Here is a 45,427-nt window from a genome sequence, read left to right on the forward strand (position 1 = left end):
GCCCGTTGCGGTCTAGGCGAGTTCGGCCTAAGCTTTGGCCATGCGGGGGGTCGCGTAGCGCAAAGGGGATGGCAGCAACGCGATGGATTCGGTGAAAGATTCAGGCCTTGCGCCGGATAACCGGCCCAGCGTTTTCCTGAGCTATGCCCGGGCCGACCAGAAGCGCGCGCTCAGTGTGATCGCCGCACTGGAACAATCCGGACTGCGGGTCTGGTGGGATGGCTTGCTGGAAGGCGGCGATACCTTTCTCCCGACCACCGAGGCCGCGCTGGAATCCGCCGATGCCGTGATGGTGCTTTGGTCCAAGACTTCGGTCGATTCGCATTGGGTGCGGGACGAAGCGACCCGCGGGCGAGAGCGCGGCTGCCTGGTGCCAATTTCGCTTGATGGCACGCACGCCCCGCTGGGATTCCGGCAATTCCAGCTAATTGATCTGACCAAGTGGCGCGGCAAGGCCGACGCGGCCGAATTTCAGGCGGCAGTTCGTGCGGTTCATGGTTTTGCCGGCCAGCCGCACAGGGCGCCCTCGAAGCCTGCCGGCAAAGCGCCCACCCGGCGCAGTGTCTTGATTGGTGCGGGATCGGCGGCAGTCGCATTGGGCGGAGGCTATGCGCTTTGGCGAGCCTTGATGCCAGGCGCAGCCAAGGCGAGCGAGAACACGATCGCGGTGATCCCGTTCAGCAATCTGGGCGATGAGAGCCAGGCCTATTTTTCGGCGGGATTGTCAGAAGAATTGCGCGCAACCCTCTCGCGCAACCAGATGCTGCGGATCGCCGCGCCAACCTCTTCGGCCGAGTTTCGCGGTAACGATCAGGATGTCCTGACCATCGCCAAGCGGTTGGGTGTCGCACATGTCCTGCGCGGTAGCGTGCGGTCGGGCAGTGAACTGATCAGGGTTTCGGTCGAACTGCTGAACGGCCGCGACGCCAGGGTGGACTGGAGCGAGACGATCGATCGCAAGCCCAGCGACGTGCTGGCGATGCAGACTGAGATCGCGGCGATCGTCAGCCGTGCGCTGGCCAATGAAATCAATGCGCAGGCAGTAGCCGAAGGACGCTCTGGCGATTTGGCGCAAATTGGCGGAACCAAGAACGCGGGAGCATTCGATGCTTATCTGCGCGGCAAGGCCTTGGCCGAATCCAGTGCGAGCGAAGAGACCGACCGGGCTGCCCTGGCGCAGTTCGATGCCGCAATAAAGCTTGATGGAAACTATGCCTCGGCTCTTGCGGCGCGCTCCAAGGTGCTGGCGGTGATTGCCAACGAAACCAGCCGGATCGATGAAGCGCGGCTTTTCTACGATCGTGCCATTGCTTCGGCGGAAGCTGCGGTGAACGCTGCGCCCAAGCTGGCGGAAGCCTATTCTGCGCTGGGCTATGCGATCTACAACGGGCGACTTGACCCCAAGGCCGCGCGCCAATCTTATGAGCGTTCCCGCGAACTGGGTGAGGGCGATGCCGATGTTCTGCGCACCTTCGCGCTCTATTGCGCCTATACCGAACGGGCGCTTGATGCGGATGCGGCGATTGCCAGTTCGATCGCGCTCGATCCGCTTAACCCTGGCGCGTTCCGGGCGGCGGGACATATTGCATTTGCGCGGCGAGACTATGATTTGACCGAAGCGAGAATGCGTCAGGCGCTGGAGCTGAACCCAAAGCTCAGCGCAGCCAATGCCACGCTCGGTTCTGCCATGTTCTTGACGGGCAGGAACCAGGAAGCGCTGAAAGCCTATGCGGCCGAACCAACCGCGTTCATTCGCTTGTCTGGAGAGGCGATTGTCCAGGCCCGGCTGGGCAACAAACCCGCAGCCGAAGCAGCCTTCAACGAATTGCTGTCGGACTATGGCGCAGCTTCGAAATACCAACAGGCACAAGTGCTGGCGCAATGGGGGCAAGGGCCACAAGCTCTCGAACGGCTGCGCGAGGCAGCAGCAGTCCGGGATTCGGGCTTGCTTTTGGCGCGGGCCGATCCCCTGCTCGATCCGATCCGGACCCTGCCTGAATTTAGCCAATTGCTTTCAAAGATGGGCCTGTCATAGTCCCGGATCTCTACGCAACAGGAGGACATTCATGCGCAAACTAACCACCGGACTGCTGGTCGCCGCGTCGGCCCTTGCCCTTGCCGGGTGCGGAAAGACGGAGGAAGCCCCCGCAGCCTCCACCGAAGCCACTGCCGAAGCCACCGAAGCGGCCAGCGCAGCTGCGAGCGAAGGGGCCGATGCCGAAGCCGCTTCGACTGAAGCCGGCGACCCCAACAACAACCCGATCAGACCGTAAGTCTTTGCCGGCCCGGGCTGCGCTGCGGTTCGGGCCGGATTGCCCGAAATTCCGGAACAGCGGCTCCTAGGGAAGCGGGCCGACGACGCGTTCTATCCAGGCGATAAAAGCAGCCGCGCGGGTGAATACTCCGGCGCTACGCTGGGTCCCGCAGGTGGCTTTTCCGACATTGTGGCTGACCACGCCGATCAGCAGGGGAGGCGTTTCTTTCCGAAACCAGACCAGCGGCCCTCCGCTATCGCCATGGCATTGGGTCGATTGACGACCGGGAATTCCGATCTTAGCGATTTGCAGGCCGCACAGGGCGATACTCGGCCATTTGCACGCGGTGTCGGGTGCGATCACCGCTTTGCCGAATAGCAGCGGGCCGGAAACAGCGTTCCGCTCGGTATTGCCCCAGCCATAGAAGTGCACGATATCGTTGCCAAAAGTCCGCCTGCCGGCAGGCTCGCGGTCCACCGCGATGGCGCGGGCCTTTACGCCGCGTTGCAAATCGGTTTCGGGATCGACCGCAAAGTGAACCAGCGCAATGTCGCTTGAAAAGCTTGCGGCGCTGTATTCGGTCGGACGGTGAATTCCGACGATCCGGTAACTGGTACCGCTGCGCTCTTTGCCGATGTCGTGCACCCCCAGCCAGACGCGGTAATTCAGCTTGCGAATGTCGGCGGTGTTTCCGCGGAGGTCGAGCTTGTCTTCCAGACAATGCGCTGCGGTCATCACCCAGCCTGCCTTGATTATCGCGCCGCTGCATTGGTGTCGCTCGGCCCAGCCAAGACGGCGCTGGGTCAGCCGGGTGAGCTTCTCGGGCCGGCGGATCTGTGCCATCCACGGTGCGGTGTTGTCCGGCACAATAAAACCACCGCCGATGACATATTCCTGGCCGCTCCCGCTACCGGGTGGGGGCAGGACGACCGGCTTGGGCACATAGTCGTCCGGTGAAGGTACCCTGCTGGCGAGCGGGATCGGCGCACTGTCCAAGGTGGCAGGATCGGCGCAGGGGGAGAACCGGTTGCAGCCGGGCAGCAATGATGTGTCGTCCTGCGCGCCGACGGAGCCCGCGGCAAACAGCGCCAGCAGTGCCGCGCCAAGGACCCGCCGGGTCATGGGCGGCTGGCCGTGCGGCGCAGCGGCCCGGTGTACTGCTCGATCCAGGCGCGGAAACTGGCGACGCGGGTGTAGACACCGGGCCTTTGCTGGGTGCCGCATGCCACCTTTTCAATATTGTGGCTGACTACCCCGACCAGCATCGGCGTGCGCTGGTCATACCAGATCAGGGGTCCACCGCTGTCGCCTTTACACTGGGTCGATCCCTGCCTGCCAAGCCCCCTGGCACAAAGTGCGATGCTGCTGCGGGGGCAATTGGCATCGGGTTCGATCTGGACCTTGCCGAACAGCAAGGGAGCAGACGGCACGTTGAGCTCGGTCCGGCCCCAGCCATAGAAGTAGGCCATGGATCCGGTGCGCGGGGCCAATGGCCCGGGATCGACCATCACCGGCTGGATCCAGGTCTTGCGGGTGCGGTCGGTCTGGGCGTCGGCAGCAAATCGGATCAGGGCGATATCGTTGGAGTAACGGACCGGATCGTACTGCGGGTGCGGGATGGTTTCGACAATCCGGTAGGTGATGCCGGCGTCAATCTGGCTGATGTCGAAGACCCCCAGGCGAATCCTGTGTCCGCTGGTACGAATCTCGCGCCCCTGATCGAAAAGGCAATGTGCGGCGGTCAGGATCCAGCCTGGCGCGATCAAGGCCCCGCCGCACTGCTGGCGATCCTGCCAATCGAGCCCACGCTGCGTGACCCAGGCCATCTTCTCCGGACGCTGGATCTGGGCCATCCATGGCGCGCTGCCCGGTTTGGCGCGAAAACCGAATCCGGCCCGGGTGGTAACCGCACGCACGCGTCCATCCGCCCGGGATTCTCCGGGTAGCGGGGCGGCGGCGGTTTGGACAACCGGTGGATCGTCCTCCGGCGGTGCCAGATTGTCAGCCAGTTCCATCGGTTTGGTATCGATCTCATCCGGTTCAGGGCAGCGCCCGGTTTCCGTGCACACCCGGGGCAGAATGCGGATTAGCCGCTCGCCGGGCGGCAGATCAAAGACCGGGTCATTGTCAGGAGCGACCGGTGCCCACGGAACCTGTTCGATCCGTTGCTCGGCAGCTTGTTGCGAAGCCTGGCGCTCGGCTTCGTCCTGTTCATCCGCAGTCCCGCCTGACGACAAGGCGTCAGCGGTTTGGCCGCTTGCTGGCTGGGCCGAACCGGCAGCGCTGCACAACGCAAGGATCATCGCGATTGAAACTGACCTCGCCGTGAGCATTGTTCCTCCCATCACCCCCTAGTTCGCGCGCTGCGCCGACGGCCACCGCAGCGGGCCGGTGTAGCTTTGAATCCAGTCGCGATAGGCACCGATCCGAGTGAATACGCCTTCGCGGTCATTGGCGCCGCATTTCTGGAACCCGCGGTTATGACTGACCACGCCGACCAGCACGTCCAGGCCGTTCTCTTTCACAACAAGGGGTCCGCCGCTGTCCCCGTGGCACTGGGTCGACCCGCTTCGGCCTTCCCCGCGGCCGCAGAGCGCGATCTTGTTGTTCGGACACAAGCTGTCTGGCGTCAGCCGGACACTGCCGTACTGCAGATGCGGCGATGGCTGCTGCTTTTCGGTGGTTCCCCAGCCAAAGAACAAGGCTTGCTTGCCAGCCATCGGGCGGGCACCGGGCGGGTCGCGGTCAAGCGCGATCACGCGCACCGGCCCACGCGAACCCCGCGCGGTTTCCGCATCGGGTGCGAACTGGATCAGCGCGATATCGTTATAGTAGCGTTCGGGCCTGCCATAGTTGGGATGCGGGATGATCCGTACGATGGCATAACTTGCCCCATACAGGGTTGGCTTGGTCGAGGGCGTAACGATGCTGGTGATGCCCAGGCGGACCCTGTATCCGGCGGACTTGATATCCTTCCCGTAGTCTTTGAGACAATGCGCGGCTGTCACGATCCACCCCGGCGCAATATAAGCGCCGCCGCAAAATTGCCGATCCCGCCAATTCAATTGACGGCTAGTTGCGGCGCGCACGAATTCCGGGCGCTGGATCTGCGCCATCCATGGTGCAACGCCGGTCGGGACAAGGATCATCCGCGCGCCGCGCATCTTGGCGGGGTGGCGGACTTTTTTGATCTGGATAAGCTTGCCGCCTTGAAACAGTACAAGGGTCCTGGTTGTCCTGGCCCTCAGCGGGTCTTTGCCGGGCTTGTAGCTGATCCGGGGCGGCTCGGGTTCGACAACTCCCTCAGCAAATGGCGGGTACTCCGAATCGAGCTTCATCGGGTCGGGGCAGAAGGTCATATTGTCGCAAGGGCTGAATGGCCGTTCCTGTTCGGCTGCATCGGTCGCTGGCGGATCCACCGCAGTCACTTTCCCGGACAGCGCGCCGCCGGTCAGGAGCAATGGCAATGCAAGCAAAGAGGTCCTGAATGTCATCATGACATTTCTCCTGCGCAGACCCAGCCAGAACGGTGTCAGGCTTTTGCGGTTCTGGCAACGGAGTTAAGGGTTTGCCCGGAGCTGGTGCGGTCTGCCAGAAAGAGTTGCAGCCATCCGGAATGCGCCGCAATGTAGGTCGAGCCAGTTGGTTGACGATGAAACCAGTTTGAAATAATATGTCGCGAACCTAAAATTTGCTTCCAATGGTCCGGATGCGGGCGGGAAGCGGGAGAGCGCTTGATGGCAAAGGGGCTGAGCACATCGGGAACCGCGGGCGGCAACCTGTCGCCGCTTTCGCTGCACGTGCCTGAACCGCCGTTCCGCCCCGGCGATCCGGTCGACTATTCGTTCCTCGATATTCCCGCCGCCGGCGCCTTTCCGCGCCCCGACGAGGCTTGTCCAACCGAAGAGACCCACACGCTCTGCCACGGCCTGATCCGGGTGCTGGACGAGGATCACCGCGCGGTCGGGGCCTGGGACCCCAAGCTTGATCCCGAAACGCTGCGGCGGATGCTGCGCGTGATGGCACTGACCCGCGCCTTTGATGACCGGATGTATCGCGGTCAGCGCCAGGGCAAGACCAGCTTCTACATGAAATGCACCGGGGAAGAGGCGACCAGCGTCGCTTCGGCCTTTGCTCTGTCGGACGATGACATGGTGTTCCCCAGCTACCGCCAGCAGGGGATCCTGGTCGCGCGCGGATATCCGATCGTCGAGATGGTCAACCAGATCTATTCGAACCGGGCCGACAAGCTGAAGGGTCGCCAGCTGCCGATCATGTATTCGAGCAGGGAGCACAACTTCTTCACGATCAGCGGCAACCTGGCGACGCAGATGCCGCAGGCGGCCGGCTGGGCGATGGCCAGCGCGATAAAGGGCGATACCCGGATCGCCAGCACCTGGATCGGTGAGGGATCAAGCGCCGAGGGCGATGCCCACGCCGCCTTCATCTTCGCCACCGTGTTCAACGCCCCGGTGGTGTTCAACGTGGTCAACAACCAGTGGGCGATCTCCAGCTTCTCAGGGTTCGCTGGGGGCGAGCGTGCGACCTTTGCGGCGCGGGCGATCGGTTATGGCATTGCCGGCCTCAGGGTGGACGGTAACGATGCCCTGGCGGTTTACGCCGCCGCGCGCTGGGCCGCCAACCGCGCGCGGGCAGGGCAGGGGCCGACCCTGATCGAACACTTCACCTACCGCGCCGAAGGGCATTCGACCTCTGACGATCCGGGCGCTTACCGCTCTGCGCACGAGCGCGGAGAGTGGCCGCTGGGCGATCCGATCATGCGGCTCAAGCGTCACCTGATCGCGCTGGGCGAATGGTCGGTCGAACAGCACGAGGCGATGGATCTGGACCTGGCCGAGCAGGTCAAGGCGGCGACCAAGGAAGCCGAAAAGAACGGCGTGCTTGGCCACGGGCTGCACCATCCGTTCCACACCATGTTTGAAGACGTGTTCGAGGAATTGCCCTGGCATCTGGAAGAACAGGCCGAACAGGCAATCCGCGAGCGCCGGATCAAGTGGCCGGAATGGAAAGAGACATGAGCGAGCTTGAGGAAGCCCCCGTGACCCTGCACGACGCCCCCAGCCGCCAGCTCAACATGATCGAGGCGATCAACGATGCGCTGAACGTCATGATGGAACGCGATCCCAACGTGGTGATCTTCGGTGAGGACGTCGGCTATTTCGGCGGGGTGTTCCGCGCCACCGCGGGCCTGCAGAAGAAGTTCGGCAAGAACCGCGTGTTCGATACCCCGATCAATGAATGCGGGATCATCGGCGCGGCGGTGGGGATGGGCGCCTATGGCCTGCGTCCGGTGCCGGAAATCCAGTTTGCCGACTATATCTATCCGGGGCTCGACCAGCTGGTCAGCGAAGCGGCGCGGCTGCGCTATCGCTCTGCCGGGGAATTCATCGCGCCGATCACCGTACGTTCGCCGTTCGGCGGGGGGATCTTCGGCGGGCAGACTCACAGTCAGAGCCCCGAGGCGCTGTTCACTCATGTCGCCGGGCTCAAGACTGTGATTCCCTGCACCCCGCACGATGCCAAGGGCCTGCTGATCGCGGCGATCGAGGACAACGATCCGGTGATCTTCTTCGAGCCCAAGCGGATCTACAACGGTCCGTTCAGCGGCTACTACGACAAGCCGGTTGAGCCCTGGGCCCGCCACCCCGATTCCGAGGTTCCCGAAGGCTATTACCGGATCCCGCTGGGCAAGGCGCGCGTCGTGCGCGAGGGCGAGGCGATGACCGTGCTGGCCTATGGCACGATGATCCACGTGACCGAAGCGGTGCTGGCCGAAAAGGGCATCGACGCCGAAATCATCGACCTGCGCACGCTGGTCCCGCTCGATATCGAGACTGTGGAAAAGTCTGTGCAGAAAACCGGCAAATGCCTGATCGTTCACGAGGCGACCCGGACCGGCGGGTTCGGCGCGGAACTCAGCGCGCTGGTGCAGGAACGCTGCTTCTATCACCTTGAAGCCCCGATCGAGCGCGTGACCGGTTTCGATACCCCCTATCCGCACAGCCTGGAATGGGCTTATTTCCCGGGTCCCGTCCGCATCGGCGAGGCGGTGGACCGGCTCTTGAAAGCGTAAGACGATGGGCAAGTTCACGTTCAAGCTCCCCGATATCGGCGAAGGCATCGCCGAGGCCGAGATTGTCGCCTGGCACGTCAAGGTCGGTGACCGGATCGAGGAAGACGGCAAGATCGCCGACGTCATGACCGACAAGGCGACGGTCGAAATGGAAAGCCCGGTTTCGGGCACGATCCTTTCGGTCGCCGGCGAAGAGGGCGACATGATCGCGATCGGTTCGCCGCTGGTGGTGATCGAGGTTGAGGGGGAGGAACCCGGTGAGGCCAGTGACGCGCCAGGGGCTTCGACAGGCTCAGCCCAAGCGGAGGTGGTGGAAGAGGCCCGAATTACGGAGCTTGAAACTGCTCCTCCTCCTGCCCCTGCGACTCCACCCCAAACGCTAACACCCGCTCAGGCTGAGCTTGTCGAAGCCGCCCCGCAACTCGCACCCCACTCTAAAGTCCTAGCCAGTCCCGCCGTGCGCGCTCGTGCGTCCGATCTCGGCATCGATCTTGCCCAGGTGAAGCCGGCCGAAGATGGCCGCATTCGCCATGCCGATCTCGACGCCTTCCTGGCCTACAACGCTGCCGGAGGCTTCCGCGCCGCCGGGGCCAAGGGTGTGGATCAGACCGTCAAGGTGATGGGTCTGCGCCGCCGGATCGCCGAGAACATGGCCGCGTCCAAGCGCAGCATCCCGCATTTCTCCTATGTCGAGGAATGCGATGTGACCGCGCTGGAGGAAATGCGCGCGCAGCTCAATTCGGCGCCCCTTCGACAGGCTCAGGGTGAGCGGATTCGGTTGACCATGCTGCCGCTGCTGATCAGCGCTATTTGCCGCACGCTCCCCGATTTCCCGATGCTCAACGCGCGTTATGACGATGAGGCCGGCGTGGTGCAGCGGTTCGGTGCGGTCCACCTCGGCATGGCGACCCAGACCGACGGGGGGCTGATGGTGCCGGTGATCCGCGATGCGCAGGACCGCAACCTGTGGCAGCTCGCCAGCGAAATCGTCCGCCTGGCGGAAGCCGCGCGCAAGGGTACCGCAACCAGCGCCGAACTTTCCGGCTCCACCCTGACGATCACTTCGCTCGGGCCGCTGGGCGGGGTGGCGACGACGCCGGTGATCAACCGTCCCGAAGTGGCGATCATCGGTCCGAACCGAATTGTCGAACGGCCTATGTTCGTGCCCGATGGCATGGGCGGCGAGCGGATCGAGAAACGCAAGCTGATGAACATTTCGATCAGCTGCGACCACCGCGTGGTTGACGGTTGGGACGCGGCCAGCTTTGTTCAGGCGCTCAAGCGGTTGATTGAAACGCCGGTGCTTTTGCTGGCGGATTAGCAGAGGGCTGGCTCATGGCGATGGACCCCAGGATCGATGCCTATATCGCCAAGTCCGCACCCTTTGCCCAGCCGATCCTGCGGCACATCCGCGCGCTGGTCCACGGCGCGATTCCGGGGCTCGACGAGGATCTGAAGTGGGGAATGCCGCACTTCCTCTACAAGGGTAAGAATCTGGCCGGGATGGCCGCGTTCAAGGCGCATTGCACGATGATGATCCATGGCGATGGCCGGCAGGGCGACGCGATGGGCCAGTTCGGCAAGATCGCCACGCTGTCAGACTTGCCGATCGAAGCGGACCTTGCGGGCAAGCTGCGCGCGGCGGCGGAGCGGATCGATTCCGCCGGTACCGCGCTCAAGCCCAAGGTTGCGGCAAAGGCACCAAAGGCCGAGATTGCGATGCCCGATGACTTCGCGGCCGAGCTGGCCCGGCTGCAGGGCATGCGCGAGCGGTTCGATGCCATGGCGCCCTCGCATAGGCGCGAATATCTGGAATGGATCGTCGAGGCGAAGCGGCCAGAGACCCGCGCAAAGCGCATTGCCCAGGCCGGCGAATGGATCGCCGAGGGCAAGAAACGCAACTGGAAGTATGAAGGCTGTTAGCGGACGATCGCCGAATAAGTGATCTGGCCCGATCCGCGTGCGGCTTCCGTCGCAGGGACTCGCCAGCGGACATGGGTGATGTCCTCTGGCGTCGCCAGGCGGGTACCTACGCGCAGGGCATCAAGCTTGCCCCAACTGCGCCCGCCGTCAATCGAGACTTCCTCACGGCCATCGGCGCTGCCCTGGAAATAGACCTTGCGCGGCAGCGGGTTGGTAACGGTAAAGCCGCCCTGGCCGCCCATCCGGTACCAGCTGACCACATAGACCAAGCGATCCCCCGGCTTCAGCACGCTGGCCGGCTGGAGCAAGCGGCCCTTGTTGGGTACCAGCCGTTCGACGAAGACTGCGCTATCGAGCGCGACCAGCGGATTGGCGGCGGCAATCAGCGGAACGGCAAGCGCAAGGGTGCAGGCCAGCTTGGCAAGGCTGCGGCGGATAGTCACGATGGTAAGCCCCCGAATTGTCAGCTTCGCGGTGAAGCGGGGCAGTGATCGCAAATCCGGGCAAAGGAATGGTTAACAGCCGATTCAGCCCCTGTTTCGGTGAGGCGGCGAGGGGCGAAAAAATGCGCCGCCTACCCTGTTGACAGCCCCGGCGTGCTGGCCTAGTGGCGCGGCTCCCAAGTGGCTGCGCGGGTGTAGCTCAGTTGGTTAGAGTGTCGGCCTGTCACGCCGAAGGTCGCGGGTTCGAGCCCCGTCACTCGCGCCACTTGGGAATTTTCCTAAAACGCTGAAGTAAACTCCACCGCCTTGCTACCGCTTGGCAGGTGCACCAACATGCCGTCGTTGGCCAGCCGGACAGAGGGGAAAATCTTGGGTGCACCGCCCAGGAACAGCGGTTCGATCAGCTTGGCCGGCGGGGCCGGGACCAGGTGATAGAGCACAAGTTCCCTGACCCCGGCTTCCTTGGCCGACCGCGCGGCATCTTCCGGGCTGGCATGATAGTTCTGGATGTCACTCATGATCTGCGCGTTGTTAGCCTGGCCGCGCTCGCCCAGCTTCTTGCCCAGCGCCGCGATCATTTCCTTGTTGAGCGCTTCATGCAACATCAGGTCCGCGCCTTTCGAGGCAATGACAAAGCTGGGCGAATAGACCGTATCGCCCGACAGCGCGATCGAGCGGCCCTTGTAGTCGATCCGGTAGCCAAAGGCCGGGGCGATCGGGGCGTGATTGACCCGGATAACGGTGATCTTCACCCCGTCGGCATCGTAGACCACCTGGCTGTCGGTCCCGTCAGGCAGAGCGATGATCTGCGCGGCACCACCAAAGCCTGATGGCTGGACGACCTTGGGTCCGTGATGCGCCACGCGGTAGCCCTCGTCGATTTCATAAGCGGTGCGGAAACCGGCGATGACCTGGTCGGTGCCGGCCGGGCCATAAACCGGCAGCGGTGCAGAGCGGCCACCTGCCACCCAGGCCTGCAGCAGCAGTTCGCCCAGCCCGTCGATATGGTCGGAATGGAGGTGTGTGAGAAAGACCGCGCGAAGCTTGGGCATAGGAAAGCCCATGCGCTGCAACTTACGGATCGAGCCCGAACCCGAATCGAATACGAAGGCCTGGTTGCCCGCCAGCACCGCCAGGCACGGCCCGGCGCGGTTGGCATCGGGCATCGGCGATCCCGAACCGCAGACGTAGAGGTGCAGGCCATCGGCATAGGCTGCAGTCTGATCGACCCCCACAGTGGTATCCAGTGCCCGCTGAAACGCCCGCTCGGCCAGCATGCCGCGCCCCAGGAACAGCGCCAGGCCGATGGTCAGCGCGAGCAGTCCGGCGATGATGGCGATCTTGCGTTTCATGGAACTGGTCCTCCCCTTTGCAGAGAGGTTGCCCAAGGCTTGATGCTTCGGCAAGCAGCAACTGTGATAACCCGCCACGATCTTGAAACGACCCTTGCCGCACTACTGCCCAGGCTAAGCGTGACCTGTCACCCCTGGTGGATCCTTGGCAGCGCTGCGGTCGTGCTGCACGGCGGCGATCCGGACGAGGTCTTGGACGTCGATGTGCTGCTGGATCGGCGCGATGTTCCGGCGGTCTTTGCCGCGCTGGGGCTGACACCCAGGTCGGGAGTGCCTGACGGAAAGTTCCGCTCGGAGGTGTTCCATCGCTGGAACCTTGCTGCGCTGCCGGTGGAGCTGTTCGCCGGGTTCTGCCTGTTCGAACAGGGCGGCTGGCACGAACTGGTGCCGCAGACGCGCGTGGCGATCGCGGTTGGGGAAGGGATGGCCTACGTGCCGGACCAGGACGAACTGACAGCGATCCTGCGCCGGTTCGGCAGGCCCAAGGATCAGCGGCGGATCGCGGCGCTCAGCCGAATTTCCCCGTCTCCATCCAGATCAGAAAGCGCCTGAGCGGCAGCAGCCAGACCACGCCGAGCACGACATAGACCGGGGTCTGCGCCAGCGCGTGCCAATCCTGGATCAGCGGCGCGATATAGCGTGCCACCAGCCCGCCATAGACCATCAGGGCGACGAACAGTCCCAGCACGCCGAAGGGAATTCGCAAGGTCGGTTCAGTGCGCATCAGAAGGGTCCGTACAGGCGGGTGGGGGTGATCACGGCATGAAGCGGCACGTCGTGGGGTTCGATCGGCAGATCTTCCTCCAGCTGGCAGTCCCAGGCAAGCCCGATCGCGAGGTGCGGCGGATTCTCCGCCAGCCAGCGGTCGTAATAGCCGGCACCATAGCCAATTCTGCCGCCCGAGCTGGTAAAGCCGAGCAGCGGACAGAACATCACCTCGGGCACCAGCAGCTCGGCATTCGGGGAGGGCTGCATCGCGCCGTAGGGATCGGGGACCAGCAGATCGTCGAGGAAGGGATTGGTCCATTCGCGGAACCGCATCGGCGCGCCGCGCGACTCCAGCCAGGGCAGGGCAATGCGATGCCCGCGCTCATAAAACCAGCGGCCATAGTTGGATGCGGGAACCTCGCCGGTCATCTCGTGAAAGACCGAGATCACCGCGCCTTCGGGGACCATCGCCATGACCGGCTCGGGCGGGCGGCGGAACAGCAGGGCGCGCTGGAATTCGGGAATCGCCGCAACATGCTCGGCGCGGCGCCGCTTCAGTTCGGCGCGCAATTGTTTCTTCTCGATCACGCGCAGCTCCGGCGGGAAAGGTGGGTGACGGGACCACCATGGGCCGTTGCCGGGAAATCCTCTGACGCGTTCACGTCAGGTGGGAACCATATGTGCCAGACCAGGGTCCGACCAGGGACAGCCCCCATTGGATTTGCTTATAGCCTCAGGGATTTTCGAAGGCTCGCACCGGGCAGTACCCGTCGCTGACCTAAATAGGCTTCTCCAGCCCCTTCCGCAACCACTTCCCGGATCGTTACGCCTCAAACGCGGCGGCGCATCGTTCAAGCCGATCGGCCAGGGCTTCCAGCGCGGCGGAATGGTCCGGAGCAGTGCCCGCGGCAGGGGCGGCATGCTTGCGCGCCTCGTGCAAGTCGTCGGCCAGGATCAGCGCGGCGAACAGCAGTTGGCGGATTTCATTGTGCCCGGTGCCGATCGCCTGGACTTTTTCGTCGATCATCCGGCCAAGGCCCTGAACGTGTTCCTCTTCGCCGACAGCACAGGCCACGGTGTAGGAGCGTCCGCCGATCGCCAGGTTGACGTTGCTCATCCCTGAGTCCCTTCGATCAGCTGGTCGAGCTGTTCCAGCGAGCCCTGCACGGCAAGCTTGAGGCGCTCGTGCCGGGCCTTCAGCGCAGTCAGTTCTCCGTCCGGCGCAGCGGCCCGCGGCGCGCGCGCAGCGGCCTCGATCCGGGCCAGGGCTTGTTCTATCCGCGCGAGCGCGCGGCTGCTGCGGTCTTCGTCCATTCCGTCACGCTAACGCAATGTCATGGTCCGGCAAAGTGTTGCAGGGCGGATTTCCCCCGGTTTGAGAAGGGCAGGGCGCGGGCCCGCCTTGACGGGGGGCCATGCCTTCGCAAAGGAGGCGACGCGCCGAATCGCCGCCGCATTCCTGCCCTTTCAGGAGCCTTTGCCGATGAGCCTCGATCCCTCCCGCCTCGCGCCCATGGCCAACGCCATCCGCGCGCTTTCGATGGACGCGATCCAGGCGGCCAATTCGGGCCATCCCGGCATGCCGATGGGCATGGCCGATGTGGCGACCGTGCTGTTCAGCCAGTTCCTGAAGTTCGATCCCAAGGCGCCGAAGTGGCCGGACCGGGACCGGTTCGTGCTCTCTGCCGGGCACGGCTCGATGCTGATCTACTCGCTGCTTTATCTGACCGGCTATGAAGCGCCGACGATCGACGACATTCGCAATTTCCGCCAGCTCCACAGCCCCTGCGCCGGGCATCCGGAGAATTTCGAGCTGGCGGGCGTCGAATGCACCACCGGCCCGCTGGGGCAGGGGCTGGCGATGGCCGTCGGCATGGCGATGGCCGAACGCCACCTCAACGCGGTGTTCGGGGACGATCTGGTCGATCACAAGACCTGGGTGGTGGCTGGTGACGGCTGCCTGATGGAAGGGATCAACCACGAGGCGATTGGCCTCGCCAGCGTGCTGCGGCTGGGCCGGCTCAACGTGCTGTGGGACGATAACCACATCACCATTGATGGCGACACCGACCTTTCGACCAGCGAGGATATCCTGGGCCGCTATCAGGCGGCGGGCTGGCACACGGTGACCTGCGACGGCCACCACTATGGCGAGATTTCGCGCGCGCTGGCCGAAGCCGCCGCCGATCCGCGCCCGTCGCTGGTGGCCTGCCGCACGATTATCGGCAAGGGCGCGCCCAACAAGCAAGGCGGCCATTCGGTCCACGGCAGCCCGCTGGGCGCCGACGAAGTGGCCGCCACGCGCGAGTTCCTGAGTTGGACTGCGGCGCCGTTTGAAATGCCGGCGGAGATCCGGAACGATTGGCGTGCGCTGGGCGGAAAGGGCGCTGCTGCGCTGGCGACATGGGAAGCTCGCCTTGCAAGTCACCCGCAGGCGGGCGAATTCTCACGCCGGTTGGCTGGCGAGCTGCCGGCCGACAAGGGCGCGGCGCGCGACTATCTCGCCTCGCTGGTCGCCAATCCGCCCAAGGTGGCGACCCGCAAGGCCAGCGAAATGGCGCTGGAAGCCTTGACCGTGGCGATCCCCGAACTGCTGGGCGGCAGTGCCGACCTTACGGGCTCGAACCTGACCAAGACCAAGGCCACCCCTTCGTTCACCGCCACTGACTATGCCGGACGGCACGTTCACTATGGCATCCGCGAGTTCGGAATGGCGGCAGCGATGAACGGCATGGCGCTGCATGGCGGGGTCATCCCCTATGGCGGGACTTTCCTGGTCTTCGCTGACTATTGCCGCAACGCGATCCGGATGTCGGCGATCCAGCATGCCCGCGTTGTCTATGTGCTGACCCATGATTCGATCGGACTGGGCGAAGACGGCCCGACCCACCAGCCGATCGAGCACGTGATGAGCCTGCGGGCGATTCCGAACCTGCTGGTTTTCCGCCCGGCCGATGCGATCGAAACCGCCGAAAGCTGGGCGCTTGCGCTCAAGCAGGCAGACCGCCCCTCGGTTCTGGCGCTTTCGCGCCAGAACCTGCCGCCGGTGCGCTTCGAGGCCGAGATGAAAACCGCCAAGGGTGCCTACCGCCTCAAGGCTGCCGAGGCCGCGCGCCAGGTGGTGTTGGTGGCCAGCGGCTCGGAAGTCGAGATTGCGCTGGCCAGCGCCGCCGCGCTCGAAGCGAAAGGGATCGGCGCTGATGTCGTCTCGATGCCGTGCTGGGAACTGTTCGACGAACAGGACGCCGCCTACCGCGCCGACCTGTTGCCGGCGGGCGTGCTCAAGGTCTCGATCGAGGCCGGGGTGACGCTCGGTTGGCAGAAGTACCTCGGCGACGGACTGGCGATCGGCATTGACCGGTTTGGTGCCTCGGCTCCGGCCGACCAGCTCTATGATTATTTCGGCCTTACTGCCGACAAGATTGTTCCCCAGATCACGGCCCGCTTGGGCCAATAACGCAGGAGTTTTCAGCATGGCAATCAAGGTTGCGATCAACGGTTTCGGGCGCATCGGGCGCAATGTTGCGCGGGCGATCCTGGAGCGGACTGACCACGATCTCGAACTGGTCTCGATCAACGATCTGGCTTCGGCCAAGGCCAACGCCATGCTGTTCCAGCGCGACAGTGTTCACGGTGCCTTCGACGGCACTGTCGAAGTCGATGGCAACGATCTGATCATCAACGGCAAGCGCATCCACGTTTCGGCCGAGCGCGATCCCGCCAACCTGCCGCATGCCGCCAACGGCGTCGATATCGCGCTGGAATGCACCGGCTTCTTCACCGACCGCGCCAGCTGCGAAAAGCACATCGCCGCCGGTGCCAAGAAGGTGCTGATCTCGGCCCCGGGCAAGAATGTCGACCTGACCGTCGTGTTCGGCGTCAATCATGACAAGCTGGAAGCCGGCCACACCATCGTCTCCAACGCTTCGTGCACCACCAACTGCCTGGCACCCTTCGCCAAGGTGCTCAACGATGCGATCGGGATCGAGCGCGGGTTGATGACCACGGTTCACGCCTATACCAACGATCAGAAGATCCTCGACCAGATCCACGAAGACCCCCGCCGCGCCCGCGCCGCCGGGATGAGCATGATCCCGACCACCACCGGCGCTGCCCGCGCAGTGGGTGAAGTGCTGCCCGAATTGAAGGGCAAGCTCGATGGCTCGGCGATCCGCGTGCCGACCCCGAACGTCTCGGTGGTCGACCTGACCTTCCAGCCGAAGCGCGACACCACCAAGGACGAAGTCAACGCGCTGCTCAAGGCTGCGGCCGAAGGCGCGCTCAAGGGTGTGCTGGGCTTTTCGGACGAACCGCTGGTCTCAATCGATTACAACGGCTGCGCCAACAGCTCGACCATCGATAGCCTCGAAACCGCGGTGATCGACGGCAAGCTGGTTCGCGTGCTCAGCTGGTACGATAACGAATGGGGCTTCTCCAACCGGATGGTCGACACCGCCGGGGCGATGGGGAAGCTGCTCTGACCTGATCGCCAACCCAACAAAGTTCGTCATGCTGAACTTGTTTCAGCATCCATCCTGCCTCATGATCGAAGCGCTGAATGCCAGTCTTCGGCGCGGCCTAGCTGCCCAACAGCGCTTAGGTCTTCGGCGAGAGATGGACCCTGAAACGAGTTCAGGGTGACGAGTTTTGGTTGGCAGTGATAGCGCGGCCCCGCACTAGGGAATTCGACCATGACCAAGTTCAAGACCCTCGACGATCTCGGAGACCTTACCGGCAAGGTGGCGCTGGTTCGCGTCGACCTCAACCTGCCGATGCAGGACGCGCATGTTACCGACGATACCCGCGTGCGGGCCGCGGCACCGACGATCCTCGAGCTGTCGGCCAAGGGCGCCAAGGTGCTGTTGCTGGCGCATTTCGGTCGGCCCAAGGGTGAGAAAATCTCGACCATGTCGGTCAGCATGACGATCGATGCGGTTCAGGCGGTGCTGGGCAAGGAAGTGATGTTCGTGCCCGAGATCGCCGGGCCGGTGGTCGCGCAGTCGATCGGCATTCTCCAGCCGGGCGATATCGCGCTGCTGGAAAACACCCGGTTCTGGAAGGGCGAGGAAAAGAACGATCCCGACCTTGCCAAGGCAATCGCCGCCAATGCCGACCTCTATGTCAACGATGCCTTCTCCGCCGCGCACCGCGCCCATGCCAGTACCGAAGGCCTCGCGCATCTGCTCCCGGCCTATGCCGGCCGCTCGATGGAAGCGGAACTGAAGGCACTCGAAGCCGCGCTTGGCAATCCGGTGCGTCCGGTCGCTGCCGTGGTGGGCGGAGCCAAGGTCTCCTCCAAGCTCGACGTGCTGACGCATCTGGTCACCCAGGTCGATCACCTGATCATCGGCGGGGGCATGGCCAATACCTTCCTCGCCGCGCGCGGGGTCGCGGTCGGCAAGAGCCTGTGCGAGCATGAACTGGCCGCGACCTGCGAGCAGATACTCGAAGCTGCCGACAAGTCCGGCTGCACCGTCCATCTGCCTTATGATGTTGTCGTGGCGAAGGAATTCGCCGCCAACCCGGCCAGCCTGCGGACCTGCAATGTCCACGAAGTCGCCGCTGACGAGATGATCCTCGACATTGGCCCGCAGGCCACCGAGGCGCTGGCCGATGTGCTCAAGACCTGCCGCACGCTGGTCTGGAACGGTCCGCTCGGCGCATTTGAGACCCAGCCGTTCGACACCGCCACCGTCGCCCTGGCCCGCAGTGCCGCTGCGCTGACCAAGGAAGGCGTGCTGACTTCGGTGGCTGGCGGGGGCGATACTGTCGCCGCGCTCAACCATGCCGGGGTGGCGGGCGATTTCAGCTATATTTCAACCGCCGGCGGGGCCTTCCTGGAATGGATGGAAGGCAAGGAACTGCCCGGCGTGGTGGCGCTGCAGACAGCCTAAGGAAAAGCTGGTTAGCGTGGTTGCGGCGAGGCAGCGAGGTCGCTATGGGCGCCGCATCACATACGTATGCGCAAACAGGGATCCGCTTCGATGAACACTGCCGACATGACCGCCAAGATGGCCGCCGGAAACGGTTTTATTGCCGCTCTCGATCAGTCGGGTGGTTCCACGCCCAAGGCGCTGGCGGGTTATGGCGTCAGCGAGGGTGCCTGGTCAAACGAAGCGGAAATGTTCGGCCTGATCCACCAGATGCGCGAACGCATCATTACCTCACCGGCCTTTACCGGGAACAAGGTGATCGGCGCGATCCTGTTTGAGCGGACCATGGACGGCACCGCGGGGGGCAAGCCGGTTCCGGCCGCGCTGATCGACAAGGGCATTGTCCCCTTCATCAAGATCGACAAGGGCCTGGAAGACGAACAGAACGGCGTTCAGCTGATGAAGCCGATGCCCGAACTGGACGCCTTGCTCAGCCGATCCAAGGCGCTCGGCGTCTATGGCACCAAGGAGCGTTCGGTGATCAATTCAGCCAACGCCGCCGGTATCGCTGCTGCGGTCGCTCAACAGTTCGAAGTCGGCCGTCAGGTCCTGTCGCACGGCATGATGCCGATCCTTGAGCCCGAAGTGAACATCAAGAGCGAAACCCGCGCCGATTGCGATGCGATCCTGCTCGATGAAATGCTCAAGAACCTTGAAGCCATGGACCAGCAGGTCATGCTCAAGCTGTCGCTGCCGGTGCAGCCGGGCAAGTTCGACGCGCTGGTCGATCATCCCAAGGTGCTGCGGGTTGTCGCGCTGTCGGGCGGCTACAAGCGCCCCGAGGCCTGTATCGAACTCGCCAAGAACCGCGGGATCATTGCCAGCTTCAGTCGCGCCTTGCTCGAAGATCTGCGTCACCAGATGAGCGACAGCGAATTCGATGCCGCGCTGGGCGAGGCGATCGACGCGATTTTCAGCGGATCGACCGTCAAAGCCGCCTAAAGCCCGCCGCTAAAGCGAAATCCAAAGCTGTAATCGGTCTTGCGGATCGGTTCGCTGGCGGACACGCGAGCAGGCATCACTTCGACCAGCTCGAGCGTTCCGTCGGCAACGGAGATCGGCTTGTTGCTGATGATTTCGCGCGTGACATAGCCCGCGCCGGTGTCGATCCGCACGGTCAGGCGGACCTGGCCGGCCCAGACGCAGCGCACATCTGCCGGGCAGCGGCTGTCTTCCAGGACCATCAGCGGAGTCACCTTGGGGCCGCCGACATAGGCGGTCTCGCCAATCCGGGCGCGGGCGACTCCGTCGGCGTCGGGCTGGACCGTGGCGCAGCCGGTAAGGCTGAGGGCGGCGGCGGCAAGCGGCAAGGCGATGGTTCTGATCATGAAGCAATAATGCCCGGGCGCGATGAATGGTTCCGAAATGGCCGCGAAGTCGCTAAGGGCGCGAAATGACCCAGTGCCAGCTTTACCTGATCTCTCCGCTCGAAGTCGGCGGCGCCTTTCCAGAGCGGCTTGCCCGCGCGCTTGATGCCGCGCCGGTCGCTGCCTTCCAGTTCCGGGTCAAAGGCATCGACGAACATGAGGCGGCGCGGCTGGCCGAACCGCTGCAGGCGATCTGCGCAGAGCGCGAGGTTGCGTTCATCGTCAACGATTCGATCAGTCTGGCCAAACGGATCAAGGCCGATGGCGTCCACCTGGGCCAGGAAGATGGCACGGTCGAAGAAGCGCGCCAGCGGCTCGGCCGCGAAGCGCAGATCGGCGTTACCTGCCACAACAGCCGCCACCTGGCGCTGGAAGCGGGCGACGCAGGGGCGGATTACGTCGCCTTCGGGGCGTTCTTCCCGACCACTACCAAACAGACCGACTATATCGCCACGCCCGATCTCCTCGAATGGTGGCAGGGATTGATGGAAATTCCCTGCGTCGCGATCGGCGGGATCACCCCGCAAAACTGCGGCCCGCTGGTCAAGGCCGGGGCCGATTTCCTGGCCGTATCGGGCGCGGTCTGGAGCGGCGACGAGGCCGCGGCCGTGCGCGCCTTCGCAGCGGCACTCGGCAGTAACTGAGCCATTCTGGCGGTCTGCTGACTGGGGATAGGCGGTTGCGACCGTTTCCTACTGCACCGAACTGTGCCAACAGTCCTACAGTGAGGTAAAGCCGCAAATATTTGCGGCCGGTACCCTGTGAAACATGTCAACTTCCGGAGCGACCGCCATGCGTGAACTGACCATTCGGGGCATCATCCTTGGTGCGGTGCTGACGGTGCTGTTCACGGCGGCAAACGTCTATCTCGGCCTCAAGATCGGTTTGACCTTTGCCACCTCGATCCCGGCGGCGGTCATCTCGATGGCGTTGCTCAAGGCCTTCGCCGACAGTACGATTCAGGAAAACAATATCGTCCAGACCATCGCCTCGGCGGCGGGGACGCTTTCGGCGATCATTTTTGTTTTGCCCGGTTTGATCATGATCGGCTGGTGGACCGGCTTCCCCTATTGGCAATCGGTTGCGGTAATCGCGGTCGGCGGGATCCTGGGGGTGATGTATTCGGTGCCGCTGCGCCGCGCTTTGGTGACCGGTTCGGACCTGCCCTATCCCGAAGGGGTTGCGGCGGCCGAAGTGCTCAAGGTTGGCGCTGGGGTCGGCGGCGCGGAAGAGAACCGCAAGGGGCTTGCGGCAATCGTGCTCGGCTCATTGCTTTCCGCCGGTTACGCGGTCCTCGCGAAGATGAAGCTGGTCGCCGAAGAGGCGGGGACGGTGGTTAAACTGGGTTCGGGCGCGACGGCTTTTTCGACCAGTTTTTCGCTGGCCCTGATCGGGGTCGGCCATCTGGTCGGCCTTGCGGTTGGTATCGCCATGCTGGTCGGGCTGGTGATCGGCTGGATCATCCTGTTGCCGCAGTTCACCGCCGGCGGCGCGCCGAGCGGCACCGAACTGGCCGATTTCGTTTCGACAACCTTCCGTCAAAAGGTTCGCTTCGTCGGTGCCGGCACCATCGGGGTTGCGGCGATCTGGACCCTGCTCAAGATGCTTGGGCCGATTGCACGCGGTATTTCGGGGGCACTGGCCGCGGCGCGCCAATGCAAGGCCGGGCAGGGAGAACAGCTCGACATTACCGAGCGGGACCTGCCGATTGGCGTGGTTGGCGGAACGATCCTGATTGCCATGCTGCCGATCGGTGTGCTGCTGGCCGGTTTTGCCGCCGGCGGACCAATTGCCGCGGCGATGGGCAGCACGATAGCGCTTTCGATTGTCTATGTGCTTTTGGCCGGGGTCGTGATCGCTTCGGTTTGCGGCTATATGGCGGGGCTGATCGGGGCGTCGAACAGCCCGATTTCGGGCGTGGGCATCCTTTCAAGCCTGGGCATCTCGCTTTTGCTCGTGGCCATATTCGGGCAGGGCGGGGATGAGGCGAGCACCAAGGCGCTGGTTGCCTTTGCGCTGTTCGTCACCGCGATCGTCTTTGGCATCGCCACGATTTCCAACGACAACCTGCAAGATCTGAAGACCGGACAGTTGGTCGGGGCAACGCCATGGCGTCAACAAATTGCCCTGGTGCTGGGCGTGATCTTCGGTGCGCTGGTGATCCCGCCGATCCTCGATCTGTTGAACACCACATTCGGCTTCCAGGGTGCGCCCGGTGCTGGCGAAGATGCGCTGGCAGCCCCGCAGGCTGCGTTGATCACCGCGATCGCCCAAGGCGTGCTGGGCGGCAATCTCGATTGGAGCCTGATCGGCACCGGCGCCGCGATTGGCGCGGGGGTTATCGCGGTCGACGAACTGCTGCGCAAGTCAGGCAAAGGCAGTCTGCCGCCGCTTGCGGTGGGCATGGGAATCTACCTGCCGATGGGGCTGACCCTGTTGATCCCGGTCGGGGCGATCCTGGGCCACCTCTATAACCGCTGGGCCGAACGGCAGGCCGATCCCGGCTTTGCAGAGCGGATGGGCGTGCTGGCCGCAACCGGGCTGATCGTTGGGGAAAGCCTGTTCGGAGTGGCCTTTGCCGGAATTGCGGCGGCAACCGGCAGTCCGGATGCCCTGGCCGTCATGGCCGAGAATCCCAGGGCAGAGCTGGCCGGGATTGTGATCTTTGCCGCAGCCGTGGCCTGGCTTTACAGCGCGACCCGCAAGGCCGTTTCGGGCCGCTAGGGCCGGTTGCCGGCGCCTGCGGCGCAAGCCGCAGACTTGCCGGTTCCAGCTCGGTCGCAGCCCGGGCCAACGCTGTTGTTGAGCACCTTGCGCACACAACGCAATTGGGTAGCCTTGCCATCCGGACCCAGCTTGCGGAGGAAATTGTCGGTGATGCGGCGATACTTGTCACCCCGCTTGGGGCCGCTGGTCAGAACCAGATCGTCTCCGGTCAGCAGATAGATGCCACGCCCGGCCGGAGTGTAATAGCTGTTGGAATTGGCGATGACGAAGTTTTCGTCATCCACCCGGTAACCGGCGGCGTTGGTTGCATCGCCGGGCAATTCGCAGGCGAAGGCCCCCGGCAGCAGGCTGTCGATCGGCCCGCCGGGCACGGCAAAGGCAGCGGCAGAGGCGGCGAGCAGGGCGGCGGAGAGGGCGTAACGTAGCATCGCCCAGGCTTCTAGCACCGCTTGGCCGCACGCGCCACCTTGCCCCGCGCGCCCGCCCGCGCTAAGGGCGCCAGCTTCCGGCAGCGGTGCCGGGTTCTTTCTCATCCTTGAAGGCAGGCATCATGGCCAAGATCAGCGGCGTGGACATTCGTCCCGGCAACATCATCGAATACGATAAGGGCATCTGGAAGGTTGCCAAGATCCAGCATACCCAGCCCGGCAAGGGCGGCGCGTTCATGCAGGTCGAGATGAAGAACCTGATGGATGGCCGCAAGACCAACGTCCGCTTCCGCAGCGCCGACACGGTCGAAAAGGTCCGGCTCGACACCAAGGACTTCCAGTACCTCTACGCCGAGGGCGACGATCTGGTGTTCATGGACAAGGACAATTTCGAACAGATCACCCTGCCGCGCGACCTGCTGGGCGATGCCGCCGACTTCCTCCAGGACGGGATGGATGTGGTGCTCGAGCTGTGGGAAGAACGCCCGGTCAGCGTCGAACTGCCGCAGCACATCGAAGCGATGATTGTCGAAGCCGATGCCGTGGTGAAGGGCCAGACCGCCTCGTCCAGCTACAAGCCGGCGATCCTGGATAACGGCGTGCGCGTGATGGTGCCGCCGCACATCGCCAGCGGCACCCGGATCGTGGTCGACGTCTACGAACGTAGCTACGTCGGCAAGGCGGACTAACTTGTCAGCACCATCCCTCGATGGCCTCTATCTTGAGGACTCTTGGCTGATGGGGCTGACATTCGCAGGCGGCGATCTCAAACTTCGGGCTGTCCTCCATCTCACCAAGGATCATCCCGGCTACAGCGATCCTCGTAAGAGTGAGTGGGCTTGTTATCGTGACGGTTGGCTTACTTTTGCGAAGTGTCGGGATTTGATCTGGAATCAGAAATCCGACTCACTTCCGCAGGACGTCGATGGTTACGACATGGGTACGATCAATACCCTGACAGTTGTCGATAACCGCTACGTAGTTGAAACAGATGTTTTGAAACTGCGCTTTCAGGCAGATGGCCTGACAGTGACTTTTGATCAGGAACAGGAATAGAGATGGCCGTCATTTCCGGCTTGATGCGCGTGATGGAAAAGGCCGCCCGCAAGGCCGGTGGCCGCTTGCGCCGCGATTTCGGGGAAGTTGAGCACCTCCAGGTCAGCCGTAAAGGGCCGGCCGACTTCGTGTCCAAGGCCGACCAGCGCGCCGAGCGGACCTTGTGGGACGAACTGCGCGCGGCGCGGCCTGACTGGGGTTTCGTGATGGAAGAGGGCGGGGTGATCGAAGGCGATCCCGGCAAGCCGCGCTTCATCATCGATCCGCTCGACGGGACCAGTAACTTCCTGCACGGCATTCCGCACTTCGCGATTTCGATCGCGGTGCAGGAACCCAAGCTGGACGGCTCGGGCTGGGGCGATGTGACCGCGGCGCTGGTCTATCAGCCGATTACCGACGAGAGCTATTGGGCTGAAAAAGCTCGCGGGGCCTGGCTGCAGGATGCCCGTCTGCGCGTTTCGGGCCGTCGCCACCTCGACGAGAGCCTGATCGCCACCGGCATTCCCTTTGCCGGGGCCGGCGATCCGGCGGAATGGATGAAGATCTATACCGCGCTGGCGCCGCAGGTGGCAGGAATCCGCCGGTTCGGCGCGGCCTCTCTCGATCTCGCCTGGGTGGCTGCCGGTCGCTACGAAGGGTTCTGGGAAAGCAACCTCAAGCCGTGGGATACGGCGGCCGGGTGCCTGCTGGTGCGCGAAGCGGGCGGTTTCGTGTCCGACTGGCGCGGGATCAGTCAGCCGGTCTGCGACAAGCAGGTTCTGGCCGGAAACGACGCGCTGCATTCACGCCTGCACAAGGTCATCGTCGGCGCGCTCAAGGCCTGACCCGATTTTTTCATCGCTAACACCGGGGACAGCCCCGGTGTTAGCCGGTTCTTAAGCATGTTTGGCAATATGTCGTACGTCCGGCTGCAATGCTGCGGAGATGCGTCCATGCCGATTTCGATTCTTGAACACGGACTTGGCCCGATCCTGCTGGTTATTGGGGCCCCGCAGCCCGTGGCGGAGCAGGAATTGATGATCGTCCTGCCACAGGGCCGATTCGATCTGCCCCGCGCCTTGCGTGGGCCGGGGGCAGGGCTGGAGCTGGCGCCGCACTTGCGCCGGGTTGGGCGATATCCAAGCGATCTTCCAGGCATTCGGGTTGACGATGGCCTGATCCCGCCCGCGATCGTCTGGACTCCCACGTCGTCCTCGATGCTGCGGATCGATCCGGCCAAGGTCCACTACCGGTTGCTTTTCTGATCCGGTGATCGGGTTCGTTCGATCGTCCCTTGCCGCACCGGCAAAGCCCGGCTAAGCGCTCACCCGCACGCGCAGGGCCCCTGTGGCGGAATGGTAGACGCGAACGACTCAAAATCGTTTGTAGCAATACGTGCCCGTTCGAGTCGGGCCAGGGGCACCACCGCATTTCAGACGCGGGCATGATCAAACGGAATTGCGAATTATTCGCAACTATTTGATCGCTTTTCCCGATTTCCACTCGCGGAAATTCCGCATGGCCTTCGCCCGGGTGACGGCGCATCTACGCTGGGACATTTCCACCCATTCATGGAGAGAGAACATGGGACTCAAGGGCTCACAGACCGAAGAAAACCTCAAGGCCGCGTTCGCCGGTGAAAGCCAGGCTAACCGCCGTTACCTCTATTTCGCCCAGAAGGCCGACATTGAAGGCCATAACGACGTCGCCGCGGTGTTCCGCTCAACTGCCGAAGGCGAAACGGGCCACGCGCACGGCCACCTCGAATACCTTGAAGAATGCGGCGATCCCGCCACGGGAGAGCCGATCGGCGATACCGTTGCCAACCTGAAGGCCTCGATCGCCGGCGAAACCCACGAGTACACCGACATGTACCCGGGCATGGCCAAGACCGCGCGCGACGAAGGCTTCGACGAAATCGCCGACTGGTTCGAAACCCTGGCCAAGGCTGAAAAGAGCCATGCCGGCAAGTTCCAGAAGACGCTCGACACCCTGCTGGCTGACGCCTGACGAGCCCCCCCGCCCCCTCGCCTGCCCGGCGAGGGGACACCCGCGAAGCAATCCAGCGCCGTTGCAACAGGCCTGGGTTGCTTCGTCATCCCATTATTACTGCAAGACTTAGGGGGCAGGCATGGAAGGCAGCCTCGACGCGCCGACGCGCCACGCGATTCCGTGGCAGGATGAAGCCTGGTACGATGAAGCCGCGCTCGATGCCGAGCTGCGCCGCGTCTATGACATTTGCCACGGCTGCCGCCGCTGCTTCAACCTGTGCGACAGTTTCCCGATCCTGTTCGACGCGATCGACGAGGCGCCGAACGAGGAAGTTGATGATCTGACCCCGGTCCAGCTGGCCAAGGTCGTCGATGCCTGCACGCTGTGCGACATGTGCTTCATGACGAAGTGCCCCTATGTCCCGCCGCACAGCTTCGATCTCGATTTCCCGCACCTGATGCTGCGCGCTCGCGCTGTGAAGAACCGCAAGGGTGAGACTCTGCTGATGGACAAGCAGCTGGCGGAGATGGATCGCAACGGGCGGCTCGGCTCCATGGCTGCGGGGCTGGCCAACTGGGCGACCAAGCAGGACAACGGTCTGACCCGCCCGGCGATCGAGGCGGTGACCGGGATTGACCGACGCGCACACCTGCCGCCCTTCATGGAAATCTCGCTGACCCGCCAGGCCCCTGGGATTATCCCGGCGCCCAATCCCGACGGCCCCGCCTTCGGCAAGAAGGTTGCGATCTATGCCGGGTGCCACGATGAATTCAATGACGGCGGCCCCGGTGTGGCGCTGGTGAAGGTGCTGGCGCACAACGGCGTCCAGGTGCGGATCGAGCATCCCGACTGCTGCGGCATGCCCAAGTTCGAGAATGGCGACCTGCCTGCCGTCGCCAGCGCCGCCAACCGCATTTCGGCACACTTCGCGCCGCTGATCGAAGCAGGCTGGGATATCGTTCCGCTGACCACCTCCTGCGCGCTGATGCTCAAGTTCGAATGGCCGCTGATCGAGCCGGAGAACGAGACGGTCAAGCTGCTCAGCAAGCACACCTTCGATGTCGCCGAATATGTCGTCGCGCTGTCGAAGGATGGCGGGCTGGCGCCGATCGCGCCGATGGACAAGCGGATAGCAGTCCACTTTGCCTGCCACGCCCGCGCCCAGAACATGGGGCCCAAGGCGATGGAGATGCTGCGCCTGATCCCCGATGCCAAGCCGGCCCTGACCGAGCGCTGCTCGGGCCATGGCGGCAAGTGGGGGATCTTCAAGGAAAACTTCGACCGCGCGGTAAAGGTAGGCAAGCCCGCCGCGCGCAACCTGGTCAAGGACCAGCCGGATCTGATCGTTTCGGAATGCCCACTGGCCGGCCCGCACCTCAAGCAGGTGATTGCCGCCAACGGAGCCGAACCGCCGGCCCGCATCGGCCACCCGATCGAGGTTCTGGCCCAAGCTTATGGATTGTAAACAAATGCCCCGCGATACCCGGACCATTACCCCCGCCGACATCCTGCCGGTCGATCAGTACGAACTGATCCGCGCCGACAAGAAGCAAGAAGCCCTGGCACGCAAGCAGCTGACCCGGATCTCGGTTGGTCCGCATGCAACCGTCTTGTTCGAAAACTGGGATTCGATGTGGTTGCAGATCCACGAAATGCTGCGGATCGAGAAGGGCGGGGACGAGCAGCTGGCCGATGAACTGGCGGCCTATGACCCGATGGTGCCCAAGGGCGCCGAGCTGACCTGCACCCTGCTGTTCGAGATCGGCGATGCGGTGCGCCGTGATGCATTTCTGCGCACGATCGGCGGGGTGGAAAACCACATCGCGATCCAGCTCGGCGGATTTACGATCCGCGCCCGCCCCGAAGGCGATACCGAGCGGACCCGGGCCAGCGATAACAAGGCCAGTGCCGTTCACTTCCTGCACTTCGATTTCCCGCCAGCGGCGATTGCCGTCTGGAAAAGCGGGGAAGGGAGCGCAATGTTGCTGATCGACCACCCGAACTATGGCCATGCCGCGCTGATCGGGGCGGACAGCCGCGCCTTCCTGGCCAGGGAGTGCTTCTAGTCACCATTGGCGCCGGCGCTGCCTGAGCGCTGGCGTGCAGCTTCGATCGCGCTGCTGAGCTGACTGGTATCCGGTCGACCCGCATTGGCGGGATCGCCGCCGGCGGTAGAAGCCAATTCCGAATCGGCATTTTGTCGGCCCTTCGGTTTGGCCATACTGCGGCGCGTGATTTTGCCGCCGGGCTGCGATGACAAGTCGGTCGGCGGAAGGAAGGCAGGACCCTGGGGGCTAGACTTCGGCAAACTCCTGCGCGCTGACGAAGCTCCGCCGCCGCCGTCGCCCATTCCAAAGCCGCCGCCCGAATCCTCACCAAATCCGCCGCCGCCGGTCTTGACCTTCATGTGCGTGGCGAGCTGCTTGGTGCCTAGTTTCTTCTGTTCGGCGGCAATCAGGTCGTTCTTGGCCTGGGTGGCGTCGATTTGCGCTGCCACGCCGATATCATCTCCGCCGGCAAACAGCGCGAGGAGCGTTGTGATCGCGACTGTTGCCGCAGCGAAATGCTTCAGCTGCTTTGATGAAATCGGCAGGGTGGGGGCAGGGCGGCGCATGGCTGCGTTTCTAGCCCGCGAAGGTTAACCGCCCGGTTCCGGCTTATGGTTACGAAAAGTTTGACGGCCGCCGGGGCGAAAGGGGCGCCCCGACGACCGTCGTTTCTCCTCCCCAGGAGGTCTTTGGCAGCCGTCAGGCCGCGAACTGGTTCATCGTATTGTGTTCGCCGCCGGCCTTGAGCGCGGCTTCACCGGCGAAGTATTCCTTGTGATCGTCACCGATGTCGCTGCCCGACATGTTCTGGTGCTTGACGCAGGCGATGCCCTGGCGGATTTCCTCGCGCTGGACGTTCTTGACGTAGCCCAGCATGCCGGCGTCGCCGAAGTATTCCTTGGCCAGGTTATCGGTGCTCAGCGCCGCGGTATGATAGGTCGGCAGCGTGATCAGGTGGTGGAAGATCCCGGCCTGCGCCGCTGCATCGCGCTGGAAGGTGCGGATCCGCTCGTCGGCTTCCTGGGCCAGCTGCGAGGCATCGTAATCGACGCTCATCAGTTTGGCGCGGTCATAGGCGGAAACGTCCTTGCCGGCTTCCACCCAGGCATCGAACACCTGCTGGCGGAAGTTGAGCGTCCAGTTGAAGCTGGGCGAATTGTTGTAGACCAGCTTGGCATTGGGGATCACTTCGCGGATCCGGCTGACCATTCCGCCGATCTGGCCGATGTGCGGTTTTTCGGTTTCGATCCACAGCAGGTCGGCGCCGTTCTGCAGCGAAGTGATGCAGTCCAGCACGCAGCGGTCTTCGCCAGTGCCCGAGCGGAACTGGTAGAGGTTGCTGGGCAGCCGCTTGGGCTTGAGCAGCTTGCCGTCGCGGCTGATCAGGACGTCGCCGTGGCCCACTTCGGTCACCTCCTCGCAGTCGAGGAAGCTGTTGTACTGATCGCCGATATCGCCGGCTTCGCGGGTAAAGGCGATCTGTTTGGTCAGACCGGCGCCGAGCGAGTCGGTGCGGGCGACGATGATGCCGTCGTCGACGCCCAGTTCCATGAAGGCGTAACGGATGGCGCGGATCTTCGCGAGGAAGTCTTCGTGCGGAACGGTAACCTTGCCGTCCTGGTGGCCGCATTGCTTTTCGTCAGACACCTGGTTTTCGATCTGCAGCGCGCAGGCACCGGCTTCGATCATCTTCTTGGCGAGCAGGTAAGTTGCCTCGGCATTACCGAACCCGGCGTCGATATCGGCGATGATCGGCACGACGTGGGTTTCGAAGCCGTCGATCTTGGCCTGCACGGCCTTCGCCTTGACTTCATCGCCAGACTTGCGTGCATCGTCGAGCTCACGGAACAGGCCGCCCAGCTCGCGGGCATCGGCCTGGCGCAGGAAGGTATAGAGTTCTTCGATCAGCGCCGGAACGCTGGTCTTTTCGTGCATCGACTGGTCGGGAAGGGGGCCGAATTCGCTGCGCAGCGCGGCTATCATCCAGCCCGAGAGGTAGAGGTAACGGCCCTTGGTGGTGCCGAAATGCTTCTTGATCGAGATGAGCTTCTGCTGCCCGATAAAGCCGTGCCAGCAGCCCAGCGACTGGGTGTACTGGGCCGGATCGGCATCATAGGCGGCCATGTCGCGGCGCATGATCCCGGCGGTGTACTTGGCGATTTCCAGCCCGGTCTTGAAGCGGTTCTGCAAGCGCATGCGGGCGACCGATTCGGCGTTGATCCCGTCCCAGGCAGGCTGAGTGGAGATGGTCTGGTCGGCGGCGGCGATTTCATTCGAATAGGTCACGGAAAGTCTCCTGGGGAGTTGTTGCCCCAGTCATACTGCAGTGCAGCGAGTCTCGGTAACGGAAGTTACAGAATTTGTTGTCATGATGCGCGCTGAACCGGGTTTGGACTTGCAATGATGTAAAGAAAGTTACAATAAGGGATATGGTTGAAACCGCAATCCTGGCCGGACCTGCAATCCGCCGCCTGCGCCGCCGCGAGGGGCTGACCCAGGCGGCGATGGCATCGCGGCTGGGAATTTCCCCGAGCTACCTCAACCTGATCGAGCGCAACCAGCGTCCGCTTTCCGCCCGGCTTCTGGTCCAGCTAGCCGAAGCCTTCGAATTCGATCCGCGAAGCCTGCGCCAGGACGAGGCGGTGGGCGGGGTCGACGGACTACGACGGCGGCTAGCCGATGAACGCTTTGCCGACTTGGGGATCGACCGTGACGAAGTGACCGAATGGCTGGCAGCAGCGCCGCAGGCTGCGCTGGCCTTTGCCCGGCTGTACGACGCGGCCGGGGCAGATGCAGGCAGTTCCAGCGCTGTTGCCAGTGATCCAATGAACCTCGCCCGCCGCGAAATCGAGCGCTGGCGCAACCATTTCGCGGATCTCGACGTCGCTGCTGAAGAACTGGCCGACGAATTACGGCTGTCGAATGCCGAGATAGGCGCTGCCCTGGCCGAGCGATTGCGACAAAAGCACCAGCTGTCGCTGCGGATTTTGCCTTATGATGTGATGCCCGATGCCTTGCGGCGGCTAGACCTACACGCCCGCCAGCTGCAGTTGTCGGAACTCCTCGACCAATCCTCGCGCAACTTCCAGGTCGCGTTGCAGCTTGCGATGCTGGAGCAGGGTGAAGCGATCGCCGCGATCGCCGATGGCGCGCGCTTTGCCGATCGATCGGCTTGGCGGCTGTTCCGCCGTCATCTGGCAGGCTATTTCGCTGCGGCACTGCTGATGCCCTATGGCCGTTTCATGCGGGCCTGCGAGGGGACCGGATATGATCTGACTATCCTGCAGCGCCGCTTCAACGTTGGATTTGAGCAACTCGCCCACCGCCTGACCACGCTGCAGCGGGTGGGCCAGCGCGGCCTGCCTTTCTTCATGGCCCGGATCGATCGCGCCGGGCAATTTTCCAAGCGCTATGCCGGGGCCAGCGGAACGACCATGTTGGAGAGCGATGCCAGTTGCCCGTTGTGGAATGTCCACCGCGCGTTCGAGCAGGCTGGACGCATTCAGGTCCAGTCGCTCGAATTCGCCGAAAGCTCTGGCCAGGTCTCGCACTGGGTTACCATGGGACGCACTGTGGAGGGCAGCGCTGCTGCGCCGGGCGGAAATCCGGCGCAATTCGCGGTGGTTCTGGGGCTGGAAGCGCAGCTCGCAGCGCAGCTATCGCAGGCCCGCGCACTGCCGCTCGATCCAGGTCAGGCCACCCCGATCGGCCCGGGCTGCGCGCGCTGCCACCGCAGCGATTGCCAGCAGCGCTCGCTGCCGCCGCGCGGAGCTGCTCTGCAGTTCGATGAGCGCAGCCGCGGCCTTACGCCCTTCGCCTTCGGGCGCTGAACAGGGCTTAACCAAGTTCTGTAAAGTTTACCGACATTTCACTTCTGCCGGGTAGCACGATCCTCAAGTTTGAAACGAGGGCCGTCCAAAGCCATGATCCGGCTGTTCAAGCACTACATTCCCCACGCCGTGCTGCTGCTCGGCCTGATCGATATTGCGCTGCTGTTCATCGCGGCCGATCTGGGCTGGCGGCTGCGCGCTTCGCAAATCGGGATTGACGGCGGCGATACGCTGGGCCGGTTCTGGCAGTTGTCCGGATTTGCCGGGGTCATGCTGATGGCGATGGTCGCGGTCGGGGTCTACGGCGCCGACGCATTGCGTTCGATGCGGTTCGCTACGGCCCGGTTACTGGTTGCGGTGAGCCTCGGGATCATCGGGCTCGCCTTTATCGATTTCCTGTTCGGCGGACATAATTTCTGGCGCTCGGTCCTGGCCTACGCAATGGGCGGCTCGATCATCGTGCTGGTCGCCAACCGCTTGGTGGTTGGGGGAATTCTGGGCGCTGCTGCCTTTCGCCGCCGAGTGCTGGTGCTGGGCGCGGGGATGCGGGCCGACCGGCTGCGGCAATTGTCCGACCGCCCTGAGAGCGGCTTCGTCATCGTCGGCTATGTCGCGATGACCGAAAGCCAGCCGGTGATCGGCGAGGCAATCCCGCGCGCCGCAATTTCGAACCTGACCCGCCATGTCGAAAACCTCAACGTCAGCGAGGTCGTGCTGGCGCTGGAAGAACGGCGCAATTCCCTGCCGCTGTCTGACCTGCTGCGGATCAAGACCACCGGGGTCCACGTCAACGACTTCTCGAGCTTCATCGAGCGCGAGACGGGCCGGGTCGATCTCGACACGGTCAACCCCAGCTGGCTGATCTTTTCCGACGGCTTTTCTTCGGGCCGGGCGATCTCCAGCGCGGTCAAGCGGCTGTTCGATATCACCGCCAGCTCGCTGCTGCTGATCCTGTCCGCGCCGGTCATCGCGCTGTTCGCGCTGCTGGTGAAGCTGGATAGCAAGGGACCGGCATTCTACCGCCAGCAGCGGGTCGGCCTGTTCGGGCAGCCATTCGACGTGATCAAGCTGCGTTCGATGCGCACCGACGCCGAGGTTGGCGGGGCGCAGTTCGCGCAGGAGAATGACCCGCGCGTAACCCGGCTCGGCCGCTTCATCCGCAAGGTCCGGATCGACGAACTGCCGCAGACCTGGTCGGTGCTCAAGGGCGAGATGAGCTTTGTCGGCCCGCGCCCCGAACGCCCGCAATTCGTCTCGGAGCTGGAAGAGCAGCTACCCTATTATGCCGAGCGGCACATGGTGAAGCCGGGCATCACCGGCTGGGCCCAGATCAACTATCCCTATGGCGCGAACCTTGAGGATAGCCGCCACAAGCTGGAATACGATCTCTACTATGCCAAGAATTACACTCCGTTCCTCGACCTGCTGATCCTGCTTCAGACGCTGCGGGTGGTGCTGTGGTCGGAAGGCGCGCGGTGACATGACACTCTCGGCCGCAGCCTGGTCCGGGGTCGACGCGGTGCTGTGGAGCATCGGTGCGGCCGCGTGCCTGCTTGCGGCGGCCTGGCTGCAGACTCGCCGCCAGCGTTTCGGCACGGCGCGTCCGGCGCTGGTGCTGGCCCTTGCTGTGACCGGTAGCTGGGCACTGATCGGAGCAACATTCGGAATCGCCACGGTTGCAGCGCAGCTGGGCGAAAGCCTGCGCAACCTGGCCTGGATATTCGCGATCTATCGCCTGTTCGCTCTCGATGGCCGCCACGCCGCAATGAAGCCGGTTCGCCCGATGCTGGCTGCCCTGGCGTTCGTAGAATTCCTGCAAATGGCTGCGGTCTGGCTGCTGATGACGCGGGCCGGGACAGAGCCGATCGGCCAGGGGGCATTCCTGACGATGGTCTCGCTGCGTTTGCTGGTGGCGGTTGGCGGGGTGGTGCTGGCCCACAACCTGTTCGGCGGCGCTTCGCAGCAGGCCCGCCTGATTATCCGCTGGCCGGCGACGGCCTTGGCAATCCTGTGGGTGGTCGATCTGAACCACTACGCAATTGCTTACCTTTCCGGGGGCATGCCGCAGGTAACGGCGGCCTTGCGCGGGCTGCTGGCCTTTCCGATCGCGGCAATACTCGCATTGGGGGCCGGCGATGGCAGCGAGTCGCTGCGCTTTCGCCCTTCTCGTGCAGTAACCTTTCAGTCGGTGTCGTTGCTGCTGATCGGCGGCTACCTGATTGCGATGATGGCGGCAGCGCAATGGCTGGCATTTGCCGGCAGCGACTTTTCGTCAATGCTGCAGATCGTTCTTGTGGCGCTGTTCGTGCTTGGCGCGGTGACGCTGGCGATGTCGCGGCGGCTGCGCGGTTGGCTGCGGGTGACCGCGATCAAGCACCTCTTCCAGCACCGTTATGACTACCGCACCGAATGGCTGCGTTTTACCCGCACGATCGGTCAGGCCGGAGCCGGCGGGCCGCCGCTCAACGAACGCGTCATCCGCGCTCTGGCGGATATCACCGACAGCCCAGCCGGGCTGCTGCTTGTCCCCAATGAAGCGGGGCATTTCGAGCTTGGCGCCCGCTGGCAATGGCCCACCGCCGAAGTTCCGCCGGTCGCCATGGCCGCCCGGCAGGTCCGCCAGTTCGAACGCGAGGACTATATCGCCGATCTTGATCAGGTCCGCGCTTCGGGCGAAGCCGAAATCGAACTGCCCGAATGGCTGAAGGCCGAGCCGCGGGCCTGGGCCTTGGTGCCGCTGCTGCATTTCGAGCGGCTGGCAGGCGTTGTCGTCCTGGCGAGGCCCGCCCATGTCCGCCGGCTCGACTGGGAAGACTTTGACGTGCTGCGGGTCGTCGGCCGCCAGCTCGCGAGCTATCTGGCCGAAAATGCCGGGCAAGAGGCCCTGGCCGAAGCCGGCCGGTTCGACGAGTTCAACCGCCGCATCGCTTTTGTGATGCACGATATCAAGAACCTGGCGAGCCAGCTTGGTCTGCTTGCCCGCAATGCAGAGCTCCATGCCGACAATCCGGAGTTCCGCGCCGACATGCTGGTCACGCTGCGCAATTCGACCGAAAAGCTCAACGCACTGGTCGCGCGGCTTTCACGCTATGGCCCGGCTTCGGTAGATGAACTGTTACCGGTGCGGGCCGAAGCGGTTGCCAAGTCCGTGGTCGACCAGCTCGAATTGCAGCATCCGGTCACCCTGATCAGAGAAACCGAATGCGAAGTGGCAGCCAACCGTGAATCGCTCGAACAGGTTCTGTTGCACCTGGTCCAGAACGCGATCGATGCCAGCCCTGCCAAGTCTCCGGTGTTTGTCTCGGTCAGCAGCGTTGGACTAAACGGCATGATCGAAGTGGTCGACAGCGGCTGCGGAATGAGCGCCGACTTTGTTCGCACCCGCCTGTTCCGCCCGTTCGATTCGACCAAGCCGGGAGGATTTGGGATCGGCGCCTATGAAGCGCGCGAGCTGGTCCGGGCGATGCGCGGCCGGCTTGAAGTGGAGAGCCGCGAAGGGCTTGGCACCCGATTTGCCGTGATTCTGCCGATGGCCGAAACGGCCGCCCTGCTTGAAACCATCAACGAGGCCGGAAAGTCCGGCGCAAAGGTCGCGTAAAATGTCGGAAATGAAACCCAAACTGCTGATTGTCGAAGACGATGCCGGGCTCCAGGCCCAGCTGAAATGGGCCTACCCCGACTTCGAGGTAGTTCAGGCGACCGATCGCGCCAGCGCGATTACTGCCCTGCGCAGCGAAGAGCCGGCAGTGGTAACGCTAGACCTCGGACTTCCGCCCGATCCCGATGGTACCAGCGAAGGCTTTGCGGTGCTGGACGAAATCATGGCCCTGAAGCCAGATACCAAGGTGATTGTCGCTTCGGGCCACGGGGCTCGCGAAAGCGCGCTTACCGCAATCGCCAAGGGCGCCTACGATTTCTACCAGAAGCCGGTCGATATCGAAGCCTTGGGGCTGATCGTGCGCCGGGCGCTGCAACTGCACCGGATTGAAAACGAGAACCGCCAGCTGGCCAGCAAGAGCGGTGACGGGAACCGGGTGCTCGGCCGGCTGATCACCGCCGCGCCCGAGATGGTCAAGGTCGCCCGCACGATCGAGCGTGTTGCCAACACCAATGTCTCGGTCATGCTGCTGGGCGCCAGCGGCACCGGCAAGGAATTGCTCGCCCGCGGCCTGCACGAAGCCAGCGATCGCCGCGACGGGGCTTTTGTGGCGATCAACTGCGCCGCGATTCCGGAAAACCTGCTCGAAAGCGAGCTGTTCGGGCATGAGAAGGGCGCTTTCACCGGCGCGGTCAAGACCACCGAAGGCAAGATCGAACTGGCCAATGGCGGCACGCTGTTCCTGGACGAGGTCGGCGATATTCCGCTGCCGTTGCAGGTCAAACTGCTGCGCTTTTTGCAAGAGCGGGTGATCGAGCGGATCGGTTCGCGCAAATCGATCCCGGTCGATACCCGGATTGTCTGTGCCACGCACCAGGACCTTGAGGCGATGATCGCAGCGGGCAGTTTCCGCGAAGACCTGTTCTATCGCCTCGCCGAAATCGTGGTGAAGATCCCCAGCCTGGCCGAACGCCCCGGCGATGCAGCGCTGTTGGCCAAGGCCTTCATGGCGAAATTCGCCAAGGAAATGAACCCGGCGGTCAAGGGCTTTGCCCCCGATGCCCTGGCCGCGATCGATGCCTGGCCGTGGCCGGGCAACGTCCGTGAGTTGGAAAACCGGGTCAAGCGGGCGGTGATCATGTCGGACAGCAAGCTGGTCGGCGCGGCAGATCTCGATCTGGTCGCCCAGGATGAGGAGGCGATCCAGGTGCTCAACCTCAAATGCGCGCGCGAAGCGACCGACCGAAAGGTGATCCGCCATGCCTTGGCGCGCAGTGAGGGGAACATCTCCAACACCGCCAAGTTGCTCGGGATCAGCCGCCCGACGCTTTACGATCTGCTCAAACAATACGACCTTCACGCCTGAGCCATGCCCCGCCTGACGCTTCCCCTGGTGCTGGCCCTGCTGGCAACGCCGCTGCTGGCGATGCCGGACGATGCACGTACTAGCCTCGACAAGGCCCGTGCGGCCCTGGCGCGCGGCGACGGGATCGCCGCCGAGGCTGATCTTCAGCGAGCGCTGGCGGCCGGAGCAAGAAAGCCTGAACTCGCCGCGGACATGGGCGAGGCGCTGATCCAGCAAGGCGAGGGCGGCAAGGCCCGCGCATGGCTTGCGCCGGGGCAGTTCGATAAGGGCGAGGAAGCGCGGGGCTGGCGGCTGCTGGCGCTGCTGGAACGGCTTGATGGCAATCTTCCCGCTGCGGGCAGGGCGCTTGACCGGGCCCTTGTCGCTGCACCCCGCGATCCGTTGGTCTGGGTCGAGGTTGGGAGGCTGCGATATCAAGGCGGGGAGCAATTGCAGGCGTTTGAAGCCGCCGACCGCGCAGTCGCGGCTGGACCGAACAATCCGCGCGCACTGGAACTGAAAGCCCAACTGGTCCGCGATTCACTGGGGGATGGCGCGGCGCTGCCGATCTTCGAACAGGCCTTGGCTGGCGCGCCGGGCGATATCGCGCTGCTCGGCGGTTATGCGGCATCGCTGGGAGAGCTGGGCCGGGCCAGCGAAATGCTCGCCGTTATCCGCAAGATGCTGTCGCTTGATCCGGACAATGGCCAGGCGTTCTACCTTCAGGCGGTTCTGGCTGCGCGGGCGGGAAATGTCGATCTGGCCCGCGCCATGCTCAACCGGGCGGGGGAGCGGATCGACGGCATGCCGGCGGCGGCATTGCTGCAAGGCATGATGGAGCTTGAGGCCGGCAACGCCAACGCCGCCGTCCAGCACCTGATTCCGCTGGCCAACGGCCAGCCCGCCAACCCGCGGGTTCAGCTGTTGCTGGCCCGGGCGCTGTACGAGGCCGGCGATCACCAGCAACTCGTCGCCCGCTTCGGGGCGCTGGCCGCGCGCGGCGATGCGTCACCCTATCTGCTGCAGATCCTGGGCCAGTCCTACGAGGAGCAGGGCGACCGCGCAGCGGCGGGCCCGCTGCTTGACCGCGCGGCTGCGGCCAATCCTCCGGCCGTTCTGCCGATTTTCGAACCCAGTCCGCCCGGCGTGCTCGCGCCGCGCTGGAACGAGGCGCAGAGTAGCGCGGGGATAACAGCTGCATATCTCAGGTCTCTGCTGGGCGCCGGCGATCAGGCCGGCGCGGTCCGCGTGGCCGGTCGGCTGCTCGAACTGCGTGGTGGTTCGGCCCAGGCGCATGGCCTGATGGGCGATGTGGAACTGGCGGCTGGACGGGCCGATTCCGCCCTGCGCCATTACGATGCGGCCGCGCGAGTTCGCCTGACGGAATCCTTGGCCTTGCGCTCGGCAATTGCCCTCGAACAGTTGGGGCAGGGCGGCAAGGTCCCGGCGCTGGTGGTCCGCTATCTGGGCCTCTACCCGCAAAGCCGCCTGATGCTGCGGATTGATGCCAATCTGGCGATAGCCAAAGGGGACTGGGCGCGGGCGCGGCTGCTGCTGGAAAACCTGCGGCTGCGCGGTGCCAATCGCGATGCCCGTTTGCTGGCCAGCTTGAGCCTGGCGCAGTTGCGCAGCGGCGATGCCGCAGCGGCGCTGGCCACGGCCGACCGGGCCTGGAGCCTGGCTCCGGCCAGCGGCTATGTCGCGGCGGTCCGCGCGCTGACCTTGGCCCACGTCGGATCGGATCCGGCCACCGCGCGGCAGCTGATCGCCCAGGCGGGCCGGACCGGCGGCGATCCCAAGGTGCTGGACGAAGCGCGCCGCAAATTGCGCTGACCCCTCTCGACAAGCGCCGATTGCTCCTCATAAGGGCAATTTCATCGCGCGATTAAATTTGTCGGGAGCAAGGATATGGCCGGGGTTCTTCAGGGTGTGACCGTCATCGAACTGGCCGGGATCGGGCCGGGGCCCTTCTGCGGCATGATGCTGGCGGATCACGGTGCCCGGGTGATCCGGGTTGAGCGGCCCGGCACGAGCAGCCGGTTCGGCGATGGCGGCAACCGGGACATCCTCAACCGCAATCGCGAGCGGATTGAACTCGACCTCAAGGACCCGGCTGCCATCGCCCAGCTCAAGGAGATGGTGCAGAGTGCCGATGCGCTGATCGAAGGCTATCGTCCCGGGGTGATTGAACGGATGGGGATTGGTCCCGACGTGCTGCTGGCGATCAATCCCAAGCTGGTGATCGGACGGATGACCGGGTGGGGCCAGGACGGGCCGATGGCGCCGCTGGCTGGCCATGACATCAACTATATCGCGCTATCGGGCGCGCTCCATTCCTATGGCCGCAAGGGTGAGAAGCCGACTTTCCCGGTCAATGCCGTCGGCGATTTCGGGGGTGGCGGGATGATGCTGGCGTTTGGCGTCGTGGCGGCGGTGCTCCACGCGCGCTCCGGCGGCAAGGGCCAGGTAGTCGACTGCGCGATGGTTGATGGTGCGGCGATCCTTTCGGCGATGACCTACACCTTCCTCGGCAACGGCCAGTGGCGCGACGAGCGCGGGGTCAACCTGCTCGATAGCGGCACGCACTTCTACGACACCTACGAGACCAGCGACGGCAAGTGGATCTCGCTCGGCTCGATCGAACCGCAGTTCTACGCGCTGCTGCTGGAGAAGACCGGGCTGACCGGCGATCCCGATTTCGCCCAGCAGATGAACCCGATGAAGTGGGACGAGCTGAAGGAACGGATGACCGCGCTGATCCTGACCAAGACCCGCGATGAATGGTGCGCGATCATGGACGGAACCGACATCTGCTTCGCCCCGGTGCTGAGCCTGAAGGAGGCGCCGCAGCATCCGCACAATGTGGCGCGTTCGACCTTTGTCGAGGACGGCGGAATGGTACAGCCGGCCCCGGCGCCGCGCTTCTCGGCTACGCCCGCACCGGCACCGAAGCTGGCCGGACGGTAGACCGAAACGGCAATTGCCGATTTCCTACAGGGCGGGGCTCTGTCATTGTCATTCGTGCAGGGAATTCGGGGATTTTTTTAATTTCCGGGACCCTGTCAGGTTTGTGAACTTCCAACCCGTCGGAGCGCCCTCGCAAAGATGACGATCCTGTCCCGCATCGACCCGATGGTCCGCCTGCTGGCGCTGGCGATCGCGCTGGCGCTGCTGCTGCCGGTCAAGGGTGGTGCGCGAGATCTGGCGCAGTTCGTCGCCAATGCGGCGGTGTTCCTGCTGTTCTTCCTCAACGGCGTGCGTTTGCCCCGGCATGAAGTGATGACCGGGCTGGGCAACCATCGTCTGCTCTGGCCGCTGGTGGCGTGGTGCTTTGGCGGCATGGCGCTGGCGGGCTGGGGGCTGTGGCAACTGGGCCAGGGCTGGATCCCGCCCTTGATCGCGCTGGGCTTCCTGTACCTCGGCTGCCTGCCGTCGACAGTGCAATCGGCGACTGCCTATTCCTCGCTGGCCGGCGGCAATGTCGCCAGTTCGGTGGTCGCGGCGGCCTTGCTCAACCTGCTCGGCGTGTTCGTCACCGCGCCGCTGTTCTCGCTGCTGGGCGGGGGCGGAGCAGCTGCCTTTCATGGCGACGGCCTGCTCAAGGTGGTGATGATCCTGTTGGTGCCGTTCATGCTCGGCCAGGCGATGCAGGGGCGGCTTTCCGGCTGGGTCAAGGACAACCGGCAGCTCACCACCTGGTTTGATCGCGGCTCGATCGCGATTGCCGTCTATGTCGCCTTTTCAGGCGCGGTCGAGCAGCGCTTTTGGGAGCGGGTGGAGCCGTCCGGCTGGCTGTGGCTGCTGGGCGGGGTGGCGCTGTTTCTGATCGTCGGACACGCCGGAGCCTGGCTGCTGGGCGGCCTGCTGCGGCTGGACCGGCCCAACCGCGTCACGATGCTGTTTGCCGGCGCGCAAAAGAGCATTGCGATGGGCGCTCCGCTGGCGTCGGTGCTGTTCACCCCGGCGGTGGCCGGGGTCGTACTGCTGCCGATCCTGATCTACCATCTGGCGCAGCTGGTGCTGGCTGCTCCCTTGGCGGCGCGGCTCAGTTTGCCCTGATCGCCTCTTCGATCTCGCTGTCCGGATTGCGCTTGTTGTGGCGGATCGACCACCACAGCGACAACCCGATCAGCACCGCTCCGATCAGCCCGGTGACCGTTTCAGGGATGTGCATCACGGCCGAGAACAGCATGATCCCGCCCAGCGCGATGATCGCCCAGAACGCGCCGTGCTCGAGATAGCGATACTCTGCCAGGGTTCCCTGGCGGACCAGGTGGATCGTCATCGAGCGCACGAACATCGCCCCAATCGACAGGCCCAGCGCGATCACGATCATGTTGTTGGAAAGCGCGAATGCGCCGATTACGCCGTCAAAGCTGAACGAGGCATCGAGCACGTTGAGATAGAGGAACCCGCCGAGTCCCGAACGGACCACTGCTCCGCCTGCCGCCAGGGCCTGATCGCGCATTTCAAGAATGGTACTGACGGCTTCGACCGCGATGAAACAGACCAGCCCCAGCGTTCCCGAAACCATGAAGACCAGCGCCTCGTCTTGCGGGAGCATCCGCGAGATCAGGTAGAGGGCCACCAGCAGCAGCGCGATTTCCGCAGCCTTGATGTTGGATACGATTGCCAGCTTGGCTTCGATCCACTCGATCCAGTGGACGTCCTTTTCGCCGTCGAAGAAGAACGACAGGCCGACCATGGCCAGGAACGCGCCGCCGAACCCGGCAATGCCGACATGGGCGCTGCTGACGATGGCTTCGTATTCGGCGGGCTTGTTCAGCGACAGGTTCAGCGCATCAATCGGGCCAAGACCTGCGGCAATGGCAACAATCGCCAGCGGGAACACGATCCGCATCCCGAACACCGCGATCACCATGCCCCAGGTCAGGAACCGCTTTTGCCAGACTTCGTCCATGTCCTTCAGCACCGCGGCGTTCACCACGGCGTTGTCGAACGACAGCGACACTTCGAGGATCGAGAGGACGAAGATGATCCACAGCATCGATGCTGTGGCGGCGACACTGCCGGTCTGGGACCAGCCATACCAGACCCCCAGGGCAAGGCAGGCGATAGTGAATAGGATCGAGCCCTTGTAGAACTTCATCAGCATGGATTGAGCCTGTTGCCTTGTTGCAGCCGCGCCGTGGCGGAAAATGTCACTTGGGTTGGTAGGTCTGCTCGACCCCGGGGAAGCTGCGCTTGCGCACTTCTTCGGCGTATTGGCCCGCCGCGCTGGAAATCAGCCCGGCGATTTCGCCATAGCGCTTCACGAAGCGCGGTACGCGCTCGAACATGCCCATCATGTCTTCGGTGACCAGCACCTGTCCGTCGCACTGGGCCGATGCCCCGATCCCGATCGAAGGACAGGCGATCGCCTTGGTCGCTTCGATCGCGATCGGTTCGACCACGCCTTCGATCACGATCGCAAAGGCCCCGGCCTGATCGATCGCTTGGGCGTCGGTGACGATCTTCTTGGCTTCGGCGTCGCTGCGCCCGCGGGCGTTGTAGCCGCCCAGCGTGTTGACCGCCTGAGGGGTCAGGCCAACGTGGCCCATCACCGGGATGCCGCGGCCGGTAAGGAAAGCGACCGTTTCGGCCATCACCGCGCCGCCTTCCAGCTTGACCGCGCTGGCACCGGTCTCGACCATGATCCGCGAGGCGGTGGCAAAGGCCTGCTCGGGCGAGGCTTCGTAGGAACCGAACGGCAGGTCGATCACCACGGCGGCGTGATAGGAGCCGCGCACCACGGCTGCGCCATGCGCGATCATCATGTCTACCGTCACCTGCAGGCTGCTGGGCAGGCCATAGATCACCTGGCCGAGCGAATCCCCGCACAGGATCAGGTCGCAGTGCTGATCGAGCAGCTGTGCCTGCCGCGCGGTATAGGCGGTCAGCATCACGATCGGTTCGGCGGTAACGCCGTCCTGCTTGCGCTGGCGGATCGCCGGGATCGAAAGGCGGCGCAGCGGCGAGGGCGTGGGGTGCGCCCGGCTGGTGGCCGTATCGAGCTGGAAGGTCGTAGACATGGCGGCGCTTTAGCCGCTCGGTGCAATCTGGGGAAGGGCGGCTTTTAGCGCTTGCCATAAGGCGACTTGCCGCTAGCTTTCGCGCCAGGGAAAAACGTGGGCCCGCGCTGCGGCGCAGGGCCTTAAGATTTAGGGGAAATGCATGTTTGGTCGCGTGAAATCACTCGACGCCATTCTGGCAACTGCCGAAAAGAAATCGCTGCATCGCTCGTTGGGGGCCTTCCAGCTCACCATGTTGGGGATCGGAGCGGTGATCGGCACCGGTATTTTCGTTCTGACCGCCGAAGCCGCGCAAAAGGCTGGCCCGGGCATGATGATCAGCTTCATCATCGCTGGTTTTGTCTGTGCTGTGGCGGCTCTTTGTTATGCTGAGATGGCGGCGATGGTGCCGGTTTCGGGATCTGCCTACACCTATAGCTACGCGGTCATGGGCGAATTGATCGCCTGGATGGTCGGCTGGGCCCTGATCCTCGAATATGCCGTTGCGGCAGGGGCGGTCAGTGTCGGCTGGTCAGGCTATGTGGTTGGTTTGATAGAGAATGCGGTGGGTATCGACATACCCGATATGCTGGTTCGCGGGCCTTATGATGGTGGGGTGATCAACCTGCCGGCGATGCTGATTGCCGGTCTCGTCACATGGCTGCTGGTGATCGGCACCCGGGAAAGCGCCTCGGTTAACGCGGTGCTGGTGGCGATCAAGGTGGCGGCGCTGACTCTGTTCATCATTCTGGCCGTGCCGGTGATGAAGATGGAGAATTTCGAGCCCTTCTCGCCGCTCGGGTTTGGCGGGATCGGTGCTGCTGCGGCTTCGATCTTTTTCGCCTATGTCGGGTTCGACGCGGTTTCGACCGCAGCTGAAGAGACCAAGAATCCGCAACGCAACATGCCGATCGGTTTGATCGGGAGCCTTGGCATCTGCACAATCTTCTACTTGCTGGTGGCCGCCGGGGTGATCGGTTCGGTGGGCGCGCAGCCGGTGATGGATGCTGCCGGGGCCGGGCTGGAACCGGGTAGCCGTGAACTGGCTGCTCAGTGCGCCGCGATTGCCGATCAGGCAGTGGTCTGCTCGAAGGAAGCGCTGGCCTGGACGCTGCGCGAAATCGGTTGGCCGCAAATCGGTAACCTGATTGGCCTTGCGGCCGGTCTGGCGCTGCCATCGGTGATCCTGATGATGATGTTTGGGCAGACCCGCATCTTCTTCGTGATGAGCCGCGACGGCTTGCTGCCTGAAGCCTTCTCGAAGATTCACCCGCGCTACAACACGCCGTACTTTATCACGATTATCACTGGCATTGGTGTTGCGCTGTTTGCGGCATTCTTCCCGGTTGGGTTGCTGGCCAACATTTCGAATTCAGGAACGTTGTTTGCTTTTGCGGCGGTGTCGATCGCGGTGTTGGTTATTCGCCGCAGCGATCCTTCGCGGCATCGCCCGTTCCGGACTCCGGCGATCTGGTTGACCGCGCCCCTGTCGATCGCGGGCTGTCTCTATCTGTTTTACAAGCTCGACGTGAAAAGCCAGATCCTGTTTGCGATCTGGGCGGGTGTCGGGCTGGTGGTGTACTTCGCCTACAGCCGCAGCCGCAGCCATGTCGGTCGCGGTCTGGTCGAAGTGCATGAAGGCGATGAAGGTATTCCGCCGCAGCCGGTTGCGCCGCTGCCGGGTGATATTGACATCAACGACTGACGCTTGGCCATTGCCGGTTTGAAGGGGCCGTCCGCGCAAGCGGGCGGCCTTTTCGTTTGCGCGTGTGAGAAGGGATTGCGAATCACTACGAATGAGAACATAAATAGAACAAAGGCGATTCCCGATGACTGTGATTACCCCGCTTGCCGCCTTCGCGCGGCCCCGTGTCCCTCGCCATCAAGCGGCAGGTACAGCCTTGTCGCGCTGGCGGCCGGGACTGGGCGAGGGGGCCTTGCATGGCGAGATATTTGCTCCGGCGGGCGAAGGCAGCGGGGCGGCGCTGGCGCTGGCCCTGGCGCTCGATCGGGGCGGCGCGGAGAGCGATCGCGGCTGGCTGTGGGTCCAGGATGCTCGGGCGATCAGGCTGGGCGGGCGGCCGTATCAGCCGGGCCTGCCGGCAGCGCTGCGCCACCGGCTGGTCCACGTTGCCGCAAAGACGCCCGAGGACGCGCTGTTCGCGCTGGAAGAAGGGCTGCGTTGCCGCGATCTGGCTTTCGTGATCGGAGAGATCGCCGGCAATCCCCGCGCGCTCAATTTCACCGCCGCGCGGCGGCTCAGTCTGGCGGTGGAGCGGCATGGCGTGCCGCTGTGGCTGGTCCGGCTGGGTGCGGCGCACGAATTGTCCTCCGCCCG

Annotated in this window: 44 protein-coding genes, 2 tRNA genes and 1 pseudogene (1 of these 47 cut by a window edge); 32 read left to right on the forward strand and 15 right to left on the reverse strand. The window is 63.9% G+C overall.

Translation table 11 applies throughout. The features are described 5' to 3' along the window. The 3 genes from thyA to B2V17_RS00300 all read left to right on the forward strand — a co-directional run. Positions 1–16, forward strand: the end of a protein-coding gene (thyA, locus tag B2V17_RS00290; protein WP_292993993.1) for a thymidylate synthase. 941 nt of this gene lie to the left of the window's left edge; 16 of the gene's 957 nt are visible here — the last part of the coding sequence; its start codon lies off the left edge, out of view; it ends in the stop codon at positions 14–16. Positions 17–91: 75 nt separating this feature from the next. Further along, positions 92–2,035, forward strand: a complete 1,944-nt coding sequence (locus tag B2V17_RS00295) for a TIR domain-containing protein (protein ID WP_292993995.1) — start codon at positions 92–94, stop codon at positions 2,033–2,035. Between the two features lie 31 nt (positions 2,036–2,066). Further along, positions 2,067–2,273, forward strand: coding sequence for a hypothetical protein (locus B2V17_RS00300; RefSeq protein WP_292993997.1), 207 nt, complete (start codon positions 2,067–2,069; stop codon positions 2,271–2,273). Positions 2,274–2,339: 66 nt separating this feature from the next. Here the strand turns inward: B2V17_RS00300 and B2V17_RS00305 are convergent, their stop codons facing one another. Genes B2V17_RS00305 through B2V17_RS00315 form a run of 3 tightly spaced genes read right to left on the reverse strand, consistent with a single transcriptional unit; the run spans position 2,340 to position 5,752 of the window. After that, positions 2,340–3,377, reverse strand: coding sequence for a S1 family peptidase (locus B2V17_RS00305; RefSeq protein WP_292993999.1), 1,038 nt, complete (start codon positions 3,375–3,377; stop codon positions 2,340–2,342). Further along, positions 3,374–4,558 (reverse strand): S1 family serine peptidase, encoded by a 1,185-nt coding sequence (locus B2V17_RS00310; RefSeq protein WP_292994000.1) that lies wholly within the window; start codon positions 4,556–4,558, stop codon positions 3,374–3,376. The genes B2V17_RS00305 and B2V17_RS00310 overlap by 4 nt, the downstream gene beginning before the upstream one ends. Before the next feature lie 48 nt (positions 4,559–4,606). After that, positions 4,607–5,752 carry a S1 family peptidase gene (locus tag B2V17_RS00315; RefSeq protein ID WP_292994002.1) on the reverse strand — a complete coding sequence of 382 codons (1,146 nt, stop codon included), beginning with the start codon at positions 5,750–5,752 and terminating at the stop codon, positions 4,607–4,609. 240 nt (positions 5,753–5,992) lie between these two features. Here B2V17_RS00315 and B2V17_RS00320 point away from each other — a divergent pair, with 240 nt between their 5' ends. The 4 genes from B2V17_RS00320 to B2V17_RS00335 are packed head-to-tail and all read left to right on the forward strand — an operon-like array spanning position 5,993 to position 10,272. Then, positions 5,993–7,294 (forward strand): 3-methyl-2-oxobutanoate dehydrogenase (2-methylpropanoyl-transferring) subunit alpha, encoded by a 1,302-nt coding sequence (locus B2V17_RS00320; RefSeq protein ID WP_292994004.1) that lies wholly within the window; start codon positions 5,993–5,995, stop codon positions 7,292–7,294. Continuing rightward, on the forward strand, positions 7,291–8,349 hold the full coding sequence (locus B2V17_RS00325) for an alpha-ketoacid dehydrogenase subunit beta (RefSeq protein ID WP_292994006.1): 1,059 nt from the start codon (positions 7,291–7,293) through the stop codon (positions 8,347–8,349). The genes B2V17_RS00320 and B2V17_RS00325 overlap by 4 nt, the downstream gene beginning before the upstream one ends. Before the next feature lie 4 nt (positions 8,350–8,353). Continuing rightward, entirely contained in the window at positions 8,354–9,670 is a 1,317-nt protein-coding gene (locus tag B2V17_RS00330) for a dihydrolipoamide acetyltransferase family protein (RefSeq protein WP_292994008.1), read from the forward strand. 20 nt (positions 9,671–9,690) lie between these two features. Next, the gene (locus tag B2V17_RS00335; protein WP_324475600.1) at positions 9,691–10,272 is read left to right on the forward strand and encodes a YdeI/OmpD-associated family protein; all 582 of its coding nucleotides are present in this window, start codon (positions 9,691–9,693) and stop codon (positions 10,270–10,272) included. Here B2V17_RS00335 and B2V17_RS00340 read toward each other — a convergent pair. After that, the gene (locus B2V17_RS00340) at positions 10,269–10,715 is read right to left on the reverse strand and encodes a hypothetical protein (protein WP_292994012.1); all 447 of its coding nucleotides are present in this window, start codon (positions 10,713–10,715) and stop codon (positions 10,269–10,271) included. The genes B2V17_RS00335 and B2V17_RS00340 overlap by 4 nt on opposite strands. A 188-nt stretch (positions 10,716–10,903) precedes the next feature. Here B2V17_RS00340 and B2V17_RS00345 point away from each other — a divergent pair. Next, a tRNA-Asp gene (locus tag B2V17_RS00345) sits at positions 10,904–10,980 on the forward strand. A 13-nt stretch (positions 10,981–10,993) separates the two neighbouring features. Here B2V17_RS00345 and B2V17_RS00350 read toward each other — a convergent pair. Continuing rightward, complete coding sequence (locus tag B2V17_RS00350; protein ID WP_292994014.1) at positions 10,994–12,067, reverse strand: MBL fold metallo-hydrolase; 1,074 nt, start codon at positions 12,065–12,067, stop codon at positions 10,994–10,996. A 63-nt stretch (positions 12,068–12,130) separates the two neighbouring features. On the opposite strand from B2V17_RS00350, the gene B2V17_RS00355 reads away from it, so the two are divergent. Then, on the forward strand, positions 12,131–12,619 hold the full coding sequence (locus B2V17_RS00355; RefSeq protein WP_292994016.1) for a hypothetical protein: 489 nt from the start codon (positions 12,131–12,133) through the stop codon (positions 12,617–12,619). Here B2V17_RS00355 and B2V17_RS00360 read toward each other — a convergent pair. The 4 genes from B2V17_RS00360 to B2V17_RS00375 all read right to left on the reverse strand — a co-directional run bounded on the left by B2V17_RS00360 (position 12,576) and on the right by B2V17_RS00375 (position 14,089). Next, a complete protein-coding gene (locus tag B2V17_RS00360; RefSeq protein ID WP_292994018.1) occupies positions 12,576–12,791 on the reverse strand; it encodes a DUF2842 domain-containing protein in 216 nt (71 codons plus the stop codon). The two genes, B2V17_RS00355 and B2V17_RS00360, sit on opposite strands and share 44 nt — an antisense overlap. Further along, positions 12,791–13,363: a 5-formyltetrahydrofolate cyclo-ligase gene (locus tag B2V17_RS00365; RefSeq protein ID WP_324475599.1), complete on the reverse strand. Its 573-nt coding sequence runs from the start codon at positions 13,361–13,363 to the stop codon at positions 12,791–12,793. Before B2V17_RS00365 ends, B2V17_RS00360 begins: the two co-directional genes overlap by 1 nt. A gap of 235 nt (positions 13,364–13,598) precedes the next feature. Next, positions 13,599–13,892 (reverse strand): cell division protein ZapA, encoded by a 294-nt coding sequence (locus B2V17_RS00370; protein WP_292994020.1) that lies wholly within the window; start codon positions 13,890–13,892, stop codon positions 13,599–13,601. Continuing rightward, positions 13,889–14,089, reverse strand: coding sequence for a hypothetical protein (locus B2V17_RS00375; RefSeq protein WP_292994022.1), 201 nt, complete (start codon positions 14,087–14,089; stop codon positions 13,889–13,891). Before B2V17_RS00375 ends, B2V17_RS00370 begins: the two co-directional genes overlap by 4 nt. 169 nt (positions 14,090–14,258) lie before the next feature. On the opposite strand from B2V17_RS00375, the gene tkt reads away from it, so the two are divergent. The 4 genes from tkt (at position 14,259) to B2V17_RS00395 (ending at position 19,650) form a co-directional block, all read left to right on the forward strand. Next, positions 14,259–16,232 carry a transketolase gene (tkt, locus tag B2V17_RS00380; RefSeq protein ID WP_292994024.1) on the forward strand — a complete coding sequence of 658 codons (1,974 nt, stop codon included), beginning with the start codon at positions 14,259–14,261 and terminating at the stop codon, positions 16,230–16,232. A 16-nt stretch (positions 16,233–16,248) separates the two neighbouring features. Continuing rightward, positions 16,249–17,256, forward strand: a complete 1,008-nt coding sequence (gap, locus tag B2V17_RS00385) for a type I glyceraldehyde-3-phosphate dehydrogenase (RefSeq protein WP_292994026.1) — start codon at positions 16,249–16,251, stop codon at positions 17,254–17,256. Between the two features lie 210 nt (positions 17,257–17,466). Continuing rightward, positions 17,467–18,669 carry a phosphoglycerate kinase gene (locus B2V17_RS00390; RefSeq protein ID WP_292994028.1) on the forward strand — a complete coding sequence of 401 codons (1,203 nt, stop codon included), beginning with the start codon at positions 17,467–17,469 and terminating at the stop codon, positions 18,667–18,669. Between the two features lie 90 nt (positions 18,670–18,759). Next, positions 18,760–19,650, forward strand: coding sequence for a fructose bisphosphate aldolase (locus B2V17_RS00395; protein WP_292994030.1), 891 nt, complete (start codon positions 18,760–18,762; stop codon positions 19,648–19,650). Here B2V17_RS00395 and B2V17_RS00400 read toward each other — a convergent pair. Further along, positions 19,647–20,036, reverse strand: a complete 390-nt coding sequence (locus tag B2V17_RS00400; protein WP_292994032.1) for a hypothetical protein — start codon at positions 20,034–20,036, stop codon at positions 19,647–19,649. The two genes, B2V17_RS00395 and B2V17_RS00400, sit on opposite strands and share 4 nt — an antisense overlap. A 65-nt stretch (positions 20,037–20,101) precedes the next feature. On the opposite strand from B2V17_RS00400, the gene thiE reads away from it, so the two are divergent. Further along, a complete protein-coding gene (gene thiE, locus B2V17_RS00405; protein WP_292994034.1) occupies positions 20,102–20,719 on the forward strand; it encodes a thiamine phosphate synthase in 618 nt (205 codons plus the stop codon). Positions 20,720–20,843: 124 nt separating this feature from the next. Continuing rightward, the gene (locus tag B2V17_RS00410) at positions 20,844–22,799 is read left to right on the forward strand and encodes an OPT family oligopeptide transporter (protein WP_292994036.1); all 1,956 of its coding nucleotides are present in this window, start codon (positions 20,844–20,846) and stop codon (positions 22,797–22,799) included. Here B2V17_RS00410 and B2V17_RS00415 read toward each other — a convergent pair. Continuing rightward, complete coding sequence (locus B2V17_RS00415) at positions 22,796–23,230, reverse strand: elongation factor P (RefSeq protein ID WP_292994038.1); 435 nt, start codon at positions 23,228–23,230, stop codon at positions 22,796–22,798. The two genes, B2V17_RS00410 and B2V17_RS00415, sit on opposite strands and share 4 nt — an antisense overlap. A 122-nt stretch (positions 23,231–23,352) precedes the next feature. On the opposite strand from B2V17_RS00415, the gene efp reads away from it, so the two are divergent. The 8 genes from efp (at position 23,353) to B2V17_RS00455 (ending at position 28,323) form a co-directional block, all read left to right on the forward strand. Beyond that, a complete protein-coding gene (gene efp, locus B2V17_RS00420; protein WP_292994040.1) occupies positions 23,353–23,919 on the forward strand; it encodes an elongation factor P in 567 nt (188 codons plus the stop codon). Between the two features lies 1 nt (position 23,920). Next, complete coding sequence (locus B2V17_RS00425; RefSeq protein ID WP_292994042.1) at positions 23,921–24,286, forward strand: hypothetical protein; 366 nt, start codon at positions 23,921–23,923, stop codon at positions 24,284–24,286. 2 nt (positions 24,287–24,288) lie between these two features. Further along, on the forward strand, positions 24,289–25,110 hold the full coding sequence (locus tag B2V17_RS00430) for an inositol monophosphatase family protein (protein ID WP_292994044.1): 822 nt from the start codon (positions 24,289–24,291) through the stop codon (positions 25,108–25,110). Between the two features lie 108 nt (positions 25,111–25,218). Beyond that, positions 25,219–25,530 carry a hypothetical protein gene (locus tag B2V17_RS00435; protein WP_292994046.1) on the forward strand — a complete coding sequence of 104 codons (312 nt, stop codon included), beginning with the start codon at positions 25,219–25,221 and terminating at the stop codon, positions 25,528–25,530. A gap of 76 nt (positions 25,531–25,606) precedes the next feature. Then, positions 25,607–25,690 (forward strand) — tRNA-Leu (locus B2V17_RS00440). A 93-nt stretch (positions 25,691–25,783) separates the two neighbouring features. After that, positions 25,784–26,275, forward strand: a complete 492-nt coding sequence (locus tag B2V17_RS00445; protein WP_292994048.1) for a rubrerythrin family protein — start codon at positions 25,784–25,786, stop codon at positions 26,273–26,275. Between the two features lie 121 nt (positions 26,276–26,396). Then, positions 26,397–27,722: a heterodisulfide reductase-related iron-sulfur binding cluster gene (locus B2V17_RS00450; protein ID WP_292994050.1), complete on the forward strand. Its 1,326-nt coding sequence runs from the start codon at positions 26,397–26,399 to the stop codon at positions 27,720–27,722. A gap of 4 nt (positions 27,723–27,726) precedes the next feature. Then, positions 27,727–28,323 (forward strand): DUF3501 family protein, encoded by a 597-nt coding sequence (locus tag B2V17_RS00455; protein ID WP_292994052.1) that lies wholly within the window; start codon positions 27,727–27,729, stop codon positions 28,321–28,323. Here the strand turns inward: B2V17_RS00455 and B2V17_RS00460 are convergent. Next, positions 28,320–28,871 carry a hypothetical protein gene (locus tag B2V17_RS00460; protein WP_292994054.1) on the reverse strand — a complete coding sequence of 184 codons (552 nt, stop codon included), beginning with the start codon at positions 28,869–28,871 and terminating at the stop codon, positions 28,320–28,322. The two genes, B2V17_RS00455 and B2V17_RS00460, sit on opposite strands and share 4 nt — an antisense overlap. A gap of 133 nt (positions 28,872–29,004) precedes the next feature. Further along, positions 29,005–30,591, reverse strand: coding sequence for an isocitrate lyase (locus B2V17_RS00465; RefSeq protein WP_292994056.1), 1,587 nt, complete (start codon positions 30,589–30,591; stop codon positions 29,005–29,007). Positions 30,592–30,734: 143 nt separating this feature from the next. On the opposite strand from B2V17_RS00465, the gene B2V17_RS00470 reads away from it, so the two are divergent. From B2V17_RS00470 to B2V17_RS00500, 7 genes are all read left to right on the forward strand, one after another. Then, a complete protein-coding gene (locus B2V17_RS00470; protein ID WP_292994058.1) occupies positions 30,735–32,135 on the forward strand; it encodes a helix-turn-helix domain-containing protein in 1,401 nt (466 codons plus the stop codon). 93 nt (positions 32,136–32,228) lie between these two features. Beyond that, entirely contained in the window at positions 32,229–33,614 is a 1,386-nt protein-coding gene (locus tag B2V17_RS00475; protein WP_292994060.1) for a TIGR03013 family XrtA/PEP-CTERM system glycosyltransferase, read from the forward strand. Between the two features lies 1 nt (position 33,615). Next, positions 33,616–35,733, forward strand: a complete 2,118-nt coding sequence (gene prsK, locus B2V17_RS00480; protein ID WP_292994062.1) for an XrtA/PEP-CTERM system histidine kinase PrsK — start codon at positions 33,616–33,618, stop codon at positions 35,731–35,733. Between the two features lies 1 nt (position 35,734). After that, on the forward strand, positions 35,735–37,099 hold the full coding sequence (prsR, locus tag B2V17_RS00485) for a PEP-CTERM-box response regulator transcription factor (RefSeq protein WP_292994064.1): 1,365 nt from the start codon (positions 35,735–35,737) through the stop codon (positions 37,097–37,099). Positions 37,100–37,102: 3 nt separating this feature from the next. Beyond that, positions 37,103–38,911: a tetratricopeptide repeat protein gene (locus B2V17_RS00490; protein ID WP_292994066.1), complete on the forward strand. Its 1,809-nt coding sequence runs from the start codon at positions 37,103–37,105 to the stop codon at positions 38,909–38,911. A 75-nt stretch (positions 38,912–38,986) separates the two neighbouring features. After that, positions 38,987–40,045: a CaiB/BaiF CoA transferase family protein gene (locus tag B2V17_RS00495; RefSeq protein WP_292994068.1), complete on the forward strand. Its 1,059-nt coding sequence runs from the start codon at positions 38,987–38,989 to the stop codon at positions 40,043–40,045. Positions 40,046–40,183: 138 nt separating this feature from the next. Next, positions 40,184–41,137 (forward strand): bile acid:sodium symporter, encoded by a 954-nt coding sequence (locus tag B2V17_RS00500; RefSeq protein WP_292994070.1) that lies wholly within the window; start codon positions 40,184–40,186, stop codon positions 41,135–41,137. On the opposite strand, the gene B2V17_RS00505 is transcribed toward B2V17_RS00500, so the two are convergent. Next, positions 41,124–42,191 carry a DUF475 domain-containing protein gene (locus tag B2V17_RS00505; RefSeq protein WP_292994120.1) on the reverse strand — a complete coding sequence of 356 codons (1,068 nt, stop codon included), beginning with the start codon at positions 42,189–42,191 and terminating at the stop codon, positions 41,124–41,126. The two genes, B2V17_RS00500 and B2V17_RS00505, sit on opposite strands and share 14 nt — an antisense overlap. A 49-nt stretch (positions 42,192–42,240) precedes the next feature. Continuing rightward, positions 42,241–43,110: a 3-methyl-2-oxobutanoate hydroxymethyltransferase gene (gene panB / locus B2V17_RS00510; protein WP_292994072.1), complete on the reverse strand. Its 870-nt coding sequence runs from the start codon at positions 43,108–43,110 to the stop codon at positions 42,241–42,243. Positions 43,111–43,252: 142 nt separating this feature from the next. On the opposite strand from panB, the gene B2V17_RS00515 reads away from it, so the two are divergent. Next, positions 43,253–44,794, forward strand: a complete 1,542-nt coding sequence (locus B2V17_RS00515; RefSeq protein WP_292994074.1) for an amino acid permease — start codon at positions 43,253–43,255, stop codon at positions 44,792–44,794. Between the two features lie 124 nt (positions 44,795–44,918). After that, positions 44,919–45,427: pseudogene (locus B2V17_RS00520) on the forward strand (recA-like protein); the annotation flags it as partial.

Source organism: Novosphingobium sp. UBA6272 (assembly GCF_002440635.1).
In the GTDB taxonomy this organism is placed as follows: domain Bacteria; phylum Pseudomonadota; class Alphaproteobacteria; order Sphingomonadales; family Sphingomonadaceae; genus Novosphingobium.

Bases quoted from the DNA above. Each gene is read 5' to 3' on its own strand.
- B2V17_RS00370 (WP_292994020.1), bottom strand. From the start codon at position 13,892: ATGAGCAACGTCAACCTGGCGATCGGCGGACGCTCCTACACCGTGGCC.
- B2V17_RS00410 (WP_292994036.1), top strand. From the start codon at position 20,844: ATGTCAACTTCCGGAGCGACCGCCATGCGTGAACTGACCATTCGGGGC.
- B2V17_RS00495 (WP_292994068.1), top strand. From the start codon at position 38,987: ATGGCCGGGGTTCTTCAGGGTGTGACCGTCATCGAACTGGCCGGGATC.
- thiE (WP_292994034.1), top strand. From the start codon at position 20,102: ATGACCCAGTGCCAGCTTTACCTGATCTCTCCGCTCGAAGTCGGCGGC.
- B2V17_RS00335 (WP_324475600.1), top strand. From the start codon at position 9,691: ATGGACCCCAGGATCGATGCCTATATCGCCAAGTCCGCACCCTTTGCC.
- B2V17_RS00455 (WP_292994052.1), top strand. From the start codon at position 27,727: ATGCCCCGCGATACCCGGACCATTACCCCCGCCGACATCCTGCCGGTC.
- B2V17_RS00400 (WP_292994032.1), bottom strand. From the start codon at position 20,036: ATGATCAGAACCATCGCCTTGCCGCTTGCCGCCGCCGCCCTCAGCCTT.
- B2V17_RS00390 (WP_292994028.1), top strand. From the start codon at position 17,467: ATGACCAAGTTCAAGACCCTCGACGATCTCGGAGACCTTACCGGCAAG.
- gap (WP_292994026.1), top strand. From the start codon at position 16,249: ATGGCAATCAAGGTTGCGATCAACGGTTTCGGGCGCATCGGGCGCAAT.
- B2V17_RS00445 (WP_292994048.1), top strand. From the start codon at position 25,784: ATGGCCTTCGCCCGGGTGACGGCGCATCTACGCTGGGACATTTCCACC.
- B2V17_RS00320 (WP_292994004.1), top strand. From the start codon at position 5,993: ATGGCAAAGGGGCTGAGCACATCGGGAACCGCGGGCGGCAACCTGTCG.
- panB (WP_292994072.1), bottom strand. From the start codon at position 43,110: ATGTCTACGACCTTCCAGCTCGATACGGCCACCAGCCGGGCGCACCCC.
- B2V17_RS00330 (WP_292994008.1), top strand. From the start codon at position 8,354: ATGGGCAAGTTCACGTTCAAGCTCCCCGATATCGGCGAAGGCATCGCC.
- B2V17_RS00305 (WP_292993999.1), bottom strand. From the start codon at position 3,377: ATGACCCGGCGGGTCCTTGGCGCGGCACTGCTGGCGCTGTTTGCCGCG.
- prsR (WP_292994064.1), top strand. From the start codon at position 35,735: ATGTCGGAAATGAAACCCAAACTGCTGATTGTCGAAGACGATGCCGGG.
- B2V17_RS00415 (WP_292994038.1), bottom strand. From the start codon at position 23,230: ATGCTACGTTACGCCCTCTCCGCCGCCCTGCTCGCCGCCTCTGCCGCT.
- efp (WP_292994040.1), top strand. From the start codon at position 23,353: ATGGCCAAGATCAGCGGCGTGGACATTCGTCCCGGCAACATCATCGAA.
- B2V17_RS00325 (WP_292994006.1), top strand. From the start codon at position 7,291: ATGAGCGAGCTTGAGGAAGCCCCCGTGACCCTGCACGACGCCCCCAGC.
- B2V17_RS00435 (WP_292994046.1), top strand. From the start codon at position 25,219: ATGCCGATTTCGATTCTTGAACACGGACTTGGCCCGATCCTGCTGGTT.
- B2V17_RS00350 (WP_292994014.1), bottom strand. From the start codon at position 12,067: ATGAAACGCAAGATCGCCATCATCGCCGGACTGCTCGCGCTGACCATC.
- B2V17_RS00430 (WP_292994044.1), top strand. From the start codon at position 24,289: ATGGCCGTCATTTCCGGCTTGATGCGCGTGATGGAAAAGGCCGCCCGC.
- B2V17_RS00475 (WP_292994060.1), top strand. From the start codon at position 32,229: ATGATCCGGCTGTTCAAGCACTACATTCCCCACGCCGTGCTGCTGCTC.
- B2V17_RS00395 (WP_292994030.1), top strand. From the start codon at position 18,760: ATGAACACTGCCGACATGACCGCCAAGATGGCCGCCGGAAACGGTTTT.
- B2V17_RS00490 (WP_292994066.1), top strand. From the start codon at position 37,103: ATGCCCCGCCTGACGCTTCCCCTGGTGCTGGCCCTGCTGGCAACGCCG.
- B2V17_RS00300 (WP_292993997.1), top strand. From the start codon at position 2,067: ATGCGCAAACTAACCACCGGACTGCTGGTCGCCGCGTCGGCCCTTGCC.
- B2V17_RS00310 (WP_292994000.1), bottom strand. From the start codon at position 4,558: ATGATCCTTGCGTTGTGCAGCGCTGCCGGTTCGGCCCAGCCAGCAAGC.
- B2V17_RS00460 (WP_292994054.1), bottom strand. From the start codon at position 28,871: ATGCGCCGCCCTGCCCCCACCCTGCCGATTTCATCAAAGCAGCTGAAG.
- B2V17_RS00450 (WP_292994050.1), top strand. From the start codon at position 26,397: ATGGAAGGCAGCCTCGACGCGCCGACGCGCCACGCGATTCCGTGGCAG.
- B2V17_RS00360 (WP_292994018.1), bottom strand. From the start codon at position 12,791: ATGCGCACTGAACCGACCTTGCGAATTCCCTTCGGCGTGCTGGGACTG.
- B2V17_RS00500 (WP_292994070.1), top strand. From the start codon at position 40,184: ATGACGATCCTGTCCCGCATCGACCCGATGGTCCGCCTGCTGGCGCTG.
- tkt (WP_292994024.1), top strand. From the start codon at position 14,259: ATGAGCCTCGATCCCTCCCGCCTCGCGCCCATGGCCAACGCCATCCGC.
- B2V17_RS00470 (WP_292994058.1), top strand. From the start codon at position 30,735: ATGGTTGAAACCGCAATCCTGGCCGGACCTGCAATCCGCCGCCTGCGC.
- B2V17_RS00375 (WP_292994022.1), bottom strand. From the start codon at position 14,089: ATGGACGAAGACCGCAGCAGCCGCGCGCTCGCGCGGATAGAACAAGCC.
- prsK (WP_292994062.1), top strand. From the start codon at position 33,616: ATGACACTCTCGGCCGCAGCCTGGTCCGGGGTCGACGCGGTGCTGTGG.
- B2V17_RS00515 (WP_292994074.1), top strand. From the start codon at position 43,253: ATGTTTGGTCGCGTGAAATCACTCGACGCCATTCTGGCAACTGCCGAA.
- B2V17_RS00315 (WP_292994002.1), bottom strand. From the start codon at position 5,752: ATGATGACATTCAGGACCTCTTTGCTTGCATTGCCATTGCTCCTGACC.